Source organism: Prescottella sp. GW823-FHT02E09, assembly GCF_058797375.1.
The window spans coordinates 540,184-595,338 of sequence record NZ_JBXAJP010000002.1 but is presented as its reverse complement, the minus strand read 5'-3'; the positions used below and the strand labels follow the sequence as shown (position 1 = coordinate 595,338).

Annotated in this window: 59 protein-coding genes and 1 pseudogene (1 of these 60 only partly in view); 41 read left to right on the top strand and 19 right to left on the bottom strand. The window is 68.8% G+C overall.

The annotated features are described in order from the left end of the window. The 8 genes from infB to truB form a co-directional block, all read left to right on the top strand. Positions 1-2,391, top strand: the 3' portion of a protein-coding gene (gene infB / locus AC1RIF_RS06940; protein ID WP_492600619.1) for a translation initiation factor IF-2. It extends 510 nt beyond the left edge of the window; only the last 2,391 of its 2,901 coding nucleotides appear in the window; its start codon lies beyond the left edge, outside the window; the stop codon is at positions 2,389-2,391. Positions 2,392-2,512: 121 nt separating this feature from the next. Further along, the gene (locus AC1RIF_RS06935) at positions 2,513-2,803 is read left to right on the top strand and encodes a DUF503 domain-containing protein (protein ID WP_492600618.1); all 291 of its coding nucleotides are present in this window, start codon (positions 2,513-2,515) and stop codon (positions 2,801-2,803) included. Positions 2,804-2,845: 42 nt separating this feature from the next. After that, the gene (gene rbfA / locus AC1RIF_RS06930) at positions 2,846-3,331 is read left to right on the top strand and encodes a 30S ribosome-binding factor RbfA (protein ID WP_492600617.1); all 486 of its coding nucleotides are present in this window, start codon (positions 2,846-2,848) and stop codon (positions 3,329-3,331) included. 12 nt (positions 3,332-3,343) lie between these two features. Next, the gene (locus AC1RIF_RS06925; RefSeq protein WP_492600616.1) at positions 3,344-4,345 is read left to right on the top strand and encodes a DHH family phosphoesterase; all 1,002 of its coding nucleotides are present in this window, start codon (positions 3,344-3,346) and stop codon (positions 4,343-4,345) included. A 64-nt stretch (positions 4,346-4,409) separates the two neighbouring features. Next, entirely contained in the window at positions 4,410-5,717 is a 1,308-nt protein-coding gene (locus AC1RIF_RS06920) for an MATE family efflux transporter (protein ID WP_492600798.1), read from the top strand. 4 nt (positions 5,718-5,721) lie between these two features. Beyond that, the gene (locus AC1RIF_RS06915; protein WP_492600615.1) at positions 5,722-6,645 is read left to right on the top strand and encodes a metallophosphoesterase family protein; all 924 of its coding nucleotides are present in this window, start codon (positions 5,722-5,724) and stop codon (positions 6,643-6,645) included. Positions 6,646-6,658: 13 nt separating this feature from the next. Further along, complete coding sequence (npt, locus tag AC1RIF_RS06910) at positions 6,659-7,318, top strand: 4'-phosphopantetheinyl transferase Npt (protein WP_492600614.1); 660 nt, start codon at positions 6,659-6,661, stop codon at positions 7,316-7,318. A 50-nt stretch (positions 7,319-7,368) separates the two neighbouring features. Then, positions 7,369-8,298 carry a tRNA pseudouridine(55) synthase TruB gene (gene truB / locus AC1RIF_RS06905; RefSeq protein WP_492600613.1) on the top strand — a complete coding sequence of 310 codons (930 nt, stop codon included), beginning with the start codon at positions 7,369-7,371 and terminating at the stop codon, positions 8,296-8,298. A gap of 8 nt (positions 8,299-8,306) precedes the next feature. Here the strand turns inward: truB and AC1RIF_RS06900 are convergent, their stop codons facing one another. Next, positions 8,307-8,717 (bottom strand): hypothetical protein, encoded by a 411-nt coding sequence (locus tag AC1RIF_RS06900; protein ID WP_492600612.1) that lies wholly within the window; start codon positions 8,715-8,717, stop codon positions 8,307-8,309. Between the two features lie 53 nt (positions 8,718-8,770). Beyond that, complete coding sequence (locus AC1RIF_RS06895; protein WP_492600797.1) at positions 8,771-9,442, bottom strand: metal-dependent transcriptional regulator; 672 nt, start codon at positions 9,440-9,442, stop codon at positions 8,771-8,773. A gap of 225 nt (positions 9,443-9,667) precedes the next feature. Here AC1RIF_RS06895 and AC1RIF_RS06890 point away from each other — a divergent pair, with 225 nt between their 5' ends. The 9 genes and pseudogenes from AC1RIF_RS06890 to AC1RIF_RS06850 all read left to right on the top strand — a co-directional run bounded on the left by AC1RIF_RS06890 (position 9,668) and on the right by AC1RIF_RS06850 (position 18,565). Beyond that, positions 9,668-10,639 carry a bifunctional riboflavin kinase/FAD synthetase gene (locus AC1RIF_RS06890; RefSeq protein ID WP_492600611.1) on the top strand — a complete coding sequence of 324 codons (972 nt, stop codon included), beginning with the start codon at positions 9,668-9,670 and terminating at the stop codon, positions 10,637-10,639. Between the two features lie 134 nt (positions 10,640-10,773). Beyond that, positions 10,774-11,043, top strand: a complete 270-nt coding sequence (rpsO, locus tag AC1RIF_RS06885) for a 30S ribosomal protein S15 (RefSeq protein WP_031939812.1) — start codon at positions 10,774-10,776, stop codon at positions 11,041-11,043. Between the two features lie 293 nt (positions 11,044-11,336). Continuing rightward, positions 11,337-13,604, top strand: a complete 2,268-nt coding sequence (locus AC1RIF_RS06880; RefSeq protein ID WP_492600610.1) for a polyribonucleotide nucleotidyltransferase — start codon at positions 11,337-11,339, stop codon at positions 13,602-13,604. A gap of 147 nt (positions 13,605-13,751) precedes the next feature. Further along, positions 13,752-15,101: a M16 family metallopeptidase gene (locus AC1RIF_RS06875; protein WP_492600609.1), complete on the top strand. Its 1,350-nt coding sequence runs from the start codon at positions 13,752-13,754 to the stop codon at positions 15,099-15,101. A gap of 19 nt (positions 15,102-15,120) precedes the next feature. Next, a pseudogene (locus tag AC1RIF_RS06870) lies at positions 15,121-15,450 on the top strand (alcohol dehydrogenase); the annotation flags it as partial. Positions 15,451-15,894: 444 nt separating this feature from the next. Beyond that, positions 15,895-16,767, top strand: a complete 873-nt coding sequence (locus AC1RIF_RS06865; protein ID WP_492600608.1) for a class I SAM-dependent methyltransferase — start codon at positions 15,895-15,897, stop codon at positions 16,765-16,767. 84 nt (positions 16,768-16,851) lie between these two features. Continuing rightward, positions 16,852-17,610, top strand: a complete 759-nt coding sequence (dapB, locus tag AC1RIF_RS06860; RefSeq protein ID WP_492600607.1) for a 4-hydroxy-tetrahydrodipicolinate reductase — start codon at positions 16,852-16,854, stop codon at positions 17,608-17,610. Then, positions 17,607-18,074, top strand: a complete 468-nt coding sequence (locus AC1RIF_RS06855) for a hypothetical protein (RefSeq protein ID WP_492600606.1) — start codon at positions 17,607-17,609, stop codon at positions 18,072-18,074. Before dapB ends, AC1RIF_RS06855 begins: the two co-directional genes overlap by 4 nt. Positions 18,075-18,079: 5 nt before the next feature. Further along, positions 18,080-18,565 (top strand): flavodoxin family protein, encoded by a 486-nt coding sequence (locus tag AC1RIF_RS06850; RefSeq protein ID WP_492600605.1) that lies wholly within the window; start codon positions 18,080-18,082, stop codon positions 18,563-18,565. 7 nt (positions 18,566-18,572) lie between these two features. Here the strand turns inward: AC1RIF_RS06850 and AC1RIF_RS06845 are convergent, their stop codons facing one another. From AC1RIF_RS06845 to AC1RIF_RS06835, 3 genes are all read right to left on the bottom strand, one after another. Next, on the bottom strand, positions 18,573-19,211 hold the full coding sequence (locus AC1RIF_RS06845; protein ID WP_492600604.1) for a thioredoxin-like domain-containing protein: 639 nt from the start codon (positions 19,209-19,211) through the stop codon (positions 18,573-18,575). A gap of 40 nt (positions 19,212-19,251) precedes the next feature. Next, a complete protein-coding gene (locus tag AC1RIF_RS06840) occupies positions 19,252-19,686 on the bottom strand; it encodes an SRPBCC family protein (protein WP_492600603.1) in 435 nt (144 codons plus the stop codon). Between the two features lie 97 nt (positions 19,687-19,783). Further along, positions 19,784-20,254: a hypothetical protein gene (locus AC1RIF_RS06835; RefSeq protein ID WP_492600602.1), complete on the bottom strand. Its 471-nt coding sequence runs from the start codon at positions 20,252-20,254 to the stop codon at positions 19,784-19,786. A gap of 154 nt (positions 20,255-20,408) precedes the next feature. On the opposite strand from AC1RIF_RS06835, the gene thyX reads away from it, so the two are divergent. The 4 genes from thyX to AC1RIF_RS06815 all read left to right on the top strand — a co-directional run bounded on the left by thyX (position 20,409) and on the right by AC1RIF_RS06815 (position 24,688). After that, positions 20,409-21,161 (top strand): FAD-dependent thymidylate synthase, encoded by a 753-nt coding sequence (gene thyX, locus AC1RIF_RS06830; RefSeq protein WP_492600601.1) that lies wholly within the window; start codon positions 20,409-20,411, stop codon positions 21,159-21,161. Positions 21,162-21,227: 66 nt separating this feature from the next. After that, positions 21,228-22,136: a 4-hydroxy-tetrahydrodipicolinate synthase gene (dapA, locus tag AC1RIF_RS06825; protein ID WP_492600600.1), complete on the top strand. Its 909-nt coding sequence runs from the start codon at positions 21,228-21,230 to the stop codon at positions 22,134-22,136. Continuing rightward, entirely contained in the window at positions 22,133-24,043 is a 1,911-nt protein-coding gene (locus AC1RIF_RS06820) for a ribonuclease J (protein WP_492600599.1), read from the top strand. The genes dapA and AC1RIF_RS06820 overlap by 4 nt, the downstream gene beginning before the upstream one ends. A 51-nt stretch (positions 24,044-24,094) precedes the next feature. Next, positions 24,095-24,688: a DnaJ family domain-containing protein gene (locus AC1RIF_RS06815; RefSeq protein ID WP_492600598.1), complete on the top strand. Its 594-nt coding sequence runs from the start codon at positions 24,095-24,097 to the stop codon at positions 24,686-24,688. 6 nt (positions 24,689-24,694) lie between these two features. On the opposite strand, the gene AC1RIF_RS06810 is transcribed toward AC1RIF_RS06815, so the two are convergent. Further along, positions 24,695-25,126: a pyridoxamine 5'-phosphate oxidase family protein gene (locus AC1RIF_RS06810; RefSeq protein ID WP_492600597.1), complete on the bottom strand. Its 432-nt coding sequence runs from the start codon at positions 25,124-25,126 to the stop codon at positions 24,695-24,697. 96 nt (positions 25,127-25,222) lie between these two features. Here AC1RIF_RS06810 and AC1RIF_RS06805 point away from each other — a divergent pair, with 96 nt between their 5' ends. From AC1RIF_RS06805 to AC1RIF_RS06795, 3 genes are all read left to right on the top strand, one after another. Beyond that, positions 25,223-25,846, top strand: a complete 624-nt coding sequence (locus AC1RIF_RS06805; RefSeq protein ID WP_492600596.1) for a TIGR03085 family metal-binding protein — start codon at positions 25,223-25,225, stop codon at positions 25,844-25,846. Between the two features lie 115 nt (positions 25,847-25,961). After that, a complete protein-coding gene (locus tag AC1RIF_RS06800) occupies positions 25,962-28,712 on the top strand; it encodes a DNA translocase FtsK (RefSeq protein ID WP_492600595.1) in 2,751 nt (916 codons plus the stop codon). 213 nt (positions 28,713-28,925) lie between these two features. After that, a complete protein-coding gene (locus AC1RIF_RS06795) occupies positions 28,926-29,930 on the top strand; it encodes a TerC family protein (protein ID WP_492600594.1) in 1,005 nt (334 codons plus the stop codon). Positions 29,931-29,984: 54 nt separating this feature from the next. Here the strand turns inward: AC1RIF_RS06795 and AC1RIF_RS06790 are convergent, their stop codons facing one another. After that, positions 29,985-30,269 (bottom strand): YciI family protein, encoded by a 285-nt coding sequence (locus AC1RIF_RS06790; RefSeq protein ID WP_492600593.1) that lies wholly within the window; start codon positions 30,267-30,269, stop codon positions 29,985-29,987. Positions 30,270-30,312: 43 nt separating this feature from the next. Further along, on the bottom strand, positions 30,313-30,846 hold the full coding sequence (locus AC1RIF_RS06785; protein ID WP_492600592.1) for an amino-acid N-acetyltransferase: 534 nt from the start codon (positions 30,844-30,846) through the stop codon (positions 30,313-30,315). Between the two features lie 123 nt (positions 30,847-30,969). On the opposite strand from AC1RIF_RS06785, the gene pgsA reads away from it, so the two are divergent. From pgsA to pspM, 5 genes are all read left to right on the top strand, one after another. Then, positions 30,970-31,611 (top strand): CDP-diacylglycerol--glycerol-3-phosphate 3-phosphatidyltransferase, encoded by a 642-nt coding sequence (gene pgsA / locus AC1RIF_RS06780; protein ID WP_492600591.1) that lies wholly within the window; start codon positions 30,970-30,972, stop codon positions 31,609-31,611. Continuing rightward, a complete protein-coding gene (locus AC1RIF_RS06775) occupies positions 31,608-32,096 on the top strand; it encodes a CinA family protein (protein WP_492600590.1) in 489 nt (162 codons plus the stop codon). The genes pgsA and AC1RIF_RS06775 overlap by 4 nt, the downstream gene beginning before the upstream one ends. A gap of 73 nt (positions 32,097-32,169) precedes the next feature. Next, positions 32,170-32,526, top strand: a complete 357-nt coding sequence (locus tag AC1RIF_RS06770) for a helix-turn-helix domain-containing protein (RefSeq protein WP_492600589.1) — start codon at positions 32,170-32,172, stop codon at positions 32,524-32,526. Positions 32,527-32,711: 185 nt separating this feature from the next. Beyond that, positions 32,712-33,536: a phage shock protein PspA gene (gene pspA / locus AC1RIF_RS06765; RefSeq protein WP_492600588.1), complete on the top strand. Its 825-nt coding sequence runs from the start codon at positions 32,712-32,714 to the stop codon at positions 33,534-33,536. Between the two features lie 31 nt (positions 33,537-33,567). After that, the gene (pspM, locus tag AC1RIF_RS06760) at positions 33,568-34,437 is read left to right on the top strand and encodes a phage shock envelope stress response protein PspM (protein WP_492600587.1); all 870 of its coding nucleotides are present in this window, start codon (positions 33,568-33,570) and stop codon (positions 34,435-34,437) included. Between the two features lies 1 nt (position 34,438). Here the strand turns inward: pspM and AC1RIF_RS06755 are convergent, their stop codons facing one another. The 3 genes from AC1RIF_RS06755 to AC1RIF_RS06745 are packed head-to-tail and all read right to left on the bottom strand — an operon-like array spanning position 34,439 to position 36,348. Next, positions 34,439-35,044, bottom strand: a complete 606-nt coding sequence (locus AC1RIF_RS06755; RefSeq protein WP_492600586.1) for an energy-coupling factor transporter transmembrane component T family protein — start codon at positions 35,042-35,044, stop codon at positions 34,439-34,441. After that, the gene (locus AC1RIF_RS06750) at positions 35,041-35,721 is read right to left on the bottom strand and encodes an energy-coupling factor ABC transporter ATP-binding protein (RefSeq protein ID WP_492600585.1); all 681 of its coding nucleotides are present in this window, start codon (positions 35,719-35,721) and stop codon (positions 35,041-35,043) included. Before AC1RIF_RS06750 ends, AC1RIF_RS06755 begins: the two co-directional genes overlap by 4 nt. Before the next feature lie 15 nt (positions 35,722-35,736). Continuing rightward, entirely contained in the window at positions 35,737-36,348 is a 612-nt protein-coding gene (locus AC1RIF_RS06745) for a biotin transporter BioY (RefSeq protein ID WP_492600584.1), read from the bottom strand. A gap of 233 nt (positions 36,349-36,581) precedes the next feature. Between AC1RIF_RS06745 and AC1RIF_RS06740 the strand changes: the two genes are divergently transcribed. Then, positions 36,582-36,758 (top strand): hypothetical protein, encoded by a 177-nt coding sequence (locus AC1RIF_RS06740; RefSeq protein ID WP_492600583.1) that lies wholly within the window; start codon positions 36,582-36,584, stop codon positions 36,756-36,758. On the opposite strand, the gene AC1RIF_RS06735 is transcribed toward AC1RIF_RS06740, so the two are convergent. Then, positions 36,755-37,636 (bottom strand): LysR family transcriptional regulator, encoded by an 882-nt coding sequence (locus AC1RIF_RS06735; protein ID WP_492600582.1) that lies wholly within the window; start codon positions 37,634-37,636, stop codon positions 36,755-36,757. The two genes, AC1RIF_RS06740 and AC1RIF_RS06735, sit on opposite strands and share 4 nt — an antisense overlap. An 88-nt stretch (positions 37,637-37,724) precedes the next feature. Here AC1RIF_RS06735 and AC1RIF_RS06730 point away from each other — a divergent pair, with 88 nt between their 5' ends. Continuing rightward, on the top strand, positions 37,725-38,945 hold the full coding sequence (locus AC1RIF_RS06730) for an MFS transporter (RefSeq protein ID WP_492600581.1): 1,221 nt from the start codon (positions 37,725-37,727) through the stop codon (positions 38,943-38,945). A gap of 4 nt (positions 38,946-38,949) precedes the next feature. Then, positions 38,950-39,663 carry a PIG-L deacetylase family protein gene (locus AC1RIF_RS06725; RefSeq protein ID WP_492600580.1) on the top strand — a complete coding sequence of 238 codons (714 nt, stop codon included), beginning with the start codon at positions 38,950-38,952 and terminating at the stop codon, positions 39,661-39,663. A gap of 3 nt (positions 39,664-39,666) precedes the next feature. Here the strand turns inward: AC1RIF_RS06725 and AC1RIF_RS06720 are convergent, their stop codons facing one another. Together AC1RIF_RS06720 and AC1RIF_RS06715 are read right to left on the bottom strand one after the other, a co-directional pair. Next, positions 39,667-40,557, bottom strand: a complete 891-nt coding sequence (locus tag AC1RIF_RS06720) for a diacylglycerol kinase (RefSeq protein WP_492600579.1) — start codon at positions 40,555-40,557, stop codon at positions 39,667-39,669. Continuing rightward, positions 40,554-42,182, bottom strand: a complete 1,629-nt coding sequence (locus AC1RIF_RS06715; RefSeq protein WP_492600578.1) for an FAD-binding oxidoreductase — start codon at positions 42,180-42,182, stop codon at positions 40,554-40,556. Before AC1RIF_RS06715 ends, AC1RIF_RS06720 begins: the two co-directional genes overlap by 4 nt. Positions 42,183-42,202: 20 nt before the next feature. On the opposite strand from AC1RIF_RS06715, the gene AC1RIF_RS06710 reads away from it, so the two are divergent. The 7 genes from AC1RIF_RS06710 (at position 42,203) to recX (ending at position 48,844) form a co-directional block, all read left to right on the top strand. Continuing rightward, positions 42,203-42,814 (top strand): TetR/AcrR family transcriptional regulator, encoded by a 612-nt coding sequence (locus AC1RIF_RS06710; RefSeq protein ID WP_492600577.1) that lies wholly within the window; start codon positions 42,203-42,205, stop codon positions 42,812-42,814. A gap of 27 nt (positions 42,815-42,841) precedes the next feature. Continuing rightward, positions 42,842-44,353: a glycerol-3-phosphate dehydrogenase/oxidase gene (locus AC1RIF_RS06705; protein ID WP_492600576.1), complete on the top strand. Its 1,512-nt coding sequence runs from the start codon at positions 42,842-42,844 to the stop codon at positions 44,351-44,353. A 56-nt stretch (positions 44,354-44,409) separates the two neighbouring features. Then, positions 44,410-45,393 carry an LLM class F420-dependent oxidoreductase gene (locus tag AC1RIF_RS06700; protein WP_492600575.1) on the top strand — a complete coding sequence of 328 codons (984 nt, stop codon included), beginning with the start codon at positions 44,410-44,412 and terminating at the stop codon, positions 45,391-45,393. A 131-nt stretch (positions 45,394-45,524) separates the two neighbouring features. Continuing rightward, a complete protein-coding gene (locus AC1RIF_RS06695; protein WP_492600574.1) occupies positions 45,525-46,673 on the top strand; it encodes a glycosyltransferase in 1,149 nt (382 codons plus the stop codon). A gap of 40 nt (positions 46,674-46,713) precedes the next feature. Beyond that, entirely contained in the window at positions 46,714-46,908 is a 195-nt protein-coding gene (locus tag AC1RIF_RS06690; protein ID WP_492600573.1) for a DUF3046 domain-containing protein, read from the top strand. A gap of 179 nt (positions 46,909-47,087) precedes the next feature. Then, entirely contained in the window at positions 47,088-48,125 is a 1,038-nt protein-coding gene (gene recA / locus AC1RIF_RS06685; protein ID WP_492600572.1) for a recombinase RecA, read from the top strand. A 56-nt stretch (positions 48,126-48,181) separates the two neighbouring features. After that, positions 48,182-48,844, top strand: coding sequence for a recombination regulator RecX (gene recX / locus AC1RIF_RS06680; RefSeq protein WP_492600571.1), 663 nt, complete (start codon positions 48,182-48,184; stop codon positions 48,842-48,844). Between the two features lie 23 nt (positions 48,845-48,867). Here recX and AC1RIF_RS06675 read toward each other — a convergent pair whose 3' ends face one another. From AC1RIF_RS06675 to AC1RIF_RS06655, 5 genes are all read right to left on the bottom strand, one after another. Then, the gene (locus AC1RIF_RS06675; protein ID WP_492600570.1) at positions 48,868-49,446 is read right to left on the bottom strand and encodes a hypothetical protein; all 579 of its coding nucleotides are present in this window, start codon (positions 49,444-49,446) and stop codon (positions 48,868-48,870) included. An 89-nt stretch (positions 49,447-49,535) separates the two neighbouring features. Then, positions 49,536-50,459 (bottom strand): amino acid ABC transporter permease, encoded by a 924-nt coding sequence (locus tag AC1RIF_RS06670; RefSeq protein WP_492600569.1) that lies wholly within the window; start codon positions 50,457-50,459, stop codon positions 49,536-49,538. After that, the gene (locus AC1RIF_RS06665) at positions 50,456-51,139 is read right to left on the bottom strand and encodes an amino acid ABC transporter permease (RefSeq protein ID WP_114719839.1); all 684 of its coding nucleotides are present in this window, start codon (positions 51,137-51,139) and stop codon (positions 50,456-50,458) included. The genes AC1RIF_RS06670 and AC1RIF_RS06665 overlap by 4 nt, the downstream gene beginning before the upstream one ends. Before the next feature lie 15 nt (positions 51,140-51,154). Beyond that, on the bottom strand, positions 51,155-51,985 hold the full coding sequence (locus AC1RIF_RS06660; protein ID WP_492600796.1) for a glutamate ABC transporter substrate-binding protein: 831 nt from the start codon (positions 51,983-51,985) through the stop codon (positions 51,155-51,157). A gap of 29 nt (positions 51,986-52,014) precedes the next feature. Continuing rightward, positions 52,015-52,743, bottom strand: a complete 729-nt coding sequence (locus AC1RIF_RS06655; protein WP_492600795.1) for an amino acid ABC transporter ATP-binding protein — start codon at positions 52,741-52,743, stop codon at positions 52,015-52,017. A gap of 207 nt (positions 52,744-52,950) precedes the next feature. Between AC1RIF_RS06655 and miaB the strand changes: the two genes are divergently transcribed. Both miaB and AC1RIF_RS06645 read left to right on the top strand, forming a co-directional pair. Then, a complete protein-coding gene (gene miaB, locus AC1RIF_RS06650; RefSeq protein WP_492600568.1) occupies positions 52,951-54,468 on the top strand; it encodes a tRNA (N6-isopentenyl adenosine(37)-C2)-methylthiotransferase MiaB in 1,518 nt (505 codons plus the stop codon). After that, entirely contained in the window at positions 54,456-55,085 is a 630-nt protein-coding gene (locus AC1RIF_RS06645; protein ID WP_492600567.1) for an Rv2732c family membrane protein, read from the top strand. The genes miaB and AC1RIF_RS06645 overlap by 13 nt, the downstream gene beginning before the upstream one ends. Positions 55,086-55,155 lie beyond the last annotated feature (70 nt).

Sequence of the window (55,155 nt, the reverse complement as noted above, 5' to 3'; positions counted from 1 at the left end):
CCGCCGCGCGTCGGTAACAACCCGTACTCCTCGGCTCCAGCCGAGCGTCCGGCTCCGCGTCCGGCTCCCGGTGCCCCGCGTCCGGGTGCTCCGCGTCCGGGTCCGCAGGGCGGTGCCCCGCGTCCGGGTGCTCCGGGTGCTCCCGGTGCCCCGCGTCCGGCTGCAGGTCCCGGTGGCCCGCGTCCGGCTCCCGGGCAGGGCGGCCCCCGTCCCAGCCCCGGATCCATGCCTCCCCGTCCGAGCCCCGGCGCGATGCCGGCCCGCTCGACGCGTCCCGCACCCGGTGCGGGTCGTCCCGGCGGCGGCCGTCCCGGTGCTCCCGGCGGTCGTCCGGGCGGTGGTGGCGGTGGCGGCTACCGCGGTGGCGGCGCTCCCGGTGCCGGTGCTCCCGGTGCAGGTGCAGGTGCCGGCGCTCCCGGTGGATTCCGCGGTCGCCCCGGTGGCGGCGGTGGACGTCCGGGTGGTCGCGGCGGTGCCGCGGGTGCCTTCGGTCGCCCCGGTGGCGCTCCGCGCCGCGGTCGCAAGTCGAAGCGGCAGAAGCGCCAGGAATACGATTCCATGCAGGCGCCCGCCGTCGGTGGCGTGCGGTTGCCCCGTGGCAACGGTGAGACCATCCGTCTCGCTCGCGGTGCATCGCTCTCCGACTTCGCGGAGAAGATCGACGCGAACCCGTCGGCACTGGTCCAGGCGCTGTTCAACCTCGGCGAGATGGTCACGGCCACTCAGTCGGTGAACGACGAGACCCTCGAGCTGCTCGGCGGCGAGATGAACTACGTCGTCCAGGTCGTCAGCCCGGAGGACGAGGACCGCGAGCTGCTCGAGTCGTTCGACCTCACCTACGGCGAGGACGCCGGCAACGAGGAAGACCTCGAGTCGCGTCCGCCGGTGGTCACCGTCATGGGTCACGTCGACCACGGCAAGACCCGCCTGCTCGACACGATCCGCAAGGCCAACGTCCGCGAGGGCGAGGCCGGTGGCATCACCCAGCACATCGGCGCCTACCAGGTCCTCACCGAGCTGGACGGCAACGAGCGTCTGGTGACGTTCATCGACACCCCGGGTCACGAGGCGTTCACCGCCATGCGTGCCCGTGGTGCCAAGGCCACCGACATCGCGATCCTCGTGGTCGCGGCCGACGACGGCGTCATGCCGCAGACGGTGGAGGCGATCAACCACGCCCAGGCGGCCGACGTGCCGATCGTGGTCGCGGTGAACAAGATCGACAAGGAGGGGGCGAACCCCGACAAGATCCGCCAGCAGCTCACCGAGTACGGCCTCGTCACCGAGGAGTACGGCGGCGACACCATGTTCGTCGACATCTCGGCCAAGCAGGGCACCAACATCGATGCCCTCCTGGAAGCGGTCCTGCTGACCGCGGATGCCTCCCTGGATCTGCGGGCCAACCCGGACATGGACGCACAGGGCGTCGCGATCGAGGCTCACCTCGACCGTGGCCGCGGCCCTGTCGCGACCGTGCTCATCCAGCGCGGCACGCTGCGGGTCGGCGACTCGATCGTCGCGGGCGACGCCTACGGTCGCGTCCGCCGCATGATCGACGAGCACGGTGACGACGTCGAGGAGGCTCTGCCTTCGCGTCCCGTCCAGGTCGTCGGCTTCACGTCGGTCCCCGGTGCAGGCGACAACCTGCTCGTGGTCGACGAGGACCGGATCGCCCGGCAGATCGCCGATCGCCGCAATGCACGCAAGCGCAACGCGCTCGCTGCACGCAGCCGCAAGCGCATCAGCCTGGAAGATCTGGATGCCGCGCTCAAGGAGCACAACGAGCTCAACCTCATCCTCAAGGGCGACAACTCCGGCACCGTCGAGGCGCTGGAAGAGGCCCTCATGGGGATCGAGATCGACGACGAGGTGCAGCTGCGAGTGATCGACCGCGGTGTCGGTGGCATCACCGAGACCAACGTCAACCTGGCGTCCGCGTCCAACGCGATCATCATCGGCTTCAACGTCCGTGCCGAGGGCAAGGCGACGGAGCTGGCGAACCGCGAGGGCGTCGACATCCGGTACTACTCGGTGATCTACCAGGCGCTGGACGAGGTGGAGAAGGCCCTCAAGGGCATGCTCAAGCCGGTCTACGAGGAGGTGGCGCTCGGCAAGGCCGAGATCCGCGCCATGTTCCGTTCGTCGAAGATCGGCAACATCGCGGGCTGCCTCGTTACGTCGGGCTTCATCCGTCGCAACGCGAAGGCACGCCTGATCCGCGACAACGCGGTGATCGCGGAGACGATGACCATCTCCTCGCTCAAGCGGGAGAAGGACGACGCGACCGAGGTCCGCGAGGGCTACGAATGCGGTCTGACCGTCACGTACTCCGACATCAAGGTCGGCGACGTGATCGAGGCGTACGAGCTTCGCGAGAAGCCGCGCGACTAGTCGCACTGCATGCGTCCCTCCCCGGTGGCCTGGTGCCACCGGGGAGGGACGCCTCGGCAGTGCCGAGAATCGACACCCGGCGGTGGCCGGAATTCGATGCTGTTCACCGGAGGGAGGACTGGTGTATCTCGGTGCGCTCGAGATGGACATCCTGTTCGGCGATGTGCGGTCATTGAAAGAGAAGCGGTCGCTGGTCCGACCGATTCTGACCGAACTGCGCCGATACGGAGTGTCGGCTGCCGAGACGGGCGAGCAGGACCGCTACCGGCGGACCCTACTCGGTGTCGCGGTGGCGAGTTCGGGGGTCGATCATGTCCACGAGGTGCTCGATCAGTGCGAGCGGCACGTCGCTGGACGACCGGAACTGCAGTTACTCGCAGTTCGACGAAGAATTTTCGGCCCCGAGGATTAACGGGCTGACGGCGGAGACATCCCAGAGAGGAGACTGATTGCCATGGCAGATCCTGCACGCGCACGCAGGCTCGCTAAGCGAATCAGCACGATCGTCGCGACGGCGATCGACCACGAGATCAAGGACCCGCGGCTGGCCTTCGTGACCATCACCGACGCCAAGGTGACGGCCGATCTGCACGACGCCACCGTGTACTACACGGTGATGGGTGAGGACCTCGAATCCGAGCCCGACGTGGCCGCTGCCGCCGCGGGTCTCGAGAAGGCCAAGGGTGTGCTCCGCTCCAAGGTCGGCGCCGGAACCGGGGTGCGGTTCACACCGACCCTGACGTTCGTCGCGGACACGGTGCCGGACACCGCACGGCACATGGAAGAACTGCTCGCGCGTGCGCGCGCCGCGGACGATGCCGTGGCACGTGCCCGCGAGAACGCGCAGCCGGCGGGCGACGCCGACCCCTACAAGGAGTCGCGTGCGGCCGGGGACGACGAGATCGCACCCGGGGCCGTGTCCTCGTCCGACGACGACTGACCCGCGGCGCCCATGACCCACAGTCCGGAAACCGTGCCCCCGGCCCTCGGCCCGCAGGACCTGCTCGCGCAGGACGCGGTCGAGGTGCTGGCGGGTGCGACGTCGGTGACGATCCTGTGTCATGTCCAACCCGATGCCGACACGATCGGTTGCGGTCTTGCGCTCGGAATCGTCTTCGAGCGCAAGGGAATACCGGTTCAGGTGTCGTTCGCGGCGCCGGACGAGCTGCCGGTGTCGATGTCGGGTCTGCCCGGCACGCACCTGCTGGTACCGGCGGACGGGGTCGTCGACGACGTCGATCTGCTCGTCACCGTCGACTGCGGAAGTGCCGGACGGCTCGGCAAGCTGGCGTCCCGCCTGGACGGGGCGCGACGGTCGCTGGTGATCGACCATCACCGGTCCAACACCCGTTTCGGGATGTTCAACCTGGTGGACGAGTCCGCCGAGGCGACCGCGGCGGTGCTGGCGGAGCTGTTCGACTTGTGGGGTGTCGAGATCGACGCCGACCTCGCGCACTGCCTGTACGCCGGTCTCGTCACCGACAGCGGATGCTTCCGCTGGGTACAGCCGGGCACACACACCCTGGCCGAGCGACTGCTCGGCACCGGCATCGACGGTGCCGCCATCGCGCGCCGACTGCTCGACACCCATCCATTCGGCTGGCTGCCGATGCTCGGCTCGGTGCTGTCGTCGGCCGCCCTGGTGCCGGACGCCGTGCAGGGGCGGGGGCTGGTGCACGCGGTGATCCGCTGTGCCGACTCCGCCGGACTCGGGTCCGAGGAGGTGGAGAGCGTCATCGACATCGTGCGCACCACTTCCGAGGCGGAGGTCGCCGCAGTGTTCAAGGAGTCCGCGCCGGAGTCGTGGTCGGTGTCGCTGCGATCGAAGGAATCGGTGGACGTCTCGGCGATTGCCGAACGGCTCGGCGGCGGCGGGCACCGGTTCGCGGCCGGTTACACCGCGACGGGTACCAGCGAATCGGTCGTCGCCGCGTTGCGGGAAACCCTCGGCTGACTTGACCGGGACGTCCGAGCGCACCACCGAGGTCCCCGACGGCGCCGATGTCGGGCCCCGCAGGATACTCGGCCTCGCGCTGCCTGCGCTCGGTGTGCTCGCCGCGGAACCGCTCTATCTTCTACTCGACATCGCCATCGTCGGGCATCTCGGTGCCCTCGCGCTGGCGGGCCTCGCCGTCGGCGGCCTCGTGCTCGCCCAGATCAGCACCCAGCTCACCTTCCTCTCGTACGGGACCACCGCCCGGGCGTCCCGCATGCACGGCGCCGGCCGGGAACGGGACGCGGTCGGGGAGGGGGTGCAGGCCACCTGGCTGGCCCTGGGGATCGGCGCGGCTCTGGTCGTGGTCGTCCAACTACTGGCCGGGCCGATCACGTCGCTGATCGCGGGGCCCGGCGACATTGCGGCCGAGGCGGAGCGGTGGCTGCGTGTCGCGGTGTTCGGGGCGCCTCTGATCCTGGTCGCGATGGCCGGCAACGGCTGGATGCGCGGTGTGCAGAACACCATGCGGCCGCTGCGGTTCGTGCTGGTGGGTCAGGCGATCTCGGCGGTGCTGTGTGTGCTGCTGGTGCACGGTGTGGCCGGGGCGCCCCGGCTCGAGCTCGTCGGATCGGCGATCGCGAACGTCGCGGGTCAGGCGACGTCGGCGGTGCTGTTCGGGTTGGCGTTGCTGCGCGCGGGTGTGCCGCTGCGCCCGCGCGCCGGAATCATGCGGGCGCAGATGGTCCTCGGCCGCGATCTGATCCTGCGAAGCCTCGCCTTCCAGGCGTGCTTCCTGTCGGCGGCGGCGGTCGCATCACGGTTCGGTGCCGCGTCCGTCGCGGCCCACCAGGTCGTGCTGCAGTTGTGGAACCTCGTCTCGCTGACCCTCGATTCGCTCGCGATCGCCGCGCAGACGCTCGTGGGGGCCGCGCTGGGGCGCAGCGACGTGCGCGGAGCCAATCGGCTGGCATGGCGTCTGACACGCTGGTCGGTGGTGTTCGCGCTGGTGCTGGCCCTGCTTTTCGCGGCGGGCCACACGTTGATCCCGGCCCTGTTCACCGACGACCCTGCGGTTCTCGACCAGGCCGCGATCGCGTGGTGGTTCTTCGTCGGCATCACACCGGTCGCGGGCGTCGTGTTCGCGCTCGACGGCGTGTTGCTGGGCGCGGGCGACGCCGCGTTCCTGCGGACCGCGACCCTGGCCTGCGCTCTCGTCGGATTCCTCCCGCTCATCTGGGCGTCACTGGCGTGGGACTGGGGACTGGCCGGAATCTGGACGGGCCTTACTGTGTTCCTCATGCTGCGGATGCTCGCGGTGGTGTGGCGCACAGCATCGGGCCGCTGGGCCGTCGGGGGTTCCGATCTCCAGTTCCGGGAGACGAAAGGGTAGTGGTGTGGCAGGCAAGTTGATGGCGGTGAGCGACACGCACGTCGGACACCGGGGGAATCGTCCGGTCACCGAGGAGATCTTCCCGGACTCGCCCGACGACTGGCTGATCGTCGCGGGCGACGTCTCGGAGAAGACCGACGACATCCGCTGGGCGCTGACCTTGCTGAAGAGTCGTTTCGCGAAGGTGATCTGGGTGCCCGGTAACCACGAGTTGTGGACCACCGCCAAGGACCCGGTGCAGATGCACGGGAAGGCCCGCTACGACTACCTCGTCGACATGTGCCGCGAGATCGGCGTACTGACGCCGGAGGACCCGTACCCGGTCTGGGAGGGCGAGGGTGGCCCGGTCACGATCGTGCCGATGTTCCTGCTGTACGACTACTCGTTCCTGCCGGCCGGGGCGATCGACAAGGCCGACGGACTGCGCATCGCGCGGGACAAGAACGTCGTCGCCACCGACGAGTTCCTGCTGTCGTCCGAGCCCTACGCGACGCGGGACGCATGGTGCCGGGCCCGGATCGAGGAGACGCGGCGCCGGCTCGACGCGCTGGACCCCGCGGTCCCGACAGTGCTGATCAACCACTTCCCGCTGGTGCGCCAGCCCACCGAGGTGCTGTACTACCCGGAGTTCGCGCTGTGGTGCGGCACCGAGGCGACCAAGGACTGGCACACCCGCTACAACGCCGTGTGCTGCGTGTACGGCCACCTCCACATTCCCCGCACGACGTACTACGACGGTGTGCGGTTCGAGGAGGTGTCCGTCGGCTACCCGCGCGAGTGGCAGCGCCGAGGTCTGCCCGAGAAGTTGCTGCGCCAGATCCTGCCGGTGCCCGAGTATGCACCCGGCACCCTGAACAAGTTCGGCGGACACTTCCGGATCACCGCGGAGCAGGAAGCCGAGTACGAGCGGATGAGAGCGCAGCGTTGAGAGAGGAACTGGGTTGATCGAGCGCATTCTGCCCACCGGTGTCGCCTCCGCGGAGCTGTTCGAGGACCCACCCGGTCTGCAGCCGCACCCGCAGGAGGAGTCGCTGATCGCGAAGGCGGTAGAGAAGCGCCGCCGCGAGTTCATCGGCGCGCGGCACTGCGCCCGGCAAGCGATGTCGGACCTGGGGATGGAGCCGGCGCCGATCCTGCGGGGCGACAACGGTTCTCCGGTGTGGCCACGGGGCATCGTGGGAAGCCTGACGCACTGTGACGGCTACCGCGCTGCCGTGCTCGGCTACGCGATGCAGGTGCGCAGCGTCGGCATCGACGCCGAGCCGAACGGACCGCTGCCGGACGGTGTTCTCGACGCCGTCAGTCTGCCCGAGGAACGTGACTGGCTCGCTGCCGTCGACCCGGCCGTGGTGCACTGGGACCGACTGCTGTTCTGCGCCAAGGAGGCCACTTACAAGGCGTGGTTCCCGCTGACGCGGCGTTGGCTCGGTTTCGAGGACGCACACATCACGTTCACCGGGGGAGAGGACGGTACCGGGACGTTCCATTCGAGGCTTCTGGTGCCGGGCGGTACGGCCGACGGATCAGCGCCGTTGGTGAGCTTCGACGGCCGCTGGCTGGTGTCGGACGGACTGATCGTCACGGCCATCTCGGTGAGCTGACGAGGGAGCCGAGTCGGTGATCCGACCGGCGGCTGGCAGAATCGGACCACGTGTCCAAGTCTCAAAAACCGTCCTCCGGCCTCGTCGGCGCCGGCCTGCTGATCGTCGACAAGGATGCGGGGATGACCAGCCACGACGTGGTCTCCCGGTGCCGGAAGCTGCTCAACACTCGCAAGGTGGGTCACGCCGGAACCCTCGACCCGATGGCGACCGGTGTGCTGATCCTCGGTGTGGAGCGGGCCACCAAGCTGCTCGGCCTGCTGGCCCTGACCACCAAGTCGTACAGTGCGACGATCCGGTTGGGCCAGGCCACCACGACCGACGACGCGGAGGGCGAGGTGCTCTCGACGTCGGATGCGTCGGCTGTCACCGACGAGCGGATCGGGGCCGAGGTCGCGAAACTGACCGGCGACATCCAGCAGGTACCGGCGAGCGTGAGCGCCATCAAGGTCGACGGTCAGCGTGCGCATGCCCGGATCCGTGCGGGTGAGGAGGTCACGCTCGCGGCCCGGCCGGTGACGGTCTCCCGCTTCGAGATCCTGGCGCGTCGCGACGTTCCGGCCGGTGACGGGGCAGCATTCGTGGACCTCGACGTGGACGTCGACTGCTCGTCGGGCACCTACATCCGCGCACTCGCCCGCGATCTGGGCGCGGCGCTGGGCGTCGGCGGCCATCTGACGGCGCTGCGGCGCACGAGCGTCGGGCCGTTCACGCTCGAGCAGGCCAGGACCTTGGACCAGATCGCGGACGATCCCGGTGTCAGCCTCGACATCGACCAGGCCGCGCAGACGGCGTTCCCGCACCGGCAGATCAGCGCCGAGGAGGCCGAGTCGATCAGTCAGGGTCGATGGCTCGAGCCGATCGGGATGAAGGGCGTGTACGCGGCGATCGACCCGAACGGGCACACCATCGCCCTGCTGCAGGAACGCGGCAAGCGCGCCAGTTCGGTGATGGTCGTGCGCCCGGCGACCCTCCAGTAGCGGCGCGGTCAGATCCCGGGGATGAATCCCGGATAGACGAAGTGGCTCGGCCCGCCGCCGGGCAGGTTCGAGCCCATCGATCCCGGGTAGTCCCGGTCGAGTTCGACCAGCTTGTGCGGATTGCCCTCGCGGTCGGCCTGCCAGCACTCGAGCAGCACACCGTGGAAGCTGGTGCACACGATCCGGGTGCCGGTGCCGAAGGGGGAAGTCAGCCGGTCGCGGCTGACGAACGGGTTCCAGTAGTCCGGGTCGGTGGGCGTCAGGAAGCCGTAGTACTCGGCGGGACCGACGGCGCTCGGGTAGGGCGGGACCGGCGGCCATTCGTCCGCGGACGCGATTCCGGCCCCGGCGATTGCGAGGGCACCGACGGCGGACACGGTTGCGGCCGATCGCGCGATCCGACGGACGACTGCGTTCATCACGGACCTCGTTCCGGTCGGGTGCCGCCCGAAGCGGTGCGGTGAACTCGAGACTAGACCAGCCAGATGGCCTGTGCGGCAGGGTTGCCGAGGTCGACGGTGTCCGGTCGCGCGTCCAGTCGGATCGACACCGTGCCGGCGAAGTCGCGACGCTCCACGACGGCGATCTCGGTGTCGAGTGCGATCCCGACCGAGTCGAAGTAGCGCAGCATGGCCGGATCAGCGTCGGAGATACGGGCCACCCGCCCGGAGTCGCCGTCCTGGAAGTCGCTGAGCTGGCGGGCCGGTGGGGTGGGCACCGAGCCGTCGGCGGCCGGGATGGGGTCGCCGTGCGGGTCGCGCTCCGGGAACCCGAGCTTGGCGTCCATCCGGTCGATCATGCGGTCCGAGACGGCGTGCTCGAGGACCTCTGCCTCGTCGTGCACCTCGTCCCAGCCGTACCCCAGTTCGTTGACGAGGAACGTCTCGATGAGCCGGTGTCGGCGCACCATCGAGACGGCGGCGGACCGGCCGGCGTCGGTGAGCGCGATGGAACCGTATCGGGCATGGTCGACCAGTCCCTGGTCGGACAGCTTGCGGATGGCCTCCGAGACGGTGGATGCGGACACCCCGATCCGCTCGGCCAGCAGCTTGGTCGAGACCCGCTCGCGGGACCATTCCTGGACCGTCCAGATCACCTTGAGATAGTCCTGTGCCACCGACGACAAGGTCTCCGGGCGGGGCACCTCGCTCGGAGGGGTTACGTCTGACTTCTGCGTGGCCACGGTTACGAGCTTAGGCAACAGTCACCCGGGACACACATCAACATCCCGTTGGGCGGTGCGGCCGTGCATGCCGTGGACGCCGGAGTCGCCGACCGGTTCGGTGATCGCGCAACATGATCAGCGGATTCGCACCGGAGAGTCGGTCCGAACGTGACCGGCGTCGGCAGTGGCCGTAGGCTGCCACCTGTGCAGAGATGGCGAGGTCTGGACGATGTGCCGGCGGACTGGGGGCGTTGTGTCCTGACGATCGGCGTTTTCGACGGCGTGCACCGTGGGCACGCGCAGCTGGTTTCCCGCGCGGTCGGCGCGGCACGTGAGCGTGGAATTCCCAGTGTCCTCATGACATTCGATCCGCATCCGGCGGAGGTGGTGCGCCCGGGCAGTCACCCGGCGCAGCTGACGACGCTGCCGCGGCGGGCCGAGTTGGCCGAGGAGTTGGGGATCGACGTCTTCTGCGTGATGCCCTTCACGACGGAGTTCATGAAGCTCTCGCCCGAGCGGTACGTCCACGAGATCCTGGTCGAGCGGCTGCACGTCGCGGAGGTCGTCGTCGGCGAGAACTTCACGTTCGGTCGCAAGGCGGCCGGCAACGTCGACCTGCTCCGTGAGACCGGCGCGCGGTTCGGGTTCGCCGTCGACGGGGTCAACCTGCTCGCCGAGCACGCCGTGACCTTCTCCTCGACCTACATCCGATCGTGTGTCGACGCCGGTGACGTCGCGGCGGCCGCGGAAGCGCTCGGTCGCCCACACCGCGTCGAGGGCGTCGTCGTGCACGGCGACGGTCGGGGCCGTGGTCTCGGCTTCCCGACCGCGAACATCGCGCCGCCGATGTACTCGGCGATCCCCGCGGACGGCGTGTACGCGGCGTGGTTCACCGTCCTGGGGCCCGGGCCGGTCGAGGGCACCGTGGAGCCGGGGCAGCGCTACCAGGCGGCCGTCTCGGTGGGTACCAACCCGACCTTCTCCGGCCGTACGCGCACCGTCGAGGCGTTCGTCCTCGACCGGGAGGCGGACCTGTACGGCCAGCATGTCGCGGTCGACTTCGTCGAGCGCGTGCGCGGCATGGAGAAGTTCGACTCGGTGGACGCGCTGATCGAGGAAATGGGCCGTGACGCGGAGAAGGCCCGCAAGATCCTGACCGAGGCTGCCGAGCGCTGAGCGCGGCGCCGCACCTGGTAGGATTTTGCGCTGGTGTGTGCTGCGGTTCGCGGCGGCCGCACCCGTCGGGGTCCGGTGCGAACCGGAATTCCCGATTTCCATTCACGCGGACGTCAGTTACAGGAGTGCACCAAGTGGCATTGACCACCGAGCAGAAGAAGCAGATCCTCGGCGAGTACGGACTGCACGAGACCGACACCGGTTCGCCGGAGGCGCAGGTGGCCATGCTCACCAAGCGCATCGTCGATCTCACCGAGCACCTGAAGATGCACAAGCACGACCACCACTCCCGCCGCGGCCTGCTGCTGCTGGTCGGACGCCGTCGTCGTCTGCTCAAGTACGTCCAGAAGGTCGATATCGCCCGCTACCGTTCGCTCATCGAGCGTCTCGGCCTGCGCCGATAAGACGGTCGCACGGCGAGTTGTTCGCCGACCCCACCGATAGCCAGCGAGGCTTGCATAGTCGATGCTTAGACTGAGCCTCGTTGGCTATCGGTGTTTGCACCACCAGTGTGTGTACGACTGCCGCCCGCACCTGCAGCAGTGGCGTCGGTCTTCGGTAGTGGCCGTCCGGATGCAATCCGGCTGGCTTCGATCGATGGCCGCCTCCGCGCTGTGAGGGGTGCGCAGCCACGACCAGGAGGGTCGCGGCGCCCATGCGGATACGGCAAAAGACGAGAGGGAAGAGAAGAAAAGAAATGACAGACAATTCCGCAATCGAGGTCGAAGAGGGCGTGTTCGAGTCGACCGCCGTCATCGACAACGGGAGCTACGGCACCCGCACCATTCGTTTCGAGACCGGGCGCCTCGCTCAGCAGGCCGCCGGTTCCGTCGTCGCCTACCTCGACGACGAGACCATGCTGCTGTCGGCCACCACGGCCAGCAAGCAGCCCAAGGAGCACTTCGACTTCTTCCCCCTGACGGTGGACGTCGAGGAGCGCATGTACGCCGCCGGCCGCATCCCCGGCTCGTTCTTCCGTCGTGAGGGCCGCCCGTCCACCGACGCGATCCTCACCTGCCGTCTGATCGACCGGCCGCTGCGCCCGTCGTTCGTCGACGGTCTGCGCAACGAGATCCAGGTCGTCGTGACGGTCCTGAGCCTCAACCCGGCCGACCTGTACGACGTCGTCGCGATCAACGCCGCGTCCGCGTCCACCCAGATCGCCGGTCTGCCGTTCTCCGGCCCCGTCGGTGGCGTGCGCGTCGCGCTCATCACGTCGGAGGAGAACAAGAAGGGCCAGTGGGTCGCCTTCCCGACGGTCGAGCAGCTCGAGAATGCCGTCTTCGACATGGTCGTCGCCGGTCGCGTCGTCTCCGGTTCCGGTGACAGCGCCGACGTCGCGATCATGATGGTCGAGGCCGAGGCCACCGAGAACGTCATCGAGCTGATCGACGGTGGCGCGCAGGCACCCACCGAGGCGATCGTGGCCGAGGGCCTCGAGGCCGCCAAGCCGTTCATCGCCCGCCTGTGTGCGGCGCAGCAGGCGCTCGCCGAGAAGGCCGCCAAGCCGACCGGTGAGTACCCGGTGTTCCCGGCGTACCAGGACGACGTGTACGCCGCGGTCGAGGCTGCCGCCACCGAGAAGCTGTCGGCGGCGCTGTCCATCGCAGGCAAGCAGGAGCGCGACGACAAGACCGACGAGGTCAAGGTCGCCGTTCTCGAGCAGGTCGCACCGCAGTTCGAGGGCCGCGAGAAGGAGATCGGCGCAGCGTTCCGCTCGCTGACGAAGAAGCTTGTGCGCCAGCGCATCCTGCGCGACCAGTTCCGTATCGACGGCCGTGGCATCACCGACATCCGGTCGCTGTCCGCCGAGGTCGCCGTGATCCCGCGTGCACACGGCAGCGCGCTGTTCGAGCGTGGCGAGACCCAGATCATGGGCGTCACCACCCTCGACATGGTCAAGATGGCGCAGCAGGTCGACTCGCTGGGCCCCGAGACCAGCAAGCGCTACATGCACCACTACAACTTCCCGCCGTACTCCACCGGTGAGACGGGCCGCGTCGGTTCGCCGAAGCGTCGCGAGATCGGTCACGGCGCCCTCGCCGAGCGCGCCCTCGTGCCGGTGCTGCCGAGCCAGGAAGAGTTCCCGTACGCGATCCGTCAGGTCTCGGAGGCGCTGAGCTCCAACGGCTCCACCTCGATGGGCTCGGTCTGCGCCTCGACCCTGTCGCTGCTCAACGCCGGTGTGCCCCTGAAGGCCCCCGTCGCCGGCATCGCCATGGGCCTGGTCTCCGACGAGGTCGACGGTGAGACCCGCTATGTCGCGCTGACCGACATCCTCGGCGCCGAGGATGCCTTCGGCGACATGGACTTCAAGGTCGCGGGCACGAAGAACTTCGTCACCGCCCTGCAGCTCGACACCAAGCTCGACGGCATCCCCTCCAAGGTGCTGGCCGGCGCGCTGTCGCAGGCGCACGACGCCCGCACCACGATCCTCGAGGTCATGGCCGAGGCGATCGACACCCCGGACGAGATGAGCCCGTACGCGCCGCGCATCACGACCATCAAGGTCCCCGTGGACAAGATCGGTGAGGTCATCGGCCCCAAGGGCAAGATGATCAACTCGATCACCGAGGAGACCGGCGCCAACATCTCGATCGAGGATGACGGCACGGTGTACGTCGGTGCCGCGGACGGCCCGTCCGCGCAGGCTGCGATCGACAAGATCAACGCCATCGCCAACCCGCAGCTGCCCAAGGTGGGCGAGCGCTTCCTCGGCACGGTCGTCAAGACCACCGCCTTCGGTGCGTTCGTCTCGCTGCTCCCGGGCCGCGACGGCCTGGTGCACATCTCCAAGCTGGGCAACGGCAAGCGGATCGCCAAGGTCGAGGACGTCGTCAACGTGGGCTCCAAGCTCCGCGTCGAGATCGCCGACATCGACAACCGCGGCAAGATCTCGCTGATCCCTGTCGAGGAGGGCAACGAGTCCGCTGCCCCCGCCGAGGGTGACGCCGCCGCCGAGTAGGTAGGCCACCGCAGTACCGGGTCCGGCCCCGCACGGTTCGTCCGTGCGGGGCCGGACCGCTACCCGGGTGTATCGTGGATCGACGTTCACCGCACCTTCCGAGGTTTTCGGGACATCGTCCGGACTTAAGGAAACACGAACCGCCACATGGCTCAATCCCTTCGCGCGAAGCCCCTGAAGGCACGACCAGGCTCCGCTCTCGATCCGCATCCCCACACCGGCGTGCAGCGCACGGAACTCCCTGGCGGCCTGCGGGTGGTCACCGAACACGTTCCGGGCGTGCGTTCGGCGTCCGTCGGCGTCTGGGTCGGCGTCGGATCACGTGACGAGCAGCCGACGGTCGCCGGGGCCGCGCACTTCCTCGAACACCTGCTGTTCAAGTCCACCCCCACCCGCTCGGCGCTCGACATCGCCCAGGTGATGGACGGGGTCGGCGGCGAACTCAACGCGTTCACGTCCAAGGAGCACACCTGCTTCTACGCGCACGTCCTCGACGACGACCTGCCGCTCGCGGTGGATCTGGTGAGCGACGTCGTGCTGCGCGGACGATGCCGGTCGGCCGACGTCGACGTCGAGCGTCAAGTGGTGCTCGAGGAGATCTCGATGCGCGACGACGATCCGGAGGATCTCCTCGGTGACGCGTTCCTGACCGCGCTGTTCGGTGATCACCCCGTGGGCCGGCCGGTGATCGGCAGCATCGAGTCGATCGAGACGATGACCCGAACCCAGCTGCATTCGTTCCATGTCCGCCGCTACACGCCCGACCGCATGGTCGTCGCGGTCGCGGGCAACGTCGAACACTCGCATGTCGTGGAACTGGTTCGCCGCGCCTTCGCCGGTCACCTGGACCGCGCCGCGTCACCCGCGCCCCGGCGGGAGGGGGCGATCCGGCTGCGGACCGCGCCGGCCCTGAGCCTGACGACGCGCGACAGCGAGCAGGCCCACCTGGCACTGGGAGTGCGGGCGTTCGGTCGCCACGAGGGGCATCGCTGGCCACTGTCGGTGCTCAACGCCGCCGTGGGCGGCGGGCTGAGTTCCCGTCTGTTCCAAGAGATCCGGGAGGAACGCGGGCTCGCCTACTCGGTGTATTCGGGGGTGGACACCTTCGCCGACACCGGGGCCTTCTCGGTGTACGCAGGCTGCCAGCCGGAGAATCTCGGCGAGGTGGCGACCCTGATCCGCGAGGTGCTCGCGAACGTCGCGTCCGAAGGCATCACCGATGCCGAATGCGCCCGCGCGAAGGGTTCGCTCCGGGGTTCGCTGGTGCTGGGGCTGGAGGACTCGGGTTCGCGGATGACCCGGATCGGCCGCAGCGAACTGAACTACGGCAACCACCAGTCGGTGTCCGAGACACTCGCCCGAATCGACGAGGTCACCACCGACGAGGTGCGCGACGTCGCCCGAGTCCTGCTGCAGCGTCCGTTCGCGGCCGCGGTGGTGGGGCCGTACCGGCGCAAGCGGGACCTGCCCGCATCGGTGCGGGGGATCGTCCAGTAGCGGTCCGACGTCCCGGTGACCGCCGGGCCCCGGCGAGGTCCTGATCCGCGTCGAGGCGGCCGGCCTGTGCCACTCCGACCTGTCGAATGCGGGCACGCTCCTCGGCGGCGAACGCCGCCTGCATCGCGGCAGATCGGTCGTGCACCATCACCTCGGGGTATCCGGGTTCGCGACCCATGCGGTGGTGAATCGCCACTCGGTGGTGCCCGTCGACGACGACGTTCCGCCGGAGATCGCCGCGGTCCTGGGCTGCGGGGTGCTCAACGCGGGACGTCCGCGCGCAGGTGACTCCGTCATGGTCGTCGGGCTCGGGGGAGTCGGTATGGCCGCGATCCTCGTCGCGGTGGCGTCCGGCGTCGGCGAGGAGAGATTGATCTCCTCGCGGAAATGGTCGTACTCGCCGGGACGGCGAGCGCATTCGTGGTGGTGGGCCCGGGGCAGCTGCCCGCGTACAGTCTCGTCGCGGTCAGGGTCGGGTCGGCCATTCTGCTGACCCTCCTGTTGGCGGTGGTGATCGGCGCTCTGGTCGCGTTGTTCAGGAGACGATGACCGAGATCCTGGTCCGGGAGTAGCCTGGAGATCGAGTCGGTCGGCGCGGTCGGTATCGTTCTTCCGTTGACGGTCGGCCACATGGGCGGTGCCGGAAGGTGTTGCACGGCAACCGTTCTTCCCGATTGATCGCGACCGCGATGAGGTGCCGCGGGGCCGGATGCGGCAGGCTCGCGACGATTCGGGCGGGAGGCCCCCTCGCTCGCGATGCCGAGACGACGGCGATGGACGGGGCTGACGAAACATGAACGAACTGGCGGAATGGGACATCGTCACCGGTGTGGGAATCACCGCGCTCGGTGTCGCGGCGGGGCGCGCGATGGAGACGCACCGCGACGACGGACTGGTCTCGGACCCGTACGCGGAAGCGTTCGTGGAGGCGGCGGCGCCGCCGGTACCGATGCCGACGCGGCTCGACGCGGCCGAGGATCTCGGGATTCCGTGGGAGTCGATGGCGAACTACATGGGTGTGCGGTCGCGCTACTTCGACGAGTTCTTCGCCGAGGTGGGCGACGCCGGGATCGAGCAGATGGTGCTGCTGGCGGCCGGCCTGGACGTCCGTGCCTACCGCCTCGACTGGCGCCCGGGGACCACCGTGTACGAGTTGGACGCTCCGAAGGTGCTCGCGTTCAAGGACGACGTCCTCACCGAGCAGGGAGCGACGCCGCGGTCCGATCGGCGGGTCGTCGCGGTCGACCTCCGGGAACCATGGGTGGTTCCGCTGCAGGACAAGGGGTTCGATCGGACCCGCCGGTCGGCGTGGCTCGCGGAGGGGCTGATGCCGTTCTTGCCGAACACGGCCAAGGAGCAGTTGCTCGGATCGGTGACCGAGTTGTCGACGCCCGGCAGTCGCATCTGCATCGAACACGTCGACGACGTCCGGGGCATGCTGCAGGAGCCGCAGTTCCACGACATGAGCAAGCGATTCGGGATCGACATGGCGGAGCTGTGGCCGGACGAAGCCGACTTCGGCCCCGTCGAATGGCTGTCCGGGCACGGGTGGGACGTCGAGGTGATCCGCTCGGCCGATGTCGCAGAGCAGTGGGGGCGGACGCTGGAGAACCCCGACCAGGACCCGATGCGTTCGAGCCAGTTCATCACCGCAGTCCGTCGCTGACCGTCCCCGTCCCGGTGTCCGACCCCGGGTGGCGCACCGTAGGCTTTGCCCCAAGGAATCGACGGGATCGGACGGAGCGTGGAAGTGACTTCAGCAGCACCCATCAGGGTCGGTGTTCTCGGTGCGAAGGGCAAGGTGGGCCGCGCGATGTGCGAGGCCGTCGAGCAGGCCGACGACCTCGAACTGGTGGCCGGTGTCGATCAGGGCGAGCGGATCGAGCACCTCGTCGACGAGCGTGCGCAGGTCGTCATCGATTTCACCCACCCCGACGTCGTGATGGACAACCTGCAGTTTCTGATCGCCAACGGCATTCACGCCGTGGTCGGCACCACCGGTTTCGACGACGTCCGCCTCGCGCAGGTGCAGGCGTGGCTGGCGGAGAAGCCGGGCGTGGGTGTGCTGATTGCCCCGAACTTCGCGATCGGTGCGGTGCTGTCGATGCGGTTCGCGGCCGCCGCGGCCCGGTTCTTCGACTCGGTCGAGGTCATCGAGCTGCACCACCCGAACAAGGCCGATGCGCCGTCGGGCACCGCCTACCGCACCGCTGCGCTGATCGCGGAGGCGCGGGAGAAGGCCGGGCGTGGTCCGAGTCCCGACGCCACCACCACTGAACTCGAGGGTGCCCGCGGCGCCGACGTGAACGGCGTGCGGGTGCACTCGGTGCGCCTGGCCGGTCTGGTCGCACACCAGGAGGTGCTGCTCGGCACGCAGGGCGAGACCCTGACGATCCGGCACGACTCCATCGACCGGAACTCGTTCGCCCCCGGCGTGTTGCTCGGTGTGCGGGAGATCGGGCAGCGACCGGGCCTGACCGTCGGCATCGACCCCCTGCTCGACCTGTGAAGAACCAGTCCACGCGGGTGATCGTCGCGATCGCGGCGATCGTCGTCGCGCTCGCGTTCTACTTCGTGCTGCTCGGTCAGCGCGGCATCGCCCTGATCCAGGACGGCCGCGCCGTCCCCGTAGTCCTGGGTATCGCCGTGCTGGTCCTGCCGCTGCTCGGCGTGTGGATGGTCGTCGCGACCATCCGGTCCGGCCTCGCACACCAGCATCTCGCGCGTCGGATCCACGACGAGGGCCTCGAGCTCGACGTCTCCGACCTGCCGCGCCGCCCGTCGGGGCGGATCGAGCGCGACGCGGCCGACGCCCTGTTCGCGCAGGTCAAGCAGGAGTGGGAGGCCGATCCGGACAACTGGCGGAACTCCTACCGCCTCGCGCGGGCCTACGACTACGCCGGCGACCGCGGCCGTGCGCGCGACACGATGCGCCGTGCCGTGGCGCTCGAGAAGCTCGACGGCGAGGGCTGATCGCGATGGCCGACGCGTTGCCGGGGAAGACCGGGAAGATCCTGCTGGTGGTACACCACACGTCCTCCCCGGCGACGCGCGAGCTGCTCGAGGCGGTGCTCGCCGGCGCCCACGACCCCGAGATCACCGGTGTCACGGTCCGTTCGGTGCCGGCGTTGCACGCGACCGCCGTCGATGTCCTCGACGCGGACGGCTACGTGTTCGGGACATCCGCGAACTTCGGCTACATGTCGGGGGCGCTCAAGCACTTCTTCGACACCGTCTACTACCCGTGCCTCGACGCCGTCGCCGGTCGTCCGTACGGGCTGTGGGTGCACGGCAACAACGACACCGCGGGCGCGGTGAAGTCGGTGCAGAAGATCGTAACCGGGCTGGAACTGGCCCAGGCCGCGCAGATCGTGGAGATCACCGGCCCGATCGATGCACAGGTGCGTGAACGCTGCTACGAACTGGGCGCGACCGTCGCGGTCACCGTCGCCGGGGATCTCTGACAGGCACTCAGTTCATCGGGACCGTGTCGGGCGACGACCGATCCGGCGGGCCGGCCTGGAACGGCGGCGGATTGTCGACGTCGAACACGTCCGGCAGGGTGGCGCACGTCGCGCCCGGCTCCGGGAAGGTGTTGCGGTTCAAGCGAAGTGCGTTGACGAAGTGGTCGATCCGTGCGTCCGACGGGCCGTCGACCACCAGTTGGTGCCCCCACGACTGCAGCGAGACCGGGACCGACAGCCCCGGGTACGGCGACAGCATCAGGTACGGCTGCCCCTCGATGCGCTCGACGAGCCGGGTCAGGTCCGTGCCGGTGACGAGTTCCGGGTCGTACGTGATCCACACTGCGCCGTGCTCGAGTGAATGAACCGCGTTCTCACTGCGGATCGGCGCGTCGTAGACGGTTCCCGTGCAGTCCGCCCACACCGCATCGTGCGGCCCGCCGAACGGAGGAGTCCGGTCGTACGCGACCCGCTGGTGCGGCCGGACATGAGTACCCACCGGGTACTCGATGACCGTGATGCCCTCGATCCCCAGCGACGGGTCGGGATTGTCGGCGGTCGGCGCGAACGGGTCGGCGACCGCGGTGCCGCGGATGCTGCCACCGCAGCCCGCGGTCGTCGCGACCACGATCAGTGCGCTCGCCACTGCCGCGATCCGCAGTAGGGGACCCACGTCGGTGCCCGGCCTACTTGCCGTCGACGAACTTGGTGAGACCCTTGCTGGCCGTGTCGAGCGCCATGTTCCGCGCCTTCTTCAGCATGAAACCCGGTAGCGGGATCTTCGGGTCGACGGTCAGCTCGAACTTCACGAGCGTGCCGTCTCCCTTGGGGGTGAGGGTGTAGGCGCCGTCCTGGCTGTTCTGCTGCGTGCTCTCGACCAGCGTCCAGGACATTCCGTTGTCGCCGTCCCAGGAGTAGTCCACGACCTGCTCGTCGTTGATGCCCATGATCGACACGGTCATCCGCACGCGGTGCGCGCGGCCGTCCGGGTGGGTGCTCTCGACGATGACCTTCTTGTGCGCGGACGACCATTCGGGAAGCCGATCCACGGCCGCGATCGCTGCCATGACATCGGCCGGTGCGGCCTTGACCTCGAACTCCTTGGCCCCGGAAACAGCCATGCTCTGCACTCCCTCTACCCCGTGAACGATGAGACGCAATTAGACCATCCTGGAGGCCGGGATCAGCGCAGGTCGACGCCCGTGGGAGGGAAACAGCTCAGGCGTCGTCGGGGCGGCTGCGGCGCATCTGGTCGCGGAGTGCGCCCTGAACCGCCTGGGAGACCCACGAATTGAGCGACATCCCGTCCTGCAGCGCGGCCTCCTCGGCGCGCGACTTGATCTGGTCGACCAATCGCAGTGTCACGCGACTGATGTCACCGGTGACGTCCTCGAGCGTGCGGTAGGTGTCGGAGGGGTCGGGCGGCGGTCCGTCGCCCGGCTCGGGGCGGCGTCGCGTCGCCTCGACCGCGACGTCCGTCCCGTCGAATCGGACGTGGAGGGTGCGGTCGCCGAGTTCGTCGGATGCCTCGCGGGCGAGGTCGGACAGCGCCGACACCAGCATCAGTTGGGCCGAGCGTTCCACCGCGCCGGCGAGAGCCTGGGCGATCCGCTGGGTGTCCTCGTCTCCGAGGGCCGCCGCCGCGGCGAGGTCGTCGCGCAATCGTGCTGTGTACTCGGTGAGGTTCATGATGTCATTGTGGCGTCAAATATGACGTCAGGTCAAGTGTTTCATGGCGTCATCTCGGTGTCGGTCGAGGGATCGGCCCCGCACCCGAGCCGAGCGGGGAACGTCGGCGATATGGTGCGCTCGACCATGCGAGACGATCTCGGGAGGATTTACTGTGCGGAACGCGGTGTCCCTGAAGGTGCAGCTCGTCGCCCGGACCGAGTTCCTCCCGCCCGACGACGTCCCGTGGGAGACGGACGCCGACGGCGGTGAAGCCCTCGCCGAGTTCGCCGGGCGTGCCTGCTACCAGAGTTGGTCCAAACCGAACCCGCGCACCGCCACCAACGCCGGATACCTGAGGCACCTACTCGAGGTGGGCCACCTGTCGGTACTCGAACACGGCAGCGTCAGCTTCTACATCAGCGGGATCTCACGCTCCTGCACGCACGAGTTGATCCGGCACCGGCACTTCTCCTACTCGCAGTTGTCGCAGCGCTTCGTGCGGGAGAACGACGCCAACGTCGTCGTCCCGCCCGCCATCGCCGGCGACGAGCGGCTCGAGGCCCTGTTCGCGAAGGCCACCGAGGCCAGCCGTGAGGCCTACACGGAACTGCTCGCGGCCCTCGAGGGCAAGCTCTCCGACGTCCCCAACGGTCCGGTGCGCGGCAAGCAGGCGCGTCAGGCGGCACGGTCGGTGCTGCCCAACGCCACCGAGACCCGCGTCGTGGTCACCGGGAACTACCGCGCATGGCGCCATTTCGTCGAGATGCGTGCCACCGAACATGCCGACGTCGAGATCCGCCGGGTCGCGGTCGAGTGCCTGCGTCAGCTCCGCGACGCCGCGCCGAATGTGTTCGGAGACTTCGAAATCGTCACGCTGCCCGACGGTTCGGAGGTCGCGACGAGCGAGTTCGGTACGGTCGGCTGACGGACTCGCCCCTCGAGGGTGCCGCGGTGTTCAAGTCTGTAACGCAGACCGGGTAGCCTTCTGACCATGACCTACGGTGATTCAGCTGCTTCCGTCGAGCGTCCGTTCGGCACCGTCCTCACGGCGATGGTGACCCCGTTCACCAAGGACGGCAAGCTGGACGTGGACGCCGGCGTACGGCTGGCCACCCACCTCGTCGACAACGGCTGCGACGGACTTGTACTGGCCGGCACCACCGGCGAATCGCCCACCACCACCGAGGACGAGAAGCTCGAGCTGCTGCGGGCCGTCGTCGAGGCTGTCGGCGACCGCGCCAAGATCGTCGCCGGTGCAGGCAGCAACGACACCGCGCACAGCGTCGAACTGGCACGTGACGCCGCTCGTGCGGGCGCGCACGGACTGCTCGTCGTCACCCCGTACTACTCGCGCCCGCCGCAGGCCGGTCTGTACGCCCACTTCACGGCCGTCGCCGATGCGACGGATCTGCCGGTGATGCTCTACGACATTCCACCCCGCTCCGTGGTGCCGATCGAGACGGAGACGATTCGCCGTCTCGCCGATCATCCGCGCATCCTCGCGGTGAAGGACGCCAAGGGCGACCTCAATGCCGGTGCCGAACTGATCGGCACCACCGATCTCGACTTCTTCTCGGGTGACGACCCGCTCAATCTGCCGTGGCTGTCCGTCGGTGCCGTCGGGTTCGTGAGCGTCATCGGTCACCTCGTGCCGGAGCGCCTGCGTGCGCTGCACACCGCGTTCGCGGAGGGTGACATCGCCAAGGCTCAGGAGATCAACCTCAGTCTCATCCCGGTGAACCGTTCCGTCGCGCGCCTCGGCGGCGTGAGCGCGTCGAAGGCAGGACTGCGCCTGATGGGCATCGACGTCGGTGAGCCGCGCCTGCCCCAGGTTGCCCCCACCGCGGAGCAGATCGACGTCCTGGCTGCAGACCTGCACGCTGCGGGGGTGCTCGCATGACCCGTCCCACACGCCGCCGTAGCGCCTCCCGTCAGGCCGGCCCGCCGACCCCGGCGGCCGAACAGGCCGCCCCGGCTCCCGCCGCAACCGAGAAGCCGGTGACATCCGGGAAGTCCGGGACCGAGTCCGCGCCGCAGCAGGCCGCCCCCAAGCGGGCCGCCGCCCGGAAGTCGCCGGCGAAGAAGGCCCAGCGATCGAAGGCCCCGGCGCCCGTCGCGGCCGACCCGACCGATCGGCTCGGCCTCCCGCCGAAGGCGCCCAAGAACGGCCTGCGGGTCGTCGCGCTCGGCGGCATCGGCGAGATCGGTCGCAACATGACCGTGTTCGAGCATCAGGGCAAGCTGCTCATCGTGGACTGTGGCGTGCTGTTCCCCGAGGACCAGCAGCCCGGCGTCGACCTGATCCTGCCGGACTTCCGGCACATCGAGGACCGGATGGAGGACGTCGAGGCGGTCGTCCTCACACACGGCCACGAGGACCACATCGGTGCGCTGCCGTTCCTGCTGCGCCTGCGCCCCGACATCAAGGTCGTCGGATCGAAGTTCACGCTCGCGCTGGTCGCGGCGAAGTGCCGTGAGCACCGGCAGCGCCCCAACCTCGTCGAGGTCACCGAGGGCGAGCGCACCACCCACGGTCCGTTCGAGTGCGAGTACTTCGCCGTCAACCACTCCATCCCGGACGCCATCGCCGTCGCGATCCGCACGTCGGCCGGTGTCGTGCTGCACACCGGCGACATCAAGCTCGACCAGCTGCCGCTCGACGGCCGTCTCACCGACCTCGCCGGGTTCTCCCGGCTCGGCGACGAGGGCGTCGACCTGTTCCTCGTCGACTCCACGAACGCCGAGGTACCGGGCTTCGTCACGCCCGAACGTGAGATCGGCGGCGTGCTCGACAACGTCATCGGCAAGGCCACGCAACGCGTGATCGTCGCATCGTTCGCGAGCCACGTACACCGCATTCAGCAGGTCGTCGACGTCGCGAAGCGGTACAACCGGCGCGTCGCCTTCGTCGGCCGCTCCATGGTCCGGAACATGCAGATCGCGCAGGACCTCGGCTACCTGTCCGTGCCGGACGGCCTGGTCGTCGACATCGACACCGCCGCGAACCTGCCCGACGACAAGCTCGTGCTCGTGTCCACCGGATCGCAGGGCGAGCCGCTGTCGGCGCTGTCCCGGATGGCCCGCGGCGAGCACCGCCAGATCAACATCCGCGCCAACGACCTCGTCGTGCTCGCGTCGTCGCTGATCCCGGGCAACGAGAACTCGGTGTTCGCGGTCGTCAACGGACTCGCCAAGCGCGGCGCCACCGTCGTGACGCAGCAGAGCGCCAAGGTTCACGTCTCCGGTCACGCGTCGGCCGGTGAGCTGCTGTACCTGTACAACGCGGTGCGGCCCACCAACGCCATGCCGGTGCACGGCGAGTGGCGTCACCTGCGCGCCAACGCAGCGCTGGCCAAGGCGACCGGTGTCCCGGAGGAGCGCATCGTGCTCGCCGAGGACGGCGTCGTGGTCGACATGGTCGACGGCCTCGCGGAGATCGTCGGTCGGGTCCCCGTCGGGCACGTCTACGTCGACGGCAACTCGGTGGGCGACGTCGGCGACTCGACGCTGTCGGACCGACTGATCCTCGGCGAGGGCGGATTCATCTCCATCTCGCTCGCCGTGGACTCGGCGACCGGCCGCGCGGTCAGCACACCCGAGGTGTCCGGTCGCGGCTTCTCCGACGATCCCGCGGCACTGAAGGAAGCAGCCAAGCTGGTCGAGTCGGAGCTCGTGCGGCTCGCGGGTGAGGGCGTCACGGACACCCACCGGATCGCCCAGGCCGTGCGCCGTGTGGTGGGACGCTGGGTGGCGGAGAAGTACCGCCGCCGTCCGATGATCGTGCCCACCGTCATCGGCGTGCCGTAGCTCGACAGCCGGGCTCGGCCGTACGCGACGAACGAGGAGGATGTCGCGACCATGACCGAGCGCAAGCCCCCGCACACCACGTTCGAATCCTGGGTCGAGACGCAGATTCGGACCGCCTACGAACGTGGTGACTTCGAGAACCTCGCGGGGGCGGGCAAACCCATTCCGCCGGACGGCGCGGACGACTGGGTTCGCGGATACCTTCGACGCCAAGGTCTTTCGGCAGACGACCTGCTTCCGGAGCCGCTGCGGCTGCGGAAAGACATCGAGAGACTGTCGGACACGGTGCGGGCCGCGCGCACCGAACGCGAGGTGCGCGACGAGGTCGCACGCCTGAACCGGCGGATCGCGGAGTGGCTGCGCAATCCGTCCGGTCCGCAGATCCCGATCCGACGCGTCGATGTGGACGAGGTCCTCGCGCGATGGCGGGCGGGACACGGGACGACGGCGTGCCGCGCCGGCGGGCTCGAGCACGCACGGATCGGCGAGCAGACGCGACAGGCGCGACGCGCGCTCGCCGCGGCCGCGCTCACCGAGGCCGGCTACGGCGAGATCCGTCGCACCGAGGTTCGTCGCGAACGCGCCCGGCCACGGCGATTCGGCCGGATCGGCCGCCTCTTCAGGAGGCCCCGCGCCGCGGGCTGAACCCGGTCACGACTCGAGCTTGCCGTAGTCGACGGTGAACCAGCGGTCCGGGCGCATCCGGATCAGCACCGCCTTGTCGTTGAACGACTCGCCGATGAACGCCTCCGCCTCCGACGCCGGCAGATACCGCTCCACGAGGGGCCGGATGTCCTCGCGGGTGACTGCGTCCTGGAAGGTCGCCGGGCCTTCCACGCTGACGTAGCGGTACGGCGGCTCCTCGACCTGAGCGCACAGGCTGAAGCGTCCGCTGGCCCGGATCAGGCGTTCCTTGACGGTGCCGCGTTCGGTCCACACCGTCACGTCCCCTCCGGGGGCGTAGTGATACCAGATCGGCACTGCGAGGGGCGCTCGGCCGTCGCGTGCGGCCGCGATCACCCCGACGTGCAGGTCGGCGAGGAACTGCTCGCGCTCGCTCTCCGACATCGTGGTCTTCGACATGTGTCGCTCCTCTCGCATCGGGACGGGTCACTCCCACGCTAGGGGTGCCTGCCGACAAGTTCGGGCAGTTCGGCAGATCTGCGGCTACGGTGTGGTGTGCCCTACGCCCGTGACGAACGCCACGCCCTCGTCGACACGATGCGCGCCGTCGGGCCGGACGCGCCGACACTGTGCGGCGACTGGACGGCCCGAGACCTCGCCGCGCACCTGGTGCTGCGCGAGCGGCGACTCGACGCCGCGCCCGGCATCATGATCGGCGCGCTGGCCGGCCACACCGAGCGCGTCCAGCACGGCATCGCCCGCCGGGACTGGAACGACCTGCTCGACGACGTCCGGTCCGGCCCGCCGGTCTGGTCGCCGTTCCGCCTCGTCGACGAGAAGGCCAACCTGGGGGAGATGTTCGTCCATCACGAAGACGTCCGGCGTGCTCAGCCCGAATGGCAGCCGCGCACGTTGCCGTCCGACCTGCAGGACCGGTTGTGGGCCCTCGCGAAGCGGACCGGACGGCTCGGGTACCGCCGGTCTCCGGTGAGTGTGGTCCTCGAACGTCCCGACGGCGGCCGGGAGACCGTCCGCTCGGCAGGCGCCGCGGCGGTCACCCTGCGCGCCGAGCCCGCCGAACTGCTGCTGCACGCGTTCGGGCGGAACGCGGTCCGCGTCGAGTTCGACGGGGCACCCGGAGACGTCGCCGCGCTCGCGGCGCTGGATCGTGGTTTCTGAGCCGATCGTCGAGCGGCATCCCTCGGGTGGTGTGACGCACCTTCCCGCCTGGTGAACGTGTGTGGCGGGTGTTGCGGATGGTCCGGATGGGGCCGCAGCGACTAACCTGACCGATATGGCAGGGAAGACGAGCGCCCGCGGATCGAGTTCGACAGCATCCACGTCGCGGACCCGTGCGCGCTCATCGTCGTCCACGCGAGCCTCGTCCACGTCGGGTACTCGCGCGTCCGGTCGTGCCACCGGCGCGTCGTCGTCGGCGCGCAAGCCCGCGCCGCGTAAGTCGGCGCCGCGGAAGACCGCGGCACCTCGCGGTGGAGCGGGCACTCGTCGTCCGGCAGCGAAGTCGTCCGGCGCAGGCGCCCTGTCCTCGGTCGGACGTGGCATCGGTGCAGGTTGGTCGATGATGGCCAAGGGCGTCGGAGCGACGACGCGCACGATGAGCAAGGCAACCGAGATCGAGCACGGTCACCGCCGGGACGGAATCGCCCTCGGGCTGATCGCGGTCAGTGTGGTGATCGCCGGCGGGATGTGGTTCTCTGCGGGTGGGCCGGTGGGGGAGTGGATCGAGTCCGGCGTCCGAGCCGTCGTCGGCGCGGTCGCGGCGATCCTGCCGATCCTCGGTGTCGCGATCGCGGTCGTGCTGATGCGGACCGAGCCCAAGCCGGACATCCGACCGCGGCTCGTCCTCGGATCACTCCTCGTCGGCCTGCCGGCCGTGGGTCTGTGGCACATCGCTTCGGGTTCCCCGACAGCGTCGGACGGCTGGTCGGACGGGGCCGGGGTGGTGGGCTACGTCGTCGCCGGGCCGCTCACCAGCGGTGTGACGGCATGGCTCTCGGTGCCGCTGCTGCTCCTGGCGATGTTCTTCGGACTCCTGCTGCTCACGGGCACCACTGTCCGTGAGGTTCCGGAGCGGTTCCGGTCGTACTTCGGGACGTCCTATCACGACGACTACGACGACGCGTACGACCACGCCGACGACCCGGACTTCGACGACGACTACGACGCCGGCTACGACGACGACCCGTCTCGTTTCGATGCTGACGGCTACCCCGTAGACGGTGCTGCCGGTGCTGCCGGTGCTGCCCGGGCCGCGGAACCCGCACGTCCCGCCCGGCGGACCCCGCGCGGGCGACGGGCCACACCGGAACAGAACTACCCGACCGACGAGGTCCACCCCGATGTGGAGACCGAGATCCTCGGATTGTGGGATCCGGGCGACCCGACTCCCACGCCGCCGGCGCCCGAGCCGGAACCCGAGCCTGCCGCCGCGCCGCCGCGCCCGAAGCCGCGCGCCCGGGTGAAGCCCGCTCCCGAGCCGGAACCGGCGAAGGAGGAGATGGAGGCCCTCGTCCCGGATCGGGTCGTCGAGGGCGACTACACGCTGCCGCCCACGTCCTTGCTGATCGACGGCGATCCGCCCAAGCTCGGCAGCAAGGCCAACGATGCGATGATCGAGGCCATCACCGAGGTCCTCCAGCAGTTCAAGATCGATGCCGCGGTCACCGGTTACACGCGAGGACCGACGGTCACCCGTTACGAGGTGGAACTCGGCCCGGGCGTCAAGGTCGAGAAGATCACCGCGCTCGCCCGCAACATCGCGTACGCGGTGGCCACCGACAACGTCCGGCTGCTTGCGCCCATCCCCGGCAAGTCGGCCGTCGGCATCGAGGTGCCGAACTCCGACCGCGAGATGGTGCGCCTGTCCGACGTTCTGACCGCGCCGTCGACGCGCAAGGATCATCACCCGCTCGTCATCGGTCTCGGCAAGGACATCGAGGGCGACTTCGTGAGTGCGAACCTCGCGAAGATGCCGCACCTGTTGGTGGCGGGCTCCACCGGTTCCGGTAAGTCCAGCTTCGTCAACTCGATGCTGGTGTCGCTGCTGACTCGCGCGACCCCGGACGAGGTCCGCATGATCCTCATCGACCCGAAGATGGTCGAGCTCACGCCCTACGAGGGCATCCCGCACCTGATCACCCCGATCATCACGCAGCCCAAGAAGGCCGCGGCCGCGCTGGCGTGGCTGGTCGAGGAGATGGAGCAGCGCTACCAGGACATGCAGGCCAGCCGTGTCCGGCACATCGACGACTTCAACTCCAAGGTCAAGTCCGGCGAGATCACGGCACCGCTGGGCAGTGAGCGGGTCTACCGCCCGTACCCGTACATCCTCGCGATCGTCGACGAGCTCGCCGATCTGATGATGACGGCACCGCGTGATGTCGAGGAGGCGATCGTGCGCATCACGCAGAAGGCGCGCGCCGCCGGTATCCACCTCGTGCTCGCGACGCAGCGGCCGTCCGTCGACGTCGTGACCGGTCTGATCAAGACGAACGTGCCGTCGCGTCTTGCGTTCGCGACGTCGTCGCTCACCGACTCGCGGGTCATCCTCGATCAGCCGGGCGCCGAGAAGCTGATCGGCATGGGCGACGGTCTGTTCCTCCCGATGGGTGCGGGCAAGCCGATCCGCATGCAGGGCGCATACATCACCGACGAGGAGATCTCGGCGGTCGTCGATTTCACCAAGAACCAGGCCGAGCCCGAGTACACCGAGGGCGTCACCGCGGCCAAGGCGGGGGAGAAGAAGGACGTCGACCCCGACATCGGCGACGACATGGACGTGCTGCTGCAGGCCGTGGAACTGGTCGTGTCGAGTCAGTTCGGTTCCACGTCGATGCTGCAGCGCAAGCTGCGCGTGGGCTTCGCCAAGGCCGGCCGCCTGATGGACCTGATGGAGACCCGTGGTGTGGTCGGCCCCAGTGAGGGGTCGAAGGCGCGTGAGGTGTTGATCAAGCCGGACGAACTCGAGGGACTGCTGTGGTCGATCCGCGGCGGCGACCCCGAGCCCGCCGCAGACGACAACTGACCGTTTTGTCCGGATTCGGCAGTAGCCGGGTGTGTGTGGTTCAATAGGAAGCACTTTGGAGGGGAGTATCCCCATTCTTGCGACAGACTCGTCAGCACGATCGGCACCGTTGCCGGTCCGGTTCTGTCGGCGGATCCGTTCCGGTCACCCGACCGGAGGATTCGCGGGAGAGACCTCCGGTGGTGAAACGTACCTACCGGAGGGCAATAGCTGATGCACGTATCCCCGCTCGTCTGGGTTATCACCTGCGTGGTGATCCTCGGACTCTTCGTCTTCGACTTCTACGCGCACGTGCGGACACCGCACGCCCCGTCCTTCCGCGAATCGGCGTTCTGGTCCGCGGTCTACATCGGTATCGCGATCGTCTTCGGACTCATCGTGATGGGGATATGGGGCACCACGTTCGGCGGTGAGTACTTCGCCGGTTACGTCACCGAGAAGGCGTTGTCCGTCGACAACCTGTTCGTCTTCGTGATCATCATGTCGACGTTCGCGGTGCCGCGGCAGTACCAGCAGAAGGTCCTGCTCATCGGCATCGTCATGGCTCTCGTGATGCGCGGCATCTTCATCGCCGTCGGTGCGGCCGCGATCAACACCTACAGCTGGGTGTTCTACCTGTTCGGCGCGTTCCTGATCTACACCGCGGCCAAGCTCATCAAGGACGCCGGTCACGAGGCCGAGTCGGAGGAGCAGCGGGAGAGCAAGATCATCACGCTGGCGAAGCGGTTCCTGCCGACCACCGAGGAGTACGACGGGGACAAGCTCGTCACCAAGATCGACGGCAAGCGCGTCGCCACCCCACTGCTGCTCGCGCTGATCGTCATCGGCTTCACCGACGTGCTGTTCGCGCTCGACTCGATCCCCGCGATCTACGGCCTCACCCAGGAGCCGTACCTGGTGTTCACCGCCAACGCGTTCGCACTGATGGGTCTGCGCCAGCTGTACTTCCTCATCGGCGGCCTGCTCGAGCGTCTGGTGTACCTGTCGTACGGCCTGTCGATCGTCCTCGCGTTCATCGGCGTCAAGCTCGTCCTGCACGCGCTGCACGAGAACACGCTGTCGTTCATCAACGGCGGTGAGCACGTCGCGGTCCCCGAGATCTCCACGGTCATGTCGCTGACCATCATCCTCGGTGTGCTGGTGGTCACCGCGGTGGCAAGCCTGATCAAGACCCGCAACAAGTCCGACGACACTCCCGACACGCCCGTCCGTAACTAGACGACGACGCCGGCCGGGGCAACCCGGCCGGCGTCGTGTCGTGTACGCGGCGGACTACTTGACGAAGACTCCGAAGACCGGGATCCATTCGCGCACGACCCGCCGCTCCACCAGGTCGGCCCTAGCGAACGGATCCTGGTCGAAGAGGGCCTCCACGTCGCCCGTGGACGGCGCCTCGACCATCATCAGCGCGCCGCTGCCGTCCGCGAACGGGCCGGACGAGTGCACGACACCGCGGCGGACCAGATCGGCCAGCCACGCCCGGTGATCGGTGCGGTGATCGTCGCGCTGCGCGGACTTCTCGTGCGAGTAGGTGTACTCGACGGCGAACAGTGGCATGGTTCCTCGTTCCCGGGATCTGGACGTGCGGGGTCCGGAGTGCTCAGAGCGTCAGCAACATCCGGGTATTGCCCAGCGTATTCGGCTTGACGTAGCTCAGGTCCAGGAACTCCGCGACACCGGTGTCGTACGACCGGCACATCTCCGCGTACACCTCCGCGGTGACGGGGGTGCCCTCGATCTCGGCGAACCCGTGCTTGGCGAAGAAGTTGACCTCGAACGTCAGCACGAACAGCCGTTCCAGTTCGAGTTCGCGCGCCACCTCGATCAGCTTCGCGACCACCAGATGGCCCGCGCCCCGACCCTTCACCTGGGGATCGACCGCGACGGTCCGGACCTCGCCCAGATCGGACCAGAGCACGTGCATCGCGCCGCACGCGACGACCTCTCCGGCCTGCTCGACGACCCAGAACTCCTGCACTGCCTCGTACAGCGTCACGAGGTTCTTCTCGAGCAGAATCTTCCCTGCGTAGATGTCGATCAGCCTCTTGATCTCCGGTACGTCCGAGGTGCGCGCGCGGCGCACCTGCATCCCTTCAGCCTCGTTCGTTTCAGCCGTCGGAGTCCCAGATGTCATGTGGTGCACAGTAGTGGTAGCTGCAACAGATATTGTGAGCAGTGTGCCGCCCCGATCCATCGCCCCACACCACGTCCCGTTCGTCTCGGGTGTGCCTGGGCGAACCGACGGATCGGCGCGACTGTGAGTGCGCCGAAGAGTTCCGCGGGGCGAGACATCGCCGCCGCCCCTGACGCAGCGCCCGCCGAGGGCGTCGCACCGCACACCCCGGTTCCCCTGGTCAACATCGCCAACATCCTGACGGTGCTGCGCATCGTCCTGGTGCCGGTGTTCCTCGCCGCCCTGTTCGCCGACGGCGGCCATTCCACCGGGTGGCGGATCGCGGCGGCGTCGATCTTCGCGGTGGCCGCCATCACCGATCGCATCGACGGGCAGCTGGCCCGCAAGTACGGTCTGGTCACCGATTTCGGGAAGATGGCCGATCCGATCGCCGACAAGGCGCTGATCGGCGCGGCACTCGTCGGACTGTCGCTGCTCGGAGATCTCTCCTGGTGGGTGACGGGCATCATCGCGGCACGCGAGCTGGGGATCACGCTGATGCGCTTCGCGGTCCTGCGGCACGGCGTCATCCCCGCCGGGCGTGGCGGCAAACTGAAGACGCTGGTCCAGGCGACCGCGATCGGGTTCTATCTCGTTCCGCTGCCCGACGGCTTCGCGCCGTTCAGCGCGACGCTCATGGCGCTCGCGGTGCTGCTCACCGTCGCGACCGGCCTCGACTACGTGGTCCAGGCCGTGCGCCTTCGCGCCGGCGCCGGGCGCGCATGACCGACCCGCTCGCGGGTGCTGTCCCCGCCCGCGAACTGGTCGAGGCGCTGGCCCGTCGCGGACAGACCGTCGCGACCGCGGAGTCGCTGACCGCCGGCCTGCTCGCCGCGACACTGGCCGGTGTCCCGGGCGCGAGCACCGTGCTCCGGGGCGGGCTGATCGTCTACGCGACAGATCTCAAGGCTGTGCTCGCCGGTGTCGACGCCGACGTCCTCGACGGGGACGGTCCGGTGGCGCCGACCACCGCTGCGCAGCTCGCGGACGGTGCACGGGCGCGATGCAGCGCCGACTGGGGCGTCGGCCTGACGGGAGTGGCGGGCCCGGATCCGCAGGACGGGCACGCTCCGGGAACCGTCTTCCTCGGGGTGGCCGGGCCCGACGGGACCGAGGTCACCGCCCTCGACCTGGACGGTGATCGGTGGGAAATCCGGCTGGGCTGCGTCCACTCGGCGGTGTCGAGTTTGCTCGAACGATTGTCGCGATAGGGTTTTGGGAACCAATCGCTTGCGCTCGTGCGTTTGTATTCACGAGCGAGGTGTCGGATGAAGGAGGAGCGAGATGGCGCTGCTATTGCGTGAGGCAATCGGTGACAGTCTTCGGCGCACACGCGTTTCGCAGAGCCGTACCCTGCGCGAGGTGTCGAACAGCGCGCGGGTCAGTCTCGGTTACCTGTCCGAGATCGAGCGTGGCCGCAAGGAGGCGTCGAGCGAGCTGCTCGCGGCCATCTGTGATGCGCTCGAGGTTCCACTCTCCGAGGTGTTGGTCGACGTGAGTGAGACGCTTGCCGTCTCGCCACGTGAGAACGTGGACCGCGGCACCGTGGCGAACGATTCGCAGACGGTGAGCGGTCGCATCGCGCAGGACACGCGTGTCGTGATCCCCGCGCCCACGGCGCGGGCACTGGCTGCGGCGTAGTCGGGTGCCGTCGAACCGCGGAAACCGCTAGATTCAGAACAGAAGATCGAGGAATCGCCGATCGACTCCGGTCGGCGGTTCCGGATCGGACGAGCAGGTAGGGGCAGAGCCCGAGTTCGGTGCGTGACGGTCGCGCATCGGGTCGCGCATCGCGCGGCGCAGCAGATGGAGGCAGGATCACACCCATGGCTAATCCTTTCGTCAAGGGATGGAAGTACCTGATGGCGCTCTTCAATTCCAAGATTGATGAGAAGGCCGACCCCAAGGTTCAGATTCAGCAGGCGATCGAGGACGCGCAGCGTCAGCACCAGGCACTGTCCCAGCAGGCTGCATCGGTGATCGGCAACCAGCGCCAGCTCGAGATGAAGCTCAGCCGCCAGCTCGACGAGGTGGAGAAGCTCAACGCCAACGCGCGGCAGGCCGTCACCCTCGCCGATCAGGCCGCCGCCGCTGGCGACATGGAGAAGGCGACGCAGTACACCAACGCTGCCGAGGCCTTCGCTGCCCAGCTGGTCACCGCCGAACAGGGCGTCGAGGACCTCAAGGCCCTGCACGACCAGTCGCTGCAAGCGGCCACCCAGGCCAAGAAGGCCGTCGAGCAGAACGCGATGACGCTGCAGGCGAAGGTTGCCGAGCGGACCAAGCTGCTCAGCCAGCTCGAGCAGGCGAAGATGCAGGAGCGGGTCAGTGAATCGCTGCGTTCGATGGACAGCACGCTGTCCGCTCCCGGCAACACGCCGAGCCTCGACGCCGTCCGCGACAAGATCGAGCGCCGCTACGCCGACGCTCTGGGCTCCGCCGAGCTGGCCCAGAACTCGGTGCAGGGTCGCATGATGGAGGTCCAGCAGGCCAGCGTGCAAATGGCCGGTCACAGCCGCCTCGAGCAGATCCGCGCATCGATGAAGGGCGACGCCCTGCCCTCCGGTGGTACTGCGGCCGCCCCGGCGAAGCCCGTCGCCGCCCCGGAACCGCCTGCGGCCTCCGCCAACGGCGAGACCCCCGCGCAGTAGAACACCGCGCGACGACTGCGACATCGGTTCGATGAGTAACACACGAGGTGGCCGGTCCGGGCGAAAGTCCCGGCCGGCCAACTCTGTATTCGGAGAGAACACGGGGCTGGCGGCCAGTGCCGCCTCGGCCGTCACCAGTGCGCAGAGCGTCCTGCGAGACGTCGGAGGTAGTGTCGCCGACACGATGCGGCGCTGGTCGGACCCCCGTGAACGCATGCTGCGCAAGCGTCGGCGTGCCCGCAAGCGGGCAACCAGGTTCGGCATCGCCTCGGGCGCGAGCGTCGTGGGTTCGGCATCGCTCGCCGCCGCATCGGCCCCCGACTGGTCGATCGTCGCGACCGGTGGCGCCGCGGCGCTGTTCGTGATTCCGACAGTGCTCGCGGTCGGCACGTACCGGCAACTCACGTCGGTTCCGTTGCCGCCCGCCACCGTCACCCGGCAACCGCTACCACCCGTCGGATCGGCCGCCCGTGCCCCGATCGAACGACTCGCGAACGCGGAGAGCAGCTTGCAGCAGCTCCTGGGCGTGCTGAGCCGATCCGCGATCGTGGACGCGGAGGAGATCGATCACACCGGAGAAACCGCGCGAGCGGCGGCGTCGGCGCTGCGGGCCGTTGCTTCGGACGTCGTCGCGATGGAGAGCGCCGGGCGGGGCACCGCCGCGGCCGCCGCTCATCTCGAGCAGTCCGTGCAGGCCGCCGGACAGCAACTGGATGTCGGCGTCGCGCAGTACGAAGGGCTCGTCACCGCGGCCGCGAAGATGACCGCGCCCGCGCAGTCGTCCTCGTACACCATGCTCGGTCGGCAACGCGAAGAGTTGCTGTCGGCGTCCGATCGGCTCGAAGGCTGGGCCGAGGCGCTCGGCGAGGTCGACGAGATCGACCGTCGATTCCGCCGCTGAATCAGTCGTCCACTCCACGCGCCGCGAGGGCATCGCCCATGGCCTCGGCGGTCATCAGCGCCGACACGACGACGGGCACCGCCAGCGCGCGCAGCGAGAAGCCGAGCCCGCGCGCCTTCCGGGCGTCCGACACCTGCTGCACGATGCCGGTGAGCAGCGGGATGCACCGCAGCGTCATCGCCAGCACCAGCCCGGCGCGCTCGGGATTGACACCCACCCGGCGTAGCGGCCCGAGGGCCCGGCTGATGGTCTCCAGCATGTCGGACACCCGCGTGGTCAGCGTGACCAGCGCGGCCAGCGACACGGCCAGCACGATCGTTCCGCACACGACGACGGCGCGCTCCCAGCCCGTGAAGATCACCTGGAACACGCCGATGAACAGCAGCGCCCACATCAGGGGGCGCAACTGCGCGAGCCCGACCCGTAGCGGGACGCGGGCCACCGCGTACAGGGCTGCGACGACGGCGATCGCGGGCAGCAGTTGCCACGGCTGGCGCATCAGGATCGTCACGGCGACGATCAGGACCACCATCGCGATCAGTTTCGGGCCGGGCGAAAGTCGATGCAGCAGTGAGGAACCGGGGGAGTAGAGGCCGAGCGTCGTCATCCGATCAGCTCGCGGTAGTGCGCGACGGCCTCTCCGGGTGTGCCGTCGGCTGCGACGCCGCCGCGCTCGATGACGATCACCCGGTCGAAGTCGTCGAGCAAGTCCAGATGATGGGTCACGACGATCAACTGCTGGTGCAGGCCCGCCAGCGTCGACCGCATCAGTCGCGCGTTGCGCAGGTCCAGCAGCGTCGTGGGCTCGTCGGCGACCAGGACCTCGGGGTCGGTGACCATGATCGCCGCGAGCGCCAGCAGCTGCTTCTGCCCGCCCGACAGCAGGTGCGTCGGATGGTCCGCGTGGCCGGACAGTCCGAAGTCGGCGAGGACCTGGGCCACCCGGTCGGCCCGCTCGGCCTTGTCCAGTGAACTGCGGCGCAGTGAGAAGGCGATGTCCTCCGACACGGTCGGCATGATGATCTGGTGGTCGGGGTCGGTGAAGACGAACCCCACCTTGCGGCGGACTTGGCGGCCCTTACGGGCGGTGTCGAGGCCGTCGACGGACACGGTGCCGGAGGTGGGGGACACCAGACCGTTGATCATCCGCGCCAGTGTGGACTTGCCGCTGCCGTTGGCGCCGATGATGCCGATCCGCTGCTCGGTGAGCGTCAGATCGATTCCGTCGAGCACGGCGCGCTCACCGTAGGAATGGTGAACCCCGTCGAATCGGATCTCGCTCATCGTGCAGAAGTCGATCTAGGCGGCGTCGGCCCGCACCGCAGCGGCGGGGAAGGGACGAGCGGCCAGCGCGGGGTACGCGCGGTGGACCTGAGCGGCGACGACCGCGGCGACGACCGCCTTGATGACGTCACCCGGAAGGTACGTGAGGTTCGCGGCGAACGCGCCGGACACCGTGAGGTCCGTCTTGAGCAGCATGCCGGGGATGCCGAACGCGTACAGCACCACGATGCCGCCGATCACGTTGACCGCGATGCCGCCGAAGACGTTGTACTTGGGCAGCATCTTGTAGCTGAGCCATCCGATGACGGCAGCCGCGGGCAGCCAGCCGATCAGGAAGCCCGCCGTGGGGCTCGCGAGGGACACCAGCGTGGTCCGGCCGCCGGCGAGGACCGGCAGTGCCAGACCCAGGACGATCACCGTCAGCACCGACAGCGTGCCCTTGCGGGGGCCGAGCAGGGCGCCGGCGAGCATGACGCCGAGGGTCTGCAGCGTGATCGGCACCGCCGAGCCGCCGACGTTGATCGTGCCGGGCAGACCCAGCGCCACGATGAGGGCTGCGAAGACCGCGATCTGTGCCAGATCGCGAGCGGTGTTGCGGGGAGTGCTCGTGGGGGATGTCTGCGACACGGCTATCGACTACTCCTCGTGGTGTTCGCGAACGGGACGGATCGGGTCCAACCCGCCGAGCTTATGTCAACCCGCCGGTCCCGACGTATTCCAGCCCGGTCGGCGGCCTCAGGGTGATCACCCATCTTTCCCTGATCTTGCCGCTGAGCTGGTGATTTCCGATTCGGCACATGCAACCATCGAGGTACCGCGCTCGTAGGATCGTCGGTAGAGGACCAAGCAGGAGGCACATCGTGTTCTGGAAGATCGTCGGCATCGTGGCGCTGGTGTGGATCGCGTTCATGGTGGTCGGAGCGCTGGTGAAGGGGCTGTTCTGGATCCTGGCGGTGAGCGCGATCGTGTTCGGGCTCTACATGCTGTTCAAGGCGATGTCGGGGTCGTCCGAGCGCTCCGGAAACTCGAGGCTCTAGCCGCCCGCGAGATGCCGGTCGACGACGTCGGCGAAGGCGCGGCCCGCCGGCGTGACCAGCGTCGCCTTGCTGATCATGTGCACTGTGCGGATCGGGGCGTCGGCGATCCGCAGCATGTGCAGTCCGGGACGGGTGACGGCGTCGGACTCGGGAAGGAACCCGACCCCGACGCCCGACTCGGTCAGTGCGGCGACGAGCGTCGCCGATCCGGCCTGGGCGACGACGGTGCGTGGCAGGCCCGCCATGGCGAAGGCGTCGTCGCTCTGACGGCGCGCCCCGGTGCCCTCCGGGAAGTCGACGGTCGGTACGCCGGCGAGGTCGAGCAGGGTGACCGCGGTGCGTGACGTCCACGGATGATCCGGCCCGACGACGGCGACGAGCTGTTCGGTGCCGAGCACGCGGGCCGTCAGCCCGGCGCGGGGCCGGGTGTGCCACAGCCCGATGAATCCGAGGTCGAGTTCGCCGGCGTCGACCTGCTCGACGATCGATTCGCTCATTGACGACACGACGTGCACGTCGACGCCGGGGTTCGCATCCAGAAATGTCCGGACGAGTGCGGCGAGGTCGATCTGGGTGAGGGTCGTGATGGTGCCGATCCGCAGGGTGCCGGTGACCGCACGCCCGGTGCCGGCGACTGCGCCACGGAGTCGTTCGGCCGCCGCGAGCACCTCGCGGGCGTGGAGCACGAAGGCTTCGCCGGCCGCGGTCAGTTCGACCCTGCGACTCGTCCGGGTGAAGAGGGCGGTGCCGAGTTCGCGTTCGAGTTGCTGCACCTGGTGGCTGAGCGCCGACTGGGCGACGTGCATCCGCGCCGCGGCGCGAGTGAAGTGTCGTTCCTCCGCGACCGCGAGCGCGTACCGCAGCTGTCGTAGTTCCATACCGCCTCCAGAAGCATCGTGATCGGCGATCGATTCGATCTGATTCAGATGTTAGACAGATGGTTAGTCGGGGCAAAGAATTACCCGCGTGAGTGTCACCGAATCCCGAACCCCGACGCGTCCGGCGCTGTCGCCGGGTCTGCTGCTCGTCATGGCCGTCGCCACCGGACTGTGTGTGGGCGGCAACTACTTCAACCAGCCGCTGCTGGACTCGATCGCGTCCGCCCTCGACGTGGATCAGTCGACGGCCGCAGTGACGGTCACTGTGTCGCAGGTGTTCTACGGACTCGGGCTGTTGTTCCTGGTGCCGCTGGGCGACCTGTGGGACCGGCGCGTACTGAGCGTCGGGCTGATGGTGCTCGCCGCCGTCGGCCAGGGCGTCTGCGGGTTCGCGCCGTCGATCGGGTGGCTCATGGTGGGCACCGCGATGGCGGGCCTGTTCTCGGTCGCGGCGCAGGTGCTCGTGCCGTTCGCCGCGCAGCTGGCGGAACCGGGGCGCGCCGCGACCGCGGTCGGCACCGTGATGAGCGGTCTCATGGTCGGGATCCTGTTGGCCCGCAGTGTCGCCGGACTGCTCACTCCCATGGGGGGTTGGCAGACCGTGTACCGCGTCAGCGCGGTCGCGATGCTGCTGATCGCCGCGGTGCTGTGGCGGGCGCTGCCGCCCTCACGGGATCGGCACGGACTGGGCTACGGCGCGATTCTCGCGTCCATGGGTGCACTCCTGCGCGATCAGCCCCGCCTGCGCACGGCGACGGCAATGAGCGCACTCAGCTTCGCCGCGGCGAGCACGGTCTTCGCGGCGATGGCGTTCGTGCTCGCGGCCGAGCCGTTCGGCCTCGACGATGTCGCTATCGGACTCGTCGGGCTCGCCGGAGTCGCGGGTGCGGTGATGGCGAACGTCGCCGGACGCCTCGCGGATCGCGGGCTCGCGCGGGCGACGGCCGGCGTGGGGGCGGTAGTGCTGCTCGCGTCGTGGGCACTGTTCGGGCTCGGCAGCACCAGCCTGCTCGCGTTCGTGCTCGCGGTCCTGATCTCGGACGTCGCACTCAAGTGTGTGCACGTGAGCAATCAGGGCGTCATCTATGCGCTTGCGCCGCAGGCGCGTTCACGGGTGACGGCGGTGTACATGACCGGATACTTCGTCGGCGGAGCGGCCGGTTCCGCGTTGGGTTCGTTGCTGTGGGCGACGCACGGGTGGGCCGGAGTGTGCTGGGCGGGAGCCGTGCTGTCGCTCGCCGTTCTCGCGGTGTGGTGGCTCGATCTGCGGATTTCGGGGCGCGCGACCGCGCCGGTCGGGGCATGCTGACGTCATGGAGCCGATACCGGAGGACTGGCAGCGGGGGTTGGTGATCGCCGCCCACCCCGACGACATCGAATACGGCGCTGCGGCGGCCGTCGCCCGATGGACGGACCAGGGCAAGGACATCAGGTACGTCCTGGTGACCAGTGGTGAGGCGGGGATCGCCGGCCTGCACCCCCAGCGATGCGCGCCGTTGCGCGAAGAGGAGGAGCGACGCTCCGCCGCGATCGTGGGCGTGTCACAGGTGGAGTTCATGGGATATCCCGACGGCCGGCTCGAGCACGGGCTGGACCTGCGCAAGGACCTGGCCCGGGTGATCCGGATGCACTGCCCGGAGATGGTCGTGACGATGAACCACCGCGAGACGTGGGGGCCGGGCTTCCTCAACAGCGCCGACCACCGGGCCGTCGGGCTCAGCGTCCTCGACGCCGTCGCCGACGCCGCGAACGAGTGGATCTTCCCAGAACTCACCGAACCGCCGTGGGCGGGCGTGCGGTGGGCCGCCGTGAACGTGATGCTCGGAACCACGCACGCGGTCGACGTCACCGGTACCGTCGAGCGCGCCGTCGAATCGCTGTGCGAGCACCACGCCTATCTCGAGGCGCTCAGCGACGAACCCGTGCTGGACCAGGCGGCCCGGCAGATCGAGATGTCCACCGGGCCCAAGCCTGGATTCGACGCCGAACGTGCCGTCGGATTCGAGTTGTACGTCTTCGGCGGCTGATCCTCAGAAGAGTGGGGCGCCGACGATCACCCGTCCCGCGCCTGGGACGGCCTCGATGTCGATCGGCAGCTGCCCGACGAACTCGCCGTCGGCGTACGAGGTGACGGGGACACCGGTCTCGAGTCGGAGAGTGCGTGTCCGGAACGTCTGCACCTCGTCGAGTTCGACATGTGTGCCCTTGTAGACGGTGGGGAACAGCCGCACCAGCTTGAACCGGCCGCCCGACTTCACCACCGTGACGTCGAGGAGGCCGTCGTCGAGCTTCGCGTTCGGTGTGATGAGCATGCCGCCGCCGTAGGAGGTGCCGTTGCCGACCGAGACCATCGTCGCGTCGAGTTCGACGGTGCGGTCGTCGAGGACGATCCGGTAGGGGATCGGCTTCAGTTGTGCCAGTTCCACCACCATCGCGAGGTTGTAGCGCATCGGGCCCTTGGGCCACCGCATCCGGTTGGCGCGATCGGTGACGAGGGCGTCGAATCCGCTCGACAGCACGGTGCCGAACCAGCGGTCGCCGGCCCGCGCGAGGTCGACGGTGGCGATCTCGCCCGCGGCGATGATGTCCGCGGCCGCCACCGGGTCGTCGACCGGGATGTGGAACAGCCGCGCGTGGTCGTTACCGGTGCCGCCGGGAACGATGCCCAGCGGAGTCCCGGTCTGCGCCAGCGCCTGCCACGCGATGCTGACCAGGCCGTCGCCGCCGGCGGCGACCAGTGCGTCGGTGCCCTCGGCGACGGCCTTGCGTGCCAACTCCAGCGCCTCGGCCGGGGACCGGCCCTCGATCTCGGTGACCGTGACGTCGCGTTCCCGCAGCCGGGCCACGGCGGCGGCCGACGCCCACGGGGCGTGGCCGCTGCCCGCGGCGGGATTGGTCAGGACCGTGACCGATTTCGTCATGGGATGAGCTTGCCAGGGTTGAGGATTCCGGCGGGGTCGATTGCGTCCTTGACCGCCCGCAGGACGCGCGCACCCAGCGGGCCGACCTCGGTCTCCATCCACGGCCGGTGGTCGCGGCCCACCGCGTGGTGGTGGGTGATGGTGCCGCCCGCGGCCATGATCGCGTCGCCCGCGGCGCGCTTGGCGACGGCCCACTGCGCCAGTGGGTCGTCGGCCTGCGCGCACACCACGGTGAAGTACAGCGATGCGCCGGTGGGGTAGGTGTGCGAGATGTGGCACATCACGAGGGCGTTGGTGCCCTGTGCGGCAAGCGATTCGGTGAGTGCGGTGGTGACCGCGGTGCGCAGGTTCGCGAGATTGGACCAGCGCGTGGCGGTTTCGAGGGTCTCGGCGATCGCGCCGGCGTTCAGTAGCGCGTCCCGCAGGTACGGGGCGTCGAAGCGGCCGTGCTCCCACGACTGTGCCGGGCCCTCGCCCAGCGCCGTGCCACCGGACGCGGCGAGCAGCGCCGTCGCCTCCGCGTAGCGGGCCTCGACGTGGGCGTCGGTGCCCTCGAAGGTGGTGATGGCGAGGCAGCCCGCGGTCGGGCTGTCGCCGCCGATGTCCCCGGCCAGCGCCAGGTTGATGCCGGTCTCGGCCTCGTCGGACAGGCGCATCACGGTGGGCGCGGACCCGGACTGCACGACCGCGCGCAGTGCGGCCGCGCCGGTCTCGAAGTCGGGGAACGACCAGGCCTGGTAGGCGGTGCGTTCGGGAACAGGATGCACGCGCAGGCCCACCTCGGTGATGATGCCGAGGGTGCCCTCGGAGCCGACGAACAGCTCCCGCAGGTCAGGGCCGGCCGCCGAGGCCGGACCGCGCCCGAGGTCGAGGGTTCCGGACGGGGTCGCGACGCGCAGCCACTCGACCATGTCGTCGAAGCGGCCGTATCCGGCGGACGCCTGACCCGACGACCGGGTCGCGGCGAATCCGCCGATCGTGGCGAACTGGAAGCTCTGCGGGAAGTGGCCGAGCGAGAACCCGTGCTCGCCCAGGACCTGCTCGGCTTGCGGGCCGGTCAGTCCGGCCTGCAGCGTCGCGACCCCGGACACCGGATCCAGGTCGGTGAGTGCGTTGAGGCGCTGCAGGTCGAGGGCGACGACGGAGGGGAACCGTCCGCGAGCGGGGTCGACGCCGCCGACGACGCTGGTGCCACCGCCGAACGGGACCACCGCGACACCCTCCGCGGCGCAGAACCGCAGCAGTGCCAGCACCTCGTCGTGCGAGCCTGGCAGCAGCACCGCGTCGGGAGCGTCCTGCGGGTCGGTGGCCTTGCGGCGCAGCAGATCCGGGGTGCTCTTGCCGCCGGCGTGCCGCAGTCGGGACGCGGTGTCGGTGCGGACGTGATCGGCGCCGAGAAGCTCGCGGAGAGCCGCGACGAGGGCGTCGCCGAGGGTGCTCTCGCACAGGGTCACCTCGGACTCGGTGGGCGGCGCCGCCTGTTCGACTGAGACGCCGAGTGCCTGCTGCAGCAGGCTCGTGATCTGCGGTGACAGGTGTCGGCGGGACTCGGCGACACCCCAGGCGTCCCACTCCATGGTGGGCGCCGCGGTGGCGGGGACTTCGGGCACGAAGGCATCGGACATGCGTTACAGTGTTACACACGATGTCTATCTGTAACGAAGTTTCCGGATCCGCCGGAGAGTCTCCGAGTGTCGACGACCAGATCCTCGACGCGGCGCGCTCGTGTGTGCTCGAGTTCGGGATCCGGCGGACGACGCTCGCCGAGGTCGCCCGTCGTGCCGGCGTGAGCCGGCCCACCGTGTACCGGCGCTGGCCGGACACCAGGGCGGTCGTCGCCGACCTGCTGACCCGCGAGATCCGCACGGCGATCCCCGTCATGAGCGGTGACGCCCCCGCGCGCGTCCAGCTCGTGCAGGCCGTTGTCGACGTCGCGACGGAGATGCGCGACCACCCCCTGTTCGTGAAGATCCTGCGATCCGACCCGGACATGCTCATGACGTACGTCGTCGACCGGCTCGGGACGAGTCAGCGGGCCATCGTCGAGGTGGTCGCCGCCGCCATCGCCGCCGGGCAGCACGACGGCTCGATCCGCACCGCAGATCCGGTGCACATGGCGACGATGGTCCTGCTGACCGTCCAGTCGGCGGTTCAGTCGGCGCGGATGGCGGCCGAACTACTGCCCGCGCCCGCTCTCGTCGACGAACTGCGTGTCGCCGTCGACTCCTACCTCGCGCCCGCCCGGTGCTCTGACTGACCACCGACCCCACTTCCAGGAGGAACAGTGCAGGACAATGCGAAGTCCGCGCTCAACGCACAGCGCCGCAGTCGGGACCTGTCCGACCTCGGGGACGACGGCGTCGTCGACGTCCTGGTGATCGGTGGCGGCATCACCGGTGTCGGCACGGCATTGGATGCCGCGTCGCGCGGCCTGCGTACGGTGCTGGTCGACAAGCACGACCTCGCGTTCGGGACCAGCCGGTGGAGTTCGAAGCTGGCGCACGGTGGCCTGCGGTACCTGGCGTCCGGCAACGTCGGGATCGCGCGGGAGAGTGCCGTCGAGCGCGGGATCCTCATGATGCGCACGGCGCCGCACCTCGTGCGCGCCCTGCCGCAGCTGGTGCCGTTGCTCCCGTCGGTCGGCTTCTTCGAGAAGTCGCTGGTCCGGACCGGATTCCTGGCCGGCGACGCACTGCGGGTCACCGCCCGTACGCCGGCGTCGGTGCTGCCGCGGTCACGTCGGGTCGATGCCGAGCGCGCCGCGCAACTCGCACCCGCCGTCCGCCGCGAGGGCCTGCGGGGCGGACTCCTGGCCTTCGACGGACAGCTGATCGACGATGCCCGACTCGTCGTGGCGCTCGCCCGGACCGCAGCCGCCCACGGCGCGACGATCCTGACCCGGGTCGGTGCCTACGACGTGACCGGCGAGTCGGCACGTCTGCGGGACGAGATCACCGGTGAGGAGTTGACGATCCGCGCCCGGTCCGTCGTCAATGCGGCGGGTGTATGGGCCGGACAGGTGGACCCGGACATCCGGCTCAAGCCCAGCCGCGGCACGCACCTGGTGCTCCCCGCCGAGTTGCTCGGCAATCCCACCGCAGCGCTCACCGTCCCCATTCCGGGCGAGACCAACCGGTTCGTGTTCGCGCTGCCCGCCCAGTTGGGTCGCGTGTACCTGGGCCTCACCGACGAGGCCGTCGACGGCCCGCTGCCGGACGTCCCGACCGCCTCCGACGGCGAGATCGACTTCCTGCTCGACACCGTCAACACCGCGCTGGCGACCCCGCTCACGCGCGCCGACGTCCTCGGCACGTACGCGGGACTGCGACCGCTGCTCGACAGCGGCGAGGGGAAGACCGCGGACCTGTCCCGCAACCATGCGGTACTGCGCTCGTCGAACGGCGTCGTCAGCGTGGTCGGCGGCAAGCTGACCACCTACCGGAAGATGGCACAGGACGCCGTCGACGCGGCCGTCGCCGCGGGCGGGCTGACGGCGCGGTCGTGCGTGACGACCGACCTGTCGGCCGTCGGGGCCGCCCCCGCCGCACCCCGCAACCTGCCGCCGGCGCTGGTCGCCCGGTACGGCAGCGAGGCGGGACTGGTGGCGGAGGCGGGCGCGCTCACGCCGATCGCCGAGGGGATCGACGTCACGCACGCCGAACTGGCGTTCGCGGTGAGCCACGAGGGCGCGCTCGACGTCGACGACCTGCTGGACCGTCGTACCCGGATCGGGCTGGTTCCGGCGGATCGGGAGCGGGCGCTGCCGGCCGCGGAGGAGGCGTTGGCCCGCGGCTGATCGCGGCGCGAACGAACCAGCGCGCGAATATCGTTGCGGGGGTAGCGTCGAATGACATGAGTATTCGACTGGGCTACCAGATTCCGAATTTCAGTTACTCGACTCCCGTGCGCGACCTGTTTCCGACTGTCATCGCCCAAGCTCGCGAGGCGGAGGCGGCCGGATTCGACGCCGTGTTCGTGATGGACCACTTCTACCAGCTGCCGGGGATCGGCGAGCCGGACGAGCCCATGCTCGAGGCGTACACGGCGCTCGCCGGTATCGCGACGGCCACCGACTCGATCCAGTTGTCCGCACTGGTCACCGGCAACACGTACCGGAATCCGGCGATGCTCGCGAAGACGGTGTCCACGCTCGACGTCGTCAGCGGCGGCCGGGCGGTCCTCGGCATCGGCGCCGGCTGGTTCGAGCTCGAACACCAGCAGCTCGGATTCGAGTTCGGCACGTTCACCGACCGGTTCGAGCGGCTCGCGGAGGCGCTCGCGATCATCAAGCCGATGCTGCACGGCGACCGGCCCACCTTCGAGGGCAAGTGGTACCGCGTCGAGAACGCGATCAACGAGCCGCGCCTGCGCGACGATCTGCCGATCATGCTCGGCGGCGGTGGAGAGAAGAAGACGTTCGGGCTCGCGGCCCGCTACGCCGACCACCTCAACATCATCGCGAACGCGACCGAACTGCCGCGCAAGCTCGAGGCCCTCGCCCAGCGCTGCGAGGAGGTCGGCCGCGATCCGAAGACGCTCGAGACGAGCTTCCTCGCGTTCGTGATGCTCGACGAGGACGGCGACAGGGCTCGCGAGATGCAGCGCGAGTTCCTGCTCTCGCGCGGCGTGGACCTGTCGGCGCTGTCGGTGGCCGAGCGCGCTGTCGCGACGGATCGTCAGTTCGTCGGCAGTCCGGACGAGGTGGCCGAGCAGATCAAGACCCGGGTCCTCGATGTGGGCGTCGACGGCGTGATCGTCAACCTGGTCGCCAACGGGCACCAGCCGGGCATCGTCGAGTTGGTCGGTCGGACTCTGGGGCCGATCGTCCGCGGCTGACCACGAGCGGACCGCCGCTCGGGTTTCGGTCGCGTCGCGCCCCCGATCGGCGGTGCGGCGCGACGACAACCGTCGCGGCACGGAACCGCTGACGGTGCTGCAGCGAGCGCGGGGTGTGGCACCCTGAGCGGATGCGAGTAGCTGTCGTCGCCGGACCGGAGGCCGGTCATGCCGTCCCGGCATTGGCGCTGTGTCGGAAATTCGTTGCCGCGGGGGACGATCCGGTGTTCTTCTCCGCGGGACGGTGGCTCGACGTCGCGCGCGACATCGGGATCGAGGCGCGCAAGCTCGGTGGTCTCGCGCCGCGTGCGTCCGATGACGACTCCGACTCCGGATCGAAGATCCACGGTCGGGCCGCGCACGTCTCGACGGCTCTGCTGCCCGACATGCGTGCCCTCGCCCCCGATCTCGTGGTGTCCGACATCATCACCGTCGGCGGCGGCATGGCGGCCGAACGGCTCGGGGTGCCGTGGGTGGAGCTGTCGCCGCATCCGCTGTACCTGCCGTCGAAGGGTCTGCCGCCCATAGGGTCGGGCATGGCACCCGGCACCGGAGTCGGGGGCCGCCTCCGGGACGTGCTGCTGCGTGCCGCGACCGCGCCGTCGATCAGGAAGGGGCGGGTCCAACGCAGTGAGGCGCGGGTGAGTGTCGGTCTGCCCTCCCGGGATCCGGGCCCGGCGGCGCGGTTGATCGCGACCCTGCCGGCGCTCGAGGTGCCGCGCCCGGACTGGCCGTCGAACGCTCATGTCGTCGGCCCGCTGGTGTGGGAGCCCGCCGACAACGTGCTCGACCCGCCGCCGGGTGACGGTCCGCTCGTGGTGCTGGCGCCGTCCACCGCCTCGACGGGGGCCGGCGGCATGCTCGACACGGCGATCCGGGCGCTCGACGGGCTCGGTGTGCGGATGCTCGTGACCCTGTTCGAACAGCCGGACGTCGACCTGCCCGACTGGGTACGGGCCGGATACGGGCGGCAGGACGAGATGCTGCGGAACGCGTCCGCGCTGATCTGCGGTGCGGGCCACGGTGTGCTCGCGAAAGGACTCCTCGCCGGGGTGCCCACCGTGACCGTCCCCGGGGGCGGTGACCAGTGGGAGGTCGCGAACCGCGTCGCCCGCGCCGGTCTCGGGGTGATGATCCGTCCGCTCGAGGTCGCCACGCTGCGTGACGGGGTGCGGACGGTCCTGGGGGACCCGGCCTACGCCGCCGCCGCGCGGCGGGCGGCGGGCGGGATCGCGGACGTCGCGGACCCGGTCGACGTGTGCCGTGCGGCGGCGACGTGAGCGTCGTGGCCGCCCGCCCGATTCCGCTACGGTGGCACATGTGCGACTGACCGAATTCCATGATCTCGTCCGGGAAGAGTTCGGACAGGTACGAGGCGACTCGCTGCTGGTCGACCACGTCATTCTCAGCCTGGGCGGGAAGACCGCTGTCGACGCCATCGAGTCCGGCGAGGACCCGCGCGTCGTGTGGCGCGCGTTGTGTGACGAGTTCGACGTTCCCCCGCAGCGCAGGTAGGGCGGCACCGCGCCGGTGATTGACTCGAACAGATGTTCGCTTATGCTGGGATCATCCGTTGTCGTCCACACGTTGCGGCTGAGTGCGGCGGTTCGGACAGTTCGAGCCGGCGAAGTTGTCGGTACCGGGCTCTAACCTGATCCCAGATCGCTGGACGAGACTTCGAAAAGGGGACCACGATGGCACCACAGGCACACGATCGCGACAAGGCGCTCGAGCTGGCTCTGGCACAGATCGACAAGAGCTTCGGCAAGGGCTCGGTGATGCGTCTGGGCGAGGAAGCTCATCAGCCCATCGCCGTGATCCCCACCGGATCGATCGCGCTGGACGTTGCGCTGGGTATCGGCGGTCTGCCCCGCGGCCGCGTCGTCGAGATCTACGGTCCGGAGTCCTCGGGTAAGACGACCGTCGCCCTCCATGCAGTGGCGAACGCGCAGGCAGCAGGTGGCATCGCAGCCTTCATCGACGCCGAGCACGCGCTCGATCCGGAGTACGCCCGCAAGCTCGGTGTCGACACCGACGCTCTGCTGGTCTCGCAGCCCGACACCGGTGAGCAGGCCCTCGAGATCGCGGACATGCTGATCCGTTCCGGCGCTCTCGACATCATCGTCGTCGACTCGGTGGCCGCGCTGGTGCCGCGCGCCGAGATCGAGGGCGAGATGGGCGACAGCCATGTCGGTCTGCAGGCGCGACTGATGAGCCAGGCGCTGCGCAAGATGACCGGTGCCCTCAACAACTCGGGCACCACGGCGATCTTCATCAACCAGCTGCGCGAGAAGATCGGTGTGATGTTCGGCTCGCCCGAGACCACGACCGGTGGTAAAGCGCTCAAGTTCTACTCCTCGGTTCGCCTCGACGTCCGCCGTATCGAGACGCTCAAGGACGGCACCGACGCGGTCGGTAACCGCACCCGCGTCAAGGTCGTCAAGAACAAGGTGTCGCCGCCGTTCAAGCAGGCCGAGTTCGACATCCTCTACGGCCAGGGCATCAGCAAGGAAGGCTCGCTGATCGACATGGGCGTCGAGCACGGGTTCATCCGTAAGTCCGGGTCCTGGTACACGTACGAGGGTGATCAGCTGGGCCAGGGCAAGGAGAACGCCCGTAAGTTCTTGCTCGAGAACACCGATATCCGCGACGAGATCGAGAAGAAGATCAAGGAGAAGCTCGGTATCGGTGCGGTCGTGACCGACGACGGTGCCGAGTCGGCCGACTTCTAGGCCCACGACGATCGTCTCCGGCCCGGTCGGTAAGGGCCGGAGACGAATCCTCAGCCATGAGCGATGACAACAGTCACGACGACAACAGTCATTACGACCGGTACGGCAGCGACGACGTCACCACCGGCCGGCGTCGTACCTCGAACCGTGGGCGCGGCCGGCCCGTCGGCGAGAACGGAGAACCGTTCGAACTGAAGGGCAGTCCGGAGACGCTCGCGGCCCGGGCGAAGGACGTGTGTCTGCGGTTGCTGACCGACCGGGCCCGCAGCCGCGCGGAGCTCGACCAGAAGCTCGCGCAGAAGGGCTACCCGCGGGCGGTGATCGACACGGTCCTCGACCGGCTGGTCGAGGTCGGACTCATCGACGACGCCGCCTTCGCGGAACAGTGGGTGCATTCGCGGCACACCTACTCCGGTCGTGGCCGCCGCGCGCTCGCGACCGAACTGCGCCGCAAGGGAATCGACGACAGCACGTCGAACGAGGCGCTGTCGCAGATCAGTGCCGACGACGAGCGTGAGCGGGCCGCCGAGTTGGTGCGCAAGAAGCTCCTACGAACGACGTCATCAGACATCGCCGACCGCGACGACCGGGAAAAGTTGATGCGCCGACTGGTCGGCATGCTTGCGCGCCGCGGGTATCCGGCAGGCCTGTCGTTCGCGGTCGTCAAGGCTGAGTTGGCAGACCTGGGGGCGGACACCGACGAGCTTCCGGAGGACTGAGATCTCGACGGGGACCGTGCCGGTCAGTGCCTACGACGCGCCTTCCTGCCGTATCCGCTGGTCAGCCAGGCGCCCCTCAGTTTCATCAATACACCGAGGCCGATGCCCCATCCCAGCACGGAGAGCCCCAGCCCTACTCCTTCCTGGCTGGTGACCATCCGGCTGGCGTCGACGGCGAATGCGGTCGTGAATCCCGCCGTCGTACCCGTGGCGGCGGCGAGACCACCCGCCTTCGTCCAACGCGACAGGTGAGCGGTGCCGAAACACGCCAGCACCACTGTGGCGCCGCACGCCATCACTTGCCAGGTCGGGAACTGGGTCGGTGCGGGCAGTGCCGGTCCGCGGAACTCGCCGACGGAGTCGGCCGACCAACTGAGCCAGCCCGCGCAGGACAGGAATCCCAGTACGAACGCGACCAGTCCGGTCGCCCACAGCCCCAGCGGGCCGCTGCCCGCGTGCGGGGGGATCGAGCCATCGAGTTCGGACCGCTCCGATCGCCAGGCAGACCGGACGATGTACGCACCGAACAGGCTGGGCACACCCACGAAGATGAAGACGTTCCACAGGAACTGATTCCAGGAGAAGTCGAAGCCGGCGGCCATGCCTGGAGTATGCGACAGTTCGGGGCCGAAACCCGAAGGGCTCGCGGAGGATCGGAATCCTCTGCGAGCCCTTCGGGTGCTCGTGTCGATCAGCGCGGCGGCCGCGACTGCACGGTCTCGCTGAAGTCGTCGATGCCGGGGGCGCCGTCGAGCTCGTTGGTGTCGAGCGGCACGATGGCCGGGCGGGTGCCCTTCTTGCCGCCGCTGCGGAGTCGCTTCTCGAGCCACGTCGCGAAGGAGGTGAGCGCGAAGTTGATGATCACCATGATCACGCCGACCACGACCAGGGCGGCGAAGAAGTTGCGGTAGTACGACGCCGCCTGCTGCCCGCTGCGGATCAGCTCGATGTAGCCGATCTGGTAGCCGAGCGCCGAGTCCTTCAGCGCAACCACCATCTGCGACACCAGGGCCGGCAGCATCGTCGTGACCGCCTGCGGCAGCAGGACCATCCGCATCATCTGGCCTTTGCGCATGCCGAGCGCCGATGCGGCCTCGGTCTGGCCCTTCGGCAGCGACAGGATGCCGGCCCGCAGGATCTCGGCGATGACCGAGCCGTTGTACAGGGTCAGACCCACCACGACCGCGGCCAGCGCCAGCTGGTTCGACGGGAACACGCCGTACTGGGCGAACGCCTGGTAGGCGAAGATCATCAGGATCAGCACCGGGATGGCGCGGAAGAACTCCACGATCGCGCCGCAGATCCAGCGGACCCAGCGGTGATCGGAGAGTCGGCCGATGCCGAGGACCGCGCCGAGGATCAGCGCGAACACGATCGACAGGGATGCCGCGAGCAGCGTGCCCTTCAGGCCCGGCAGCAGGTAGGTGGTCCACGTGAAGTGGTCCAGGAACGGCGACCACTTGTCGGCCTCGAGTTGGCCGTTGTCGGCCAGCACGTTCAGCACGTACAGCGCGATCGCGACCAGGACGATGCCGAAGGCGATCGCGATCAGCCGGTTCCGTACCCGGGCCCGAGGCCCCGGGATGTCGAAGAGAACGCTCGACTGCTGGGTCATCGCTTCACCGCCAAACGCTTGCCGAGGTAACCGAACAGGAAGCCGACCGGCAGCGTCAGAATCATGAATCCGATCGCGAAGATCGCGAACACGAGGAACAGTTTGTCGGCCTCGTTCTCGATCATCGTCTTCATGAGCAGCGACGCCTCGGCCACACCGATGGCCGAAGCGATCGTGGTGTTCTTCGTCAACGCGATCAGCACACTGCCCAGAGGGGCGATGACCGCGCGGAACGCCTGCGGCAACACGATCATCCGAACGCTCTGCGTGAACGTCAGGCCCAGGGAGCGGGCCGCCTCGGCCTGGCCGAGCGGAACGGTGTTGATGCCCGACCGGAGCGACTCGCACACGAAAGCGGCCGTGTAGACGACGAATCCGAGCACAGCGAGCCGGAAGTTGTTCTGATCGATGAACTTCGGGGAATCCTCGGGGGCGAAGTACACACCCAGGTTCTGGTAGAGGCCCACCGAGCAGAACACGATGATGAGTGTGAGGGGTGTGTTCCGGAAGATGTTGACGTACCAGGTCGCGAAGATCCGGAGGATCGGCACGGGGGAGACGCGCATCGCGGCGAGGAGCGTTCCCCAGATCAGGGCGCCGAGCGCCGACCAGAAGGTGAGTTGTACCGTCGTCCAGAACGCGCTGACGAGCTGATCACCGTAAGTATCGAGTAGTCCCATTTCACCTCCTCCGCATCAGTACCGGTCGACGGTCGGCGGCGCCGGAAGCGCGTAGCCGGACTCGCCCATGGTGTCCTCGAGCGCCCGCTGCCAGGCCCCGGTCGCGATCATGTCCTCGATCGCGTCGTTGATCTTCATCCGTGCTTTCGTATCGCCCTTGGGTAGACCGACTCCGTAGGGCTCGGTGGTGAACGGCTCGCCGGCGAGCTTGAACTCGCCGGGGTACTGGGCGGAGTATCCGGCCAGGATGATGTCGTCCGTGGTGAGAGCGTCGACCTTGCCGCGGTGCAACGCCTCGACACACGACGAGTAGCTGTCGAACTGCTGCAGCTGCACGCCCGGATACGACTTCTTGATCTTCTGCGCCGGGGTGGAGCCCGACACCGAGCAGAGCTTCTTGCCGCCCTCGAGGGATTCGGCCCCGGTGATGGTGTCGTCGTCGGCGCGGACCAGGAGCGACTGCCCGGCGATGTAGTACGGACCGGCGAAGTCGACGACCTTCTTGCGGTTGTCGGTGATCGAGTACGTGCCGACCACGAAGTCGACCTCACCGTTCTTGATCAAGTTCTCTCGCTGCGCCGACGGCGCCTCGCGCCACGTGATGCCGCTCTCGGGGACACCCAGGTAGTTCGCGATGTACTTGGCGACCTCGACGTCGAAACCGCTCATCGTCTTGTCCGGCTCGCGCAGCGCAAGTCCGGGCTGGTCGTACTTGGTGCCGATGGTGAGGTGCCCGTCGGCGGCGTCGGCGAGCACGTCCCGCGGCTCGCTGCTGCCGCACGCCGAGGCCGTCAACACGACCGCGGTGAGGGCGGCGACGACCGACAGGACGCGGGAGGATCTGATTCGTCTCATGGTGTTTCCTCCGCCCCGGCTCAGTGCCCGAGGATCTTGCCGAGGAAGTCCTTGGCGCGGTCCGACTTCGGCGCGGTGAAGAACGTGTCCGGGTCGGTGTCCTCGATGATCGCACCGTCGGCCATGAAGATGATCCGGTCGGCGGCCTTGCGGGCGAACCCCATCTCGTGGGTCACGACGATCATCGTCATGCCCTCCTTGGCGAGGTTCACCATGACGTCGAGGACCTCGTTGACCATCTCGGGGTCGAGCGCGGACGTCGGTTCGTCGAACAGCATGACCTTGGGGTCCATCGCGAGCGAACGGGCGATGGCCACGCGCTGCTGCTGTCCGCCGGAAAGCTGGGCGGGGTACTTGTCGGCCTGGGAGTCGATGCCGACACGTTCGAGGAGCGCGTGGGCACGCTCCTTCGCTTCGGTCTTGTCGATCTTGCGGACCTTGACCGGCGCCAGCATCACATTCTCGAGCACCGTCTTGTGTGCGAAGAGGTTGAAGCTCTGGAACACCATTCCGACGTCCGAACGGAGCCGAGCGAGAGCGCGGCCCTCCGCCGGGACCGGCACGCCGTCGATCGTGATAGCACCCCGATCGATGGGCTCGAGGCGGTTGATGGTCCGGCAGAGCGTCGACTTGCCCGACCCGGACGGACCCAGCATCACGACCACTTGGCCGGCGGGGATCTCCAGGTCGATGTCCTTCAGGACATGCAGGTCGCCGTAGTGCTTGTTGACCCCGTTCATGGAGATCATCGATCGAGTTCCGGGAGCCGCTCCGGTGGTCTCAGGCTGCGTCATAACGCGTAACCCTATATGGACTGTTTGCGTACTCGCTGGTCTAGAGCGTCTCGATCTTGAACGATCGCGTATCGATCTTGAACGATACAGTCTCGACCGTCGGTGTCGGTGGACCAATGTGGCCCCGACAGGCGGTTTTGCGCGGGGCCGTACCCTGGACACGTGGAGACGATCGACCAGAACGCCGGGCGCAGTTACGAGGTCCGCACGTACGGCTGTCAGATGAACGTGCACGACTCCGAGCGGCTCTCGGGCCTGCTCGAGGATGCGGGCTATTCGAAGGCTGCGCCGGGGGAGCAGGCGGACCTGGTGGTCTTCAACACGTGTGCGGTGCGCGAGAACGCCGACAACAAGTTGTACGGCAACCTCAGTCATCTTGCTCCGGTCAAGGAGGAGCGCCCCGGGATGCAGATCGCCGTCGGCGGCTGCCTCGCGCAGAAGGACCGCGACACGGTGGTGAAGAAGGCCCCGTGGGTCGACGTCGTGTTCGGTACCCACAACATCGGTTCGCTGCCGGCGCTGCTCGAGCGGGCCCGCCACAACGAGAAGGCCGAGGTCGAGATCCTCGAATCGCTCGAGGCGTTCCCCTCGACGCTGCCGGCCAAGCGTGAGTCCGCCTACGCGGGCTGGGTGTCGATCTCCGTCGGCTGCAACAACACCTGCACCTTCTGTATCGTGCCCGCCCTGCGCGGCAAGGAGGTCGACCGGCGCCCCGGCGACATCCTCGCCGAGGTGCAGGCCCTCGTGAACGAGGGCGTCCTCGAGGTGACGCTGCTCGGACAGAACGTCAACTCGTACGGCGTCTCGTTCGCCGACCGCGACATCCCGCGGGACCGTGGCGCCTTCGCGAAGCTGTTGAGTGCGTGCGGGCAGATCGAGGGACTCGAGCGGGTCCGGTTCACGTCACCGCACCCGGCCGAGTTCACCGACGACGTCATCGAGGCGATGGCGACCACCCCCAACGTGTGCCCGCAGTTGCACATGCCGCTGCAGTCCGGTTCGGACCGGGTCCTCAAGGCGATGCGCCGCTCGTACCGCAGCGCCAAGTTCCTCGGCATCATCGAGAAGGTTCGTGCCGCGATGCCGCATGCCGCGATCACGACCGACATCATCGTCGGCTTCCCGGGTGAGACCGAGGAGGATTTCCAGGCGACCCTCGACGTCGTCCGGCAGGCGCGGTTCACGAGCGCGTTCACGTTCCAGTACTCCAAGCGCCCCGGCACCCCGGCCGCCGAGATGGACGGTCAGTTGCCGAAAGCCGTTGTCCAGGAACGCTACGAGCGGCTGATCGCGCTGCAGGAGGAGATCACCCTCGACGAGAATCGCAAGCTCGTCGGCACCGAGGTGGAACTGCTGGTGACCGCGGGCGACGGACGCAAGAACGCCGAGACCGCGCGCATGAGCGGACGCGCGCGCGACGGTCGCCTGGTGCACTTCCGGCCCGAGGGCAACCTCGACGGCGACCTGCGCCCCGGTGACGTCATCACCGTCGTCGTGACCGGTGCTGCTCCGCACCACCTGGTCGCGGACGACCTCGTCCTCACCCACCGGCGCACCCGCGCCGGCGACTCGTTCGACCGAGGGGTCACGCCGAAGACCCCGCCGATCGGTGTCGGGTTGGGGCTGCCGCAGGTCGGCGCCCCCGCACCGCTGCCAGCACAGATGGGATGCAACGCATGAGCACCTCGGACAGCGGCGACGCTTCCGGTAGCGAGAACCGACCGGACGGCGACGTCCCGGGCGTTCCGGATCCGATGGAGGAGTACCAGAAGGACTTCGAGGCCGCCGAGAAGAAGGTCGCGGGGGAGATCGACCCCGGCATGCGCGCGGTGGTCGTGGCCGTGTGCGTGCTGGTGCTGCTGCTGTCGTTCACGCTGCCGCACACCGGATCCGTCAACGGCTGGGACGTACTCGTCGGCAACCAGGACGCGATCGACGAGAACATCAAGCTGCCGTCGCGCATCTTCGTGTGGATGGCGCTCGTGTTCGGCGGCGTCTTCTCCATCCTGGCGCTCGTGACCCGCCGGTGGGTGCTGGCGTGGATCGCGTTGGCGGGCACCGCTGTTTCGGCGGTGTTCGGCATGCTCGCGATCTGGTCGCGGCAGACTCTCCCGGCGACGGAGGCCTCGAGTTCGGGTCCGGGGTTCGGACTCGTGCTGGGCTGGATCGCGGTCATCGTGCTGACGTTCCACTGGATCAAGGTGGTGTGGAGTCGGACCGCGGTGCAGTTGGCTGCCGAGGAGGCCCGCCGCAACGCCGCGAGTGAGGATCCGGCCCGCGAGGACTGGCAGAACTGAGTTCGGGCGACCGAGTTCGCCCGAGACGCGAGTGAGGGGTGGGGGGGGGGGGGGGGGGGGGGGGCCAGCC

What these genes read in the sequence shown, in the direction of transcription:
- rbfA (WP_492600617.1), top strand. Translation starts at nt 2,846, where the DNA reads ATGGCAGATCCTGCACGCGCACGCAGGCTCGCTAAGCGAATCAGCACG.
- AC1RIF_RS06925 (WP_492600616.1), top strand. Translation starts at nt 3,344, where the DNA reads ATGACCCACAGTCCGGAAACCGTGCCCCCGGCCCTCGGCCCGCAGGAC.
- AC1RIF_RS06900 (WP_492600612.1), bottom strand. Translation starts at nt 8,717, where the DNA reads ATGAACGCAGTCGTCCGTCGGATCGCGCGATCGGCCGCAACCGTGTCC.
- AC1RIF_RS06880 (WP_492600610.1), top strand. Translation starts at nt 11,337, where the DNA reads ATGACAGACAATTCCGCAATCGAGGTCGAAGAGGGCGTGTTCGAGTCG.
- AC1RIF_RS06875 (WP_492600609.1), top strand. Translation starts at nt 13,752, where the DNA reads ATGGCTCAATCCCTTCGCGCGAAGCCCCTGAAGGCACGACCAGGCTCC.
- AC1RIF_RS06865 (WP_492600608.1), top strand. Translation starts at nt 15,895, where the DNA reads ATGAACGAACTGGCGGAATGGGACATCGTCACCGGTGTGGGAATCACC.
- AC1RIF_RS06850 (WP_492600605.1), top strand. Translation starts at nt 18,080, where the DNA reads ATGGCCGACGCGTTGCCGGGGAAGACCGGGAAGATCCTGCTGGTGGTA.
- AC1RIF_RS06840 (WP_492600603.1), bottom strand. Translation starts at nt 19,686, where the DNA reads ATGGCTGTTTCCGGGGCCAAGGAGTTCGAGGTCAAGGCCGCACCGGCC.
- AC1RIF_RS06835 (WP_492600602.1), bottom strand. Translation starts at nt 20,254, where the DNA reads ATGAACCTCACCGAGTACACAGCACGATTGCGCGACGACCTCGCCGCG.
- dapA (WP_492600600.1), top strand. Translation starts at nt 21,228, where the DNA reads ATGACCTACGGTGATTCAGCTGCTTCCGTCGAGCGTCCGTTCGGCACC.
- AC1RIF_RS06820 (WP_492600599.1), top strand. Translation starts at nt 22,133, where the DNA reads ATGACCCGTCCCACACGCCGCCGTAGCGCCTCCCGTCAGGCCGGCCCG.
- AC1RIF_RS06815 (WP_492600598.1), top strand. Translation starts at nt 24,095, where the DNA reads ATGACCGAGCGCAAGCCCCCGCACACCACGTTCGAATCCTGGGTCGAG.
- AC1RIF_RS06810 (WP_492600597.1), bottom strand. Translation starts at nt 25,126, where the DNA reads ATGTCGAAGACCACGATGTCGGAGAGCGAGCGCGAGCAGTTCCTCGCC.
- AC1RIF_RS06800 (WP_492600595.1), top strand. Translation starts at nt 25,962, where the DNA reads ATGGCAGGGAAGACGAGCGCCCGCGGATCGAGTTCGACAGCATCCACG.
- AC1RIF_RS06795 (WP_492600594.1), top strand. Translation starts at nt 28,926, where the DNA reads ATGCACGTATCCCCGCTCGTCTGGGTTATCACCTGCGTGGTGATCCTC.
- AC1RIF_RS06790 (WP_492600593.1), bottom strand. Translation starts at nt 30,269, where the DNA reads ATGCCACTGTTCGCCGTCGAGTACACCTACTCGCACGAGAAGTCCGCG.
- AC1RIF_RS06785 (WP_492600592.1), bottom strand. Translation starts at nt 30,846, where the DNA reads ATGACATCTGGGACTCCGACGGCTGAAACGAACGAGGCTGAAGGGATG.
- AC1RIF_RS06775 (WP_492600590.1), top strand. Translation starts at nt 31,608, where the DNA reads ATGACCGACCCGCTCGCGGGTGCTGTCCCCGCCCGCGAACTGGTCGAG.
- AC1RIF_RS06770 (WP_492600589.1), top strand. Translation starts at nt 32,170, where the DNA reads ATGGCGCTGCTATTGCGTGAGGCAATCGGTGACAGTCTTCGGCGCACA.
- pspA (WP_492600588.1), top strand. Translation starts at nt 32,712, where the DNA reads ATGGCTAATCCTTTCGTCAAGGGATGGAAGTACCTGATGGCGCTCTTC.
- pspM (WP_492600587.1), top strand. Translation starts at nt 33,568, where the DNA reads ATGAGTAACACACGAGGTGGCCGGTCCGGGCGAAAGTCCCGGCCGGCC.
- AC1RIF_RS06755 (WP_492600586.1), bottom strand. Translation starts at nt 35,044, where the DNA reads ATGACGACGCTCGGCCTCTACTCCCCCGGTTCCTCACTGCTGCATCGA.
- AC1RIF_RS06750 (WP_492600585.1), bottom strand. Translation starts at nt 35,721, where the DNA reads ATGAGCGAGATCCGATTCGACGGGGTTCACCATTCCTACGGTGAGCGC.
- AC1RIF_RS06735 (WP_492600582.1), bottom strand. Translation starts at nt 37,636, where the DNA reads ATGGAACTACGACAGCTGCGGTACGCGCTCGCGGTCGCGGAGGAACGA.
- AC1RIF_RS06725 (WP_492600580.1), top strand. Translation starts at nt 38,950, where the DNA reads ATGGAGCCGATACCGGAGGACTGGCAGCGGGGGTTGGTGATCGCCGCC.
- AC1RIF_RS06720 (WP_492600579.1), bottom strand. Translation starts at nt 40,557, where the DNA reads ATGACGAAATCGGTCACGGTCCTGACCAATCCCGCCGCGGGCAGCGGC.
- AC1RIF_RS06715 (WP_492600578.1), bottom strand. Translation starts at nt 42,182, where the DNA reads ATGTCCGATGCCTTCGTGCCCGAAGTCCCCGCCACCGCGGCGCCCACC.
- AC1RIF_RS06710 (WP_492600577.1), top strand. Translation starts at nt 42,203, where the DNA reads ATGTCTATCTGTAACGAAGTTTCCGGATCCGCCGGAGAGTCTCCGAGT.
- AC1RIF_RS06700 (WP_492600575.1), top strand. Translation starts at nt 44,410, where the DNA reads ATGAGTATTCGACTGGGCTACCAGATTCCGAATTTCAGTTACTCGACT.
- AC1RIF_RS06695 (WP_492600574.1), top strand. Translation starts at nt 45,525, where the DNA reads ATGCGAGTAGCTGTCGTCGCCGGACCGGAGGCCGGTCATGCCGTCCCG.
- recA (WP_492600572.1), top strand. Translation starts at nt 47,088, where the DNA reads ATGGCACCACAGGCACACGATCGCGACAAGGCGCTCGAGCTGGCTCTG.
- recX (WP_492600571.1), top strand. Translation starts at nt 48,182, where the DNA reads ATGAGCGATGACAACAGTCACGACGACAACAGTCATTACGACCGGTAC.
- AC1RIF_RS06675 (WP_492600570.1), bottom strand. Translation starts at nt 49,446, where the DNA reads ATGGCCGCCGGCTTCGACTTCTCCTGGAATCAGTTCCTGTGGAACGTC.
- AC1RIF_RS06670 (WP_492600569.1), bottom strand. Translation starts at nt 50,459, where the DNA reads ATGACCCAGCAGTCGAGCGTTCTCTTCGACATCCCGGGGCCTCGGGCC.
- AC1RIF_RS06665 (WP_114719839.1), bottom strand. Translation starts at nt 51,139, where the DNA reads ATGGGACTACTCGATACTTACGGTGATCAGCTCGTCAGCGCGTTCTGG.
- AC1RIF_RS06655 (WP_492600795.1), bottom strand. Translation starts at nt 52,743, where the DNA reads ATGATCTCCATGAACGGGGTCAACAAGCACTACGGCGACCTGCATGTC.
- AC1RIF_RS06645 (WP_492600567.1), top strand. Translation starts at nt 54,456, where the DNA reads ATGCAACGCATGAGCACCTCGGACAGCGGCGACGCTTCCGGTAGCGAG.